The following is a 56,968-nucleotide window of genomic DNA, read 5'->3' on the forward strand; positions in this document are numbered from 1 at the left end:
CGGTACTCGTCGACCACGTCACCGGTGTTGCGCAGCCGTAGTCGCACGGTCGTACTGCTTCCCGGGTCCACAGTCGCGGAGGCGGGTTCGAGGGAGGTCCAGAGACTCACTGTTCGACGCTACGGAAGCGACCGGCGTCCGTCAGGAGCCATCAGGGCAGACCCGGCTGGTCCGCTGGGCACCGGGACTGCCCCGGAGGACGCCGGGGCGCGCGCCCACGACGTCCCACGCCCGCGACATCCCACGCCGAAGGACCTGAACACCTGAACCGGCTTGACCCTCACGTTGCGTGAGGCCGGAGGGTGGGTGCATGAGCGACTACTACAACGCGTTCGAGATGAGTCCCGTGCCGGCCCCCGGCCCGGAGGCGGTCCCGCCGGAGCCGTTCCGTGGCATCTACGGAATGCCCGCGTTCGTGACGATCCCCACGAGCGATCTGGCGGCGTCGGTGGACTTCTGGACTCGGGGGCTCGGGTTCTTCGAGCTGTTCAGCATCCCCGGCAGCGTGGTGCACCTGCGCCGGTGGGCGTTCCAGGACGTACTCCTCGTCCCGGCGGGGAGCGTTCCGGAACAGCCCCCGGCGATGAGCGTCACTTTCGCGTGCGTGCTCAGCCAGGTCGATGCCCTCGTCGAGGCCTGTCGTGCGGTGCGCCCGGACTCGGTCGACGGCCCACGGGACACTCCCTGGAACACCCGCGACGTGGAGGTGATCACCCCCGAGAACGTACGGATCGTTCTCACCGCAGCGAAGCCCTTCGATCCGGACAGTGAGGAGGCGCGGAACCTTGAAGCCGTCGGGATCACCCCACCGGGCTTCTCCCGCGGCGAGAATGAGGAGCATGCCTGATGCCACTGACACCGACGGCCTGACCGTCGGTCAGGTCTCGACGCGTCTGGGCGTGACCGTCCGCGCGCTGCACCACTGGGACGACATCGGTCTGGCGCGACCGTCGCTGCGCACGGCCGCCGGATACCGGCTCTACACCACCGGTGACCTGGAACGCCTGCACCGCATCGTCGTCTACCGGGAGATCGGCCTCGGCCTGGACAGGATCGCGGCCATCCTGGACGACTCGACCGCGGACGTGCCCGGCGCGTTGCGCGCGCAGCGCACCCAGGTCGCCGAACGGATCGACCGCCTCCAGCGGCTCAACGCCGGACTGGACCGGATGATCGACGCCCACGAGCGCGGCCTGCTGCTGACCGACGAGCAGCAGGCCGCGATCTTCGGCCCCCAGTGGAACCCGGACTGGCCCGCTCAGGCCCGTCAGCGCTACGGAGACACGCCGCAATGGCAGCAGTACGCCGAACGCTCGGCCTCTCGTGGTCCGGAGGAATGGCAGGCCGTCGCCGAGAAGGTCGCCGACCTCGACCGCGCCCTGCGGGACGCGATGGACACCGGCGTCGCACCCGGTAGCCCGGAAGCGAGTCAACTCGTCGAGCGGCACCGCGAAGTGTTCGCTTCGTACTTTCCCCTCACCCGGCAGATGCAGGTCTGTATAGGCCGCATGTACGAGGCCGATCCGGGGTTCGCCGCCCACTACGACGGCATCCGCGCCGGCCTCGCCACGTGGTTCCGCCAGATCGTCGACGCCGACGCGCGCGCCCACGGCATCGACCCCGACACCGCGACCTGGCAGTAGGGGAGGCCGGCCGCGATCAGCCGACCGCGATCACCTCATGACCGGGTACACCTGGGCCCCGGCCCGGGCGAACCGCAGGTGCCGTCGTTCGGCCAGCTCCTCCGCGCCGACCACGGTCAGCAGCGGGGTGCCCGGCGGCGCGAACATGGTCACCACCAGTTGCGACTGCGCGTGGGGAAGGTTGTCGGCGCCCTGGTAGTGGATCACGTCGCCCCCGGGCTCGAACACGGCGTCACCGGCCTTGAGCACCCGGGGCGGCTGCCCCTCCAGTTCGAAGAGGACCTCCCCCTCGGTCACGTACCCGAAGAGCGGCCCGGGGTGCCGGTGCGGGGTGCCGGTGCGGGGGCGCGCCCGGGTCACCGGGCGGCAGGGTGACCCGTACGCTCCTGGCCCCGCCCCCTGCCGGTATCCGGGCGGCGGCCTCCGGCAGGGTCGTGATCACCTCCCACTGAGCCGTGGGGCGCTGTCGCAGGAGACGAACCCTTTGCCCGGCTTTCGCTGAGCGGGATGCCGACTTCGTACGTATGCCCTTGGGGAAGTTCCTCTGCGAGCGTGAACGTGAGTATGAAGGCGAACGGAGAACAGGGCGTGGTGAGGAAGCTGACGCGTGGCGTCGCGCTGGCTGCGAGCCTGGCTGTCCTGCCCCTGGTGGCGGCGTGCAGCGGTGGTGACGGTGGTGACAAGGCCTCGGGCAGGGCGAGTGACGAGTCCAGTACGGTCGCCGCGGTCGTCGCGCCGGCCAAGGTTGAGGTGATCGCCGAGCTCACCGGGTGCGAGGTGAAGATCCGGACCGAGGCGGAGGAGCTGCGCGAGGGGGTGTGTCAGACCGGGGACGGGGACTACCTCATCACCACCTTTCCCAAGGATGAGTTGAAGGAAGTGTGGCTGGGGTCCGCCTCCATGTACGGCGGTAAGTATCTGGTCGGGCCGCGTTGGGCCGTCTCCGCGAAGCCGGGCGTGCTCAAGAAGCTGAAGGTCAAGGTCGGCGGCACCATCCGGGATCTGAGTCAGCCGAGTGCCTCGTAGCCGCTGAGGTCGTACGCCGCCTCGTCGTCGATCGCGTTCTCCTCCCAGTCGATGGCGATGGAGACGGGACGGCCGTCCGCCGCGTACGAGACGTCCACCGTGTCGGCGCCCTCCTTGCGTGCCGATTCCGCCTCCCGCAACAGGGCCCCGATGGTGGGGATGTGGTGCGGTGATCGGTCCGCCACGTGTCGGCCGCTGTCGTCGAGTCCGACGGCCTTCACGACCTTTCCGTCCCGGACCGTCACCTTGAACGTCCCGATCAGCGGCCGCTCGCCCTGCGTCGACTTCAGCGTGTAGGCGTAGGAGGCCGGTTCCTTCCAGGTGGGTGCCGAAGCCTTCAGGACCGGGGCCTCCTGCTCGCACCCGGAGATCGCCCACATCAGCGTCCCCGCCACCGCCAGGGTGGACAGGCCGCGGATGCGTAGTCGTACGGCGGTGGTCGTCGGCATGGTGGGGTCCCCCTCGGAGCGCGGCTGAAGACGGTCACCACTGGGACGCCGGACGGGGTGACAACGTTCGGGGGCAGAGAGAGGACAGGGCGCCGGCGCCGAGTCGCGTGAGCCGGGCCGACACGTTTTCCGGCCGTCGTTGCCAGGAGGCTCCGTCGGGGAGCGCGCCACGGGCAGGATGGCGTCATGACGAAGTCGTCCGTACAGTCCGCCCGACGTTCCTCCTCCTCCTGCTCCTCCTCCGGTTCGGTGCTGTCGTTGTGGTCGAAGGACTCCGTGCTGTCGATCGGGTCCGTCGGGTCCGTGCTCTCCGTGGGGTCCGTCGGTTCGGCCCTCTCGATCGGTTCCATCGGGAGTGCCCTGTCCGTCGGCTCGATCGGCTCGTCCCTGTCGCTGATCTCGACCGGATCCTGGCTGAGCACGGGCTCCCTGCTCTCCGCACAGTCCCGGTGGTCGGTGCTGTCGTGGCGCTCCAACGGGGGCTTCATGACTGCGGGAGCGGTGGGGGCAGGGGTCGTGGGGTTGGCGGCCGGAGGAGCTCTGTTGCTGGTCCGGCAACGGCACAAGGCCTAGCGGGAGACCGACGAGGGGTACTGGCACGGACGGTGTCGCCAGCGTTGGTGTCGCCAGCGACAGTATCGCCGCCGATACCAATCCGCCCTGTTCAGGTGCCGTGGGCGGATCTGCGCGCAACGCAATGAGCCCCGCTTCACATGGAGTGAAGCGGGGTCATCGTTTGGAGCGCCGGGCAGGCCTTGCACCTGCATTTCCCCGCAGGAAGCGGGGCGTCTTTCCTTGGACCACCAACGCATCGAGTGCTACCGGGAGTTTTGCTTTCCGGTGAGCGGCTCGTGATCAACTATAGCGGATCTTCAGGGTGGTTGCATCCTCGGTCCGGGCCGGTCAGAGCAAGTGCGCCTGCGGGGCGTACTCGACGCGGAGGTACCTGGCGGTTCGTTCGCCGTAGGCCTTGCGGAGGATGGGCTCGGCGGTCTCGGGGTTGTCCACGCCGACGTGGACGACGCCGGTGCCGTCCAGGCCGACCTCGCGCATGGAGAAGGTGCCGTCCCAGCGGCTCATGTCCTCGCTGACGCGGTCGAGGAGGGCGGTGAGGTCCTCCTCGTTGATGTCGCGGTCGTGGAGGCGTACGGTCACGCCCTTCTCGGCGGCTTCGCAGACGGCCGTGTCGAAGGGGTCGGAGGGGATGCGGTACACGTCCAGGGAGGCCCCGTCCTCGTCCAGGACCATGCCCGTGTAGATCGAGGCGTGGCGGCCGGTGGCCAGTCCGTCCACGTAGATGACGGTGCGCTCGAGTGGGGTGTCCCCCGGGACGCCGTCCGTGGCGTGGCCGGCGAGGCTGCCCTTCGGCTGGGTGCCGTGGCAGGTCCTCGTCGGAGCCGACACGGCTTCCACGGCTTCCACGGCTTCCACGGTCCGGGCGTCGGTGGTCGGTGCCTGGTTGCCGCCGAGGACGACGACCGCTCCCAGGGCGACCACCGCGGCACCGGCACGGGTGCGCGCGCTCGTACCGGCCCAGGTCCACGTCCCGGTCCACGTCCTGGTCCACCTGCGTTCGTTCGGCTCGTCCATGCGACCCCTCCGCGTCTTCTGTTCCTACGACCGACCGCACGATCGGTACTTCGACGCGCGGGGCCGCCCAAACGTTCGGCCCACCCAGCCTGGGGTTGAATCGGACCCAGACGCACAGGGCGGACGACGGACGAGGAGGGCCGGCCGATGGGGCGACTGCTCTGGGTGCTGACCAAGCCGGTGGTGATCGCGGTCCTGCTGGTGGGCGTTGTGCTGGCCGGCTTCGGGCTGTACTGGTTCCAGCCGTGGAAGCTGTGGACGGACGAGACCGTGCGGGAGACGCTGCCGTCGGCCACGGCGACGCCGTCGGCAACAGCTGGGGAGACGGAAACCGTCGCCCGTGGTGAGTTCCTCAGCCACGAGCACTCGACCTCCGGGGACGTCCGGCTGCTGCGGCTGGCGGACGGGTCGTACGTCGTACGGCTGGAGGACTTCGACACCAGCAACGGGCCCGATCTGCGGGTGTGGCTGAGCGACGCGCCGGTGAAGGAGGGGGAGGACGGCTGGCATCTCTTCGACGACGACGTGTACGAGCACGTCAGCCTCGGTGGGCTGAAGGGCAACAAAGGGGATCAGAACTACCGGGTGCCCGGCGACGTCGATCCGGGGGACTTCACCAGCGTCAGCATCTGGTGCGACCGCTTCAACGTGTCGTTCGGGGCGGCCGAGCTGGTCCGGAGCGGGTGAGGCTCCGGACCGGCTCGGGGTCACCGGTGCCGGACGAACGTGGTCCGGGTGTCAGTAGCCCACCCGGAACGTCGCGTCCGCGCGTTCCGTCGCCGTCGAGATCGGGTCGATCCGCAGGGCGTAGTTGGAGTGGCGGATGTAGCGGGTCGGGTTGTTGTAGGAGCGGAAGGAGGACCAGGTGGAGTCCGCGAGGCCGGCCGTGCGGACGAAGGTGGCGTCGGCGGCGAACGTCGACGTGCCGTCGTTCGCGTCCAGGCGGAGGCTGTAGCTGTAGTGGCGGAGGTAGCGGGTGGGGTAGTTGACCGACTGGAAGGAGACGGCGGAGGAGTCGGCCAGGCCCGGGACCAGCTTCCACTGGGAGTCCGGGTACGGGTCGAAGGGGTACTCGTCGATACGGCCCGCGAAGCCGGCGTGGCGGACGTAACGGGCCGGGAAGTTGTAGGACTTGAGGCGGTTCCAGGTGGGGGCGCCCCACTTGGCGATCAGGTTGTTGTACTCGGTCGACGTGATCGGGTGGATGCCGCAGTGCTTGGAGTTGAGCGGCTGGGTGTAGAGCTTCTGGTCGAGGGCCGTCCAGGTGCCGGACGCCAGGTCGTTCGTCTGCCAGACGTAGAAGACGCCGTTGGGGGTGTACGTGTCGCCCCAGAGGTACCAGCTGTTCGACGTCAGGGACTTCACCACTGTCGGGGCCTCGGTGCCGCCGTGGTTCACCGCCGTGCTGAACGCGGTGAAGCTGCCGGGGTTGAGGGTCGTCGAGCGGGCGCCGACGAGCGTGCCGTTCCTCTTGAAGTAGAGGTAGTTGACGCCGTTCACGCCGATGGTGAGGTTGCCGTCGATGACGTCGTAGCCGGGGTCGAAGAAGACCTGGGGGCTGTTCGTCGTACGGAAGTCGGTGGTGTAGCTGACCATGATGACGTTGTGGCCGCTGCTGTTCACCGAGGAGTAGAGGATGCCGTACTGGCCGCGTGCGGCGTCCCAGTAGGCCTCGGGGGCCCAGCTGTGGGTGTTGGTCATGTCGTGCAGCTTCAGCAGGCGGTAGCCGGTGAAGGTGCGCAGGTCGGTGGAGTCCCAGACGTGGATGTTGACGCTCGTGCGGGTCCAGTCGGTGCCGCTCAGGTCGGTGGCGAGGACGACGAAGGTGCCGTCCTGCTTGCGCATGACGAAGGGGTCGCGCAGGCCGCCGGAGCCGAGGGTGGGGGTGGCGACGGGGGCGTTCTGGTTGAGCGGGGTCCAGTTGAGGCCGTCCTGGCTGACGGCCAGGTGGAGGTTGTAGTCGGCCTCCAGCATCGTGTTGGACTCGGTGAAGTAGACCATCGCGTACGCCGAGTCGGCGGCGTGGGCGGTGCCGGCGCCGAGCGTCAGCACGCCGGTCGCGGCGAGGGGCGCGGAGGCCGCCGCGCCCAGGAAGAGACGCCGGGAGAGGCCCTGTCCTTGCGATCCGTTCACGTCAGGCTCCACTTCTGGTTGTTCTGGCCGTTGCACGCCCACAGCACGAGCTTCGTGCCGTTGGCCGTGGCCGCGCCGTACGCGTCGAGGCAGAGGCCGGCGTTGACGTTGGTGAGGGTGCCGTCGCTGTTGACGTTCCACTGCTGGTTGGTGCCGCCGGTGCAGTCCCAGATGACGACACGCGTGCCGTTGGTGGTGCCGCGGTTGTACGCGTCCAGGCACTTGTTGCCGTAGACCACCAGCTCCTTGCGGGCGCTGTTGTACTGCCAGACCTGGTTCTGGCCGCCGTTGCAGTCCCACAGCTGGGCGTCGGTGCCGTTGGCGATGGTGTTGTCGTTGATGTCCGCGCACCGGCCGGAGCCCGTGCCGGTGACGAGCGTGCCGTTCCTGCCGGGCAGCGGTCGTACGACGATGCCTTCGAGGGTCGGCGCGCCGGAGAAGGAGACCGTGTTGGCGCTGCCCTGCTTCAGCGACATGGCGACGGAGATGTTCCCGGGGGAGGAGCCGGTCGGCGGGAAGGAGACCTTCGTCGGCGTCTGGCCGTTGACGCTCAGAGTCGCCGTGCGGGCCGTGGACGTGTTGTTGGTGTAGGAGACGTCGACCGTCTTGAGGCCGGTGCTCCCGGCGACCACGCCGGAGAAGCTCGCCGTGCCGTTGTAGGTGCTCGCCGACTGCTCGGTGCCGCCCTTGACCGTGAGGATCACGGAGCTGTTCGCGGGGACGCTGGTGGTGTGGCTGGTGCCGGTGGTGGCCACGTTCGTCCGCGTCCACAGGTCCCGGACCGTCGCCGTCGCGTTCGTCAGGCCCAGGTCGGACCAGCGGACGGTCATGTTCTGCGTGGTGGAGGTGCGGTTGAGGAGGACGACCGCGCGGTTGCCGGTGCCGGAGAGGACCTTGCCGTACACCTGCAGGCCGCGGGTGTCCTCGGCGACCTTCACGCCCTGGAGGCCGCGCGGGTCCTGGTCGATGGCGATGACCTCGGGGTTGGTGAGGATGCTCGTGGTCTCGGGGGTCAGGGTGGTGAGGTCGAGTCCGGCGAGGAGGGGGGCGCCGGAGATCGCCCACAGGTTCATGTGGCTGCGGCTCTGGGCGGCGGTCAGCCCGTTCATGCCGACGACCATCATGTCGGGGTCGTTGACGTAGCCGGTGTGCTGGGCCGTGGGGTGGATGTTGCGGTCGAAGGCGGTCAGGACGTTGGCGTACGACGGGGTGCCGCCGTGGAAGAAGATGTCCGTGTTGGTGCGCCACATCGGGCCCATGCCCGGGGCCCAGTTCCAGGGGTTGGAGTAGCCCCAGTTGCACAGGGAGAGGGCGAGCGGGCGGCCGGTGGTGGCGGTCGCCTTGGCCACGGCGTCGCTGATCGCCTGGTAGGTCGTCTTCGGGTCGAGGCCCTCGGCGTCACCGCCGCACCAGTCGACCTTCACGAAGTCGAAGCCCCACTGGGAGAACTGGAGCATGTCCCGCTCGTAGTGGCCCTCGCTGCCACTGCCGGGCGCGGCCGGGCGGCCGGTGGGGAAGTAGTAGCCGCAGCCGTCCTTGCCGGCGTCGGTGTAGATGCCCGCCTTCAGGCCCTTGCTGTGGATGTAGTCGGCGATGGCCTTCATACCGCCGGGCCACTCGGCCTCGTCAATGGTGATGTTGCCCGCGCTGTCGCGGGTGCCCTGCCACCAGCCCTCGTCGATGTTGATGTACTCGTAGCCGGCCTCCGGCAGCCCGGCCGCGACGAACGCGTCGACCTGCTGCTTGATGACGTTGTAGTCGACCTTCGCGGCGAAGGCGTTCCAGGAGGCCCAGCCCATCGGGGCCTCGGGCACGGCTATTTGACGGTCCGTCACCGCGACGGGCGCGGCGTCGAGCTCGGTGACGGGCGCGGGGGTGCCGGTGGTCGTCGGCTGGGCGAAGAGCAGGACGGCCGTCGCGGCGGTCGCCAGCGCGAGGGCGCGTACGGCGGCGGATCTGCAACGGCGCCGGAAACCCAGGGGGTTGGCGCTGGGAGGGGGAAACATGCGGCTCCTTCGATGGATATCGGGGGTCGATATCTCGAACAAGGATCGGCTCACCGAACGTATCGGCTGGCCGAAAGTAGAGCCGGAGGAGGCGGAAGTCAACGGGTGTGACACGGGTGGTTTTTGAACCGGTCACAAAGCGGTGGTGGGGCGCTTGGACAGCCCGGCCGCCGCGCCCGGAACGCGACGACGCAGCGCCCGGGAGGGGCTCGGCGTCGCGCTTCGGCGGTCGGGGTTCCATGACGGGAACACCGGACGCGCCGAGTCGGGGGGAGGGCGGGTCAGCCCTTGTGGCCGGTCACGTTCGCGATCCACTTGATGAAGTCGGCCGCGTCCTCGATCGCGCCTTGGCCGCCGTCCCAGTACATGCAGGGTCGACGTCGTCGCCGAGGCTCTCCAGCTTCGCGGCGAGGTTCCCGACGGCCGTGAGCGAGGTGTCGCTGTCCCTGGTGCCGGCGCGGGTCCACCAGTCACGCTGCCGGGCATGAGCTCACTCGGACGGCGTGACCGAAGACCACATGCCGAACCACTGCTCGGCGCCGTAGGCCTCGAACCGCTCCACCTCGATGAACCCCAGCTTCGCCGCGAGGCGCATCGAGCGGATGTTGGCGGTCTGGGTGGCGAGGACCACCGGTTCGCCGGGAAGCGCGTCGGCGAACCAGTCGAGTGCCGCTGCGCAGGCCTCGGCGGCGTACCCGCGTCCCCATGCCTGTGGCAGGAACAGGTAGCCGAGCTCGGCCTTTCCTGCAGCCTGACGAAGATGCCCCGTTTCTCTGTGGAGCGTGACCTGGCCGATCATCGCTCCGTCGAGATCGACGACGAAACGTCCGGGGCGCGGGCTGGGCGCCCCGGGCATCTCGCGCTCGAGTGCGTCACGCGGCTGAGGGCCACCGAGATAGGTGCCCACCTCGGGCGAGGCGAACAACTCGATGACCGCCGCACGGTCCCGGGCCTCGGGCTCACGGAGCACGAGCCTCTCGGTCCTGATCGGGTCAGGCGGCCAAGCGACGGGTCCGAGGTCAGTCATGTCGGCCAGCCAATCAGCGGGCTCGGCAGCGATCAAGGCTTGCGGGGCGATCACCCCGTCGGCTCGGGCGTGAGCCGTGACCGGGTGTGCACGGCACCTGGTGAGAAGGGGAGTTGACGTAGGCCCGGCGGCGGGGAAGGCCGGCAAGACGCTCGACCGGGAGGGCCCAGTCGAGCGTCTGTCGTAGGTGCATGCCGTTATGCCGACCCGGTCATGGCGGTTACTCCGTTGCCGTCCGCCGACGCGAGGCCCTCATCGCCTCGTCCACGTCCGTCAGTGGCCGTAGCCGGTACGTGTACGTGTAGTCGCGGCTCGCGAAGAGCTTGTACTCGTCGTGGGTGTGGGCGCCCCAGCTGTTGTCGCCGCCTACTCCCATCTGGCGGTGGTTGACGCGGAGGACGACTGAGTCGCGGGGGGTGAGGTGGTAGTCGTGGCGCAGGCCCGTCGAGAGGTCCTCCGGGGTGAAGAACGAGGCGTTGACCTCGATGAGAGAGTCACCCGAGACGAGGAGGCCCGTTCCGTCGCGGTCGGTCAGGGCGGCCCAGCGGACGTCCGTCTTGTTGCCGTTCTCCTGGGGGCGGATGTAGCCGGACCACTGCTCGGCGACCGTGCCGGAGTACAGGCCCACGTCGGTGCCGTTGTTGCGGTCCCAGTGGTTCTCCTCCGGACCCCGGCCGTAGTAGTGCAGGCGGTCCAGGCGGCGCGGGAGGAGGAGCAGGTTGCCCACCTCCGGGATGTACGGGAGGGAGGCCGCGCCCGGGTGCAGGGTGTTGTCGACCTTGATCTCGGCGTTGCCGAAGACCGTGTAGGTGGTGGTGTACGTGGACTCCACCGTCGTCGGCAGCGTGCCGCTGACCTTGATCTCCACGGCCCGGTCGGCGATGGCCCGTACGGACACGGCCGTCACCTTGCGGTTCGCGCCCGCGTCGCGCCAGGTCTGGTTGCGGGTGTGCTGTCCGTTGCCGTGGTCGTTGTCGGTGGGGGCCCGCCAGAAGTTCGGTGTCGGGCCCGAGGTGATCAGCCGGGTGCCCGCCGCCTTGTAGGTGGTGATGGTGCCGGTGGACTTGTCGACGGTGACGGAGAAGCCGCGGCCCTTCACGCCCTTGCCGGTGACCGTGATCTCGTCCGCCCCGTCCCTGTACGTCAGCCGCGGGACGTCCGCCAGCGGTACCGGGGCCACCGCCGGGCTGTCCGCGTCGACGGGCAGTTGCTGCCGGGCCACCTCGAAGCCGGACTTCGCCCAGGGGGTGCGCTCCTTGGTGGTGAAGGAGAGTTCGAGGAAGTACTCCGTGCCGGGCGCGGGGGAGGAGGGGAGGCGGAAGGGGACGGTGATGTCCTTGGTGGAGAGGGGAGCGACGTCCAGCTGGGCGCGGGTCAGGTGGCCTCGCTGGATCTCCTTGCCGTCGGCGACCAGGGCCCAACGGCCGTCGAGTTCGCGGAGGTTGGTGAAGAGGTACTCGTTGGTGAGGGTGACCGTCCTTGAGGCCAGCGTGTCCTCGCCGCCGGGCGGGGCCGCGTGGACCGCCTGGTAGATGCGCTTGACCTCGGCCGCCTTGCCGGTGTGGCCCCGGTCGGCCTTGACGATGCCGTCCGCGACGAAGGCCCCGTCGTTCGGGTTGTCGCCCCAGTCACCGCCGTACGCGAAGAACGAACGTTCCTTCCGCTTCTGGTCCTTCGGGATCGCCCCCCACACCTCCCCCTTCCGCTCCTCCACCTCGACCGTCGCCGCGTCGAACCAGAAGCGCACGCCCTCGTCACCGGGCCCCCGGCTGCCGGAGGCCAGCTCGGTCCCGCTCAGCGCCCGCGCGTACACCCTGGCCCGCCGGATCGTGCCGCTGAACTCCCGGGTCGGGTTGTCAGTGTCGGTGCCGAGCGCGAGGGGCGCGGTGGTGACGCCGGGGCGCCGGGTGGTGGTGCGGGTGGCCTTCGCCTCGCCGTCGACGTAGAGGGTGAGGGAGCCGGCCTCGGCGTCGAAGACTCCGGCGACGTGGTGCTCGCGGCCGGTCCAGCCGTCCGTCGGGAGGCCCCAGCTGACGCTGACCCACTGGCCACCGCCGTGGATGAAGAACTCGACGCTGTTGTTCGTCTGCTTCAGCGCGTAGTGCGTGTCGCCCTTGGCGACGATCGGCTGGTGGCCGCCGGTGACGTGCGGGGTGACCCAGGCCTCCAGCGTCAGGGAGCCGGTGAGGTCGAGGGCCGGGTCGCGGGGGAAGCCGGTGGCGCCGGAGACGCCCTTGGCGCGGTCGAACCGGCCCGCCGCGGTGAGGAGCTGGCCCTTCAGCCCGCTCGGCCCGGCCTCCTTGAGCAACTGCAGCTTCGGGATCGGCCAGGTCAGCGACTGGTCGACGAAGTCCCAGATCCAGCCGCCCTGGAGGACGGGGTAGCGGCGGATGAGGTCCCAGTACTTCTTGAAGTTGCCGGTCGAGTTCCCCATCGAGTGCGAGTACTCGATCATCACGTACGGCCGGGTGTCCGAGGTGTCCTTCGCCCGCTGCTCGACCCGCTGCGGGCTGTCGTACATCTCCGAGCGGATCTGGCTGATCGTCGGCCGGTCGTCGCCCTCGTACTGGATGACGCGGGTCGGGTCGTACGACTCGATCCAGTCGCGCATGGCGACGAAGGTGGAGCCGCCGCCCGCCTCGTTGCCGAGGGACCAGATGACGACGGAGGCGTGGTTCTTGTCGCGGTGGACCATGTTCTGGGCGCGGGCCACGCACGCCGTCGTCCAGTCGGCGTGGTTGCCGGGGAAGCGGTCCCGGATGCCGTGCGTTTCGAGGTTCGTCTCGTCGACGAGGTAGAGGCCGTACTCGTCCGCCAGTTCGTACCAGAGCGGGTTGTTCGGGTAGTGCGAGGTGCGGACGGTGTTGATGTTGAGGCGCTTGATGATCCCCATGTCCTCGACCATGTCGGCGCGGGTGAGCGCCATGCCCCGGTCCGGGTGGATCTCGTGCCGGTTGGTGCCCCGGAAGGAGACCGGCTGCCCGTTGATCCGCATCAGCCCGCCCTTGAGCGCGAACTCGCGCAGGCCGACGCGGTGGGAGAGGGTCTCGACGACCTTGCCGCGCGGGTCGCGCAGGCGGAGCACGGCCGTGTAGAGGGTCGGGTGCTCGGCCGACCAGAGCTCGGGGGAGGGGACGGACCTGGCGGCGTGGACGGTCACGTCCTCGCCGACCGCGGAGGCTCCGACGGCGACGGACTGGACGAGGGGGCGTGACCAGACGGCGTGCCCCCGGGCGTCGTAGAGCTGGGTCTCGACGGAGTACGCCCCCTCGTGCCCGGCCGCGTACGCGCGCACGCTCGCGGTGACGGACAGCTCGGCGGCCGTGTAGCCGTCGCTGAGCGGGGTGTCCAGCTTGAAGTCGCGCAGGTGCACGGCCGGGGTGGAGTAGAGGTAGACCGAGCGGAAGATCCCGCTCAGCCGGATCATGTCCTGGTCCTCCAGCCAGTCGCCGTCCGAGTAGCGGTAGACCTCGACGGCGATCTGGTTCGTGCCCGGCTTCAGGTGCTTCGTGATGTCGTACTCGGCCGGGTCGTACGAGTCCTCGTGGTAGCCGACGAGTTCGCCGTTGATCCACACGTAGTGGGCCGACTTGACGCCCTCGAAGTGCAGGAAGGTGCGGCGGTCGCCGGCCGTCCAGTCCTTGGGGAGGTGGAAGGTACGGCGGTACTGGCCGACGGGGTTGTAGCGGGTGGGCGCGGTCGGCGGCTGGGCCTCCTCGCCGAGGCCGTTCGGGCCCCACCACGGGTAGGTGATGTTGATGTAGATCGGGAAGTCGTAGCCGTGCAGCTGCCAGTTGGACGGCACCGGGATGGTGTCCCAGCCGCTGTCGTCGACGTCCGTCTTGTAGAAGTCCTCGTTCCGGTCGTCCGGGCGGTCGGCGTAGGCGAACTTCCACCTGCCGTCGAGGCTCAGCCGGTACGGGGAGCGGGTGCGGTCGCCGGCGAGGGCCTGTCTGACGTCCGCGTACGGCATGAGGGTGGTGTGGGGCGGTTCCGCGCCGACCTGGAAGAGGGCGATGTTGCCGGCCCACTCGGGGGTGGCGGCGGCCGCGGTCTCACCGCGGGGGGCCGCGTAGGCGTCCCCGCCGGGGAGGGCGAGGGCGCCGAGGAGGGCGGCGCCGCCCTCCAGGAGACGGCGGCGGCTTACGGGGTGCGGGTGCGGATGGTGCATTGCCGGGCCTTCCTCGTGACGACTGGGGGGTGCACGTACGGAGAGACGTGGAGTGACGTGTGGGACGAGGAGCGTCGGATGCTGTCGGATGTTGTTGAAAAACCGGGCCCACCCTAGGACTTCGAACAGAAGGGGATCAATGACTCTGTCGGACTTTGTGCGGTCGTGAGAGTGGGAGGGTGACGGCCACGTGGGTGCGTGCCCTGGTGTCGCCCCGGCCGCCGCTCGTCCCGCCCTTACGGTGCCCCCATGGTGGCGGGTGCGGTATGGGCGTTGTGCGCGGCGGTGTGCATGGGTACGGCGACCGTGTTGCAGGCGCTCGGGGCGCGGAGGGCGGCGGCCGAGGGGGCGCGCAGCCGGGGGCGGGTCGTGGCGAAGGCTCTGCGGGGCTGGCCGTTTCTCGCCGGGGCGGGACTGGACACGCTGGGGTTCGCGGCGCAGGTCGGGGCGTTGCGGCTGGTGCCCCTGTTTCTGGTGGAGGCGTTCGTCGCCGCTTCGCTGGCGGTCACGGCGGTGGTCGGCACGGCCGTACTGGGGCTGAGGCCGCGCCGTGCCGAGTGGGTCGCCGTCGTCGTCGTGTGCCTCGGCCTGGTGACGCTCGCGGTGTCCGCCGGGCACGACGGGCCCGGCGACGGCGACACACCCCTGCGGGTGGCGATGCTGGTGGCGTCGTTGCTGGTGGTGGGGGTGGGGTGGATGCTGGGCGGTCGGTTGCGGCGTGGCCGTACCGTCGTCCTCGGCGCCGCGGCCGGCCTGAGCTTCGGCCTCACCGCGATCGCCGTACGGCTGCTGCCCGACGCGACGGTGCCGGAGGTGTTCGGCAACCCGGCCGCGTACGCCATCGTCGTCTCCGGCCTCGGCGGCTACCTCCTCCTGGTCCAGGCCCTCCAGTCCGGCTCGGTGACGGCGGCCACGGCGGCGATGGTGATCTGCGAGACGGTCTGGCCCGGAGTGTTCGGCGTGGCGTGGCTCGGCGACACGACGCGGGAGGGGTACGGGTGGCTGGCCGTGACCGGGTTCGTGTGCTGTGTGGGGGGTGGGGTGGCGCTGGCTCGGTTCGGGGAGGCGGGGGAGGAGGAGGGGGCGCGGGGCGGCGACCTCCCGGCGGTCGGTGGCGACGACAGGGAGAAGTGAAGGCACGTGAAATCCCGCCTCTACCAAGGGAGTTCACCATGCACACCACAGGCCCTAGGGAGGCGGGTAGCGCGGCCCGGATCACCAAGTTCGACAAGTGGATGTTCCGTGACTTCTGGCGCCATCTGAAGTACCGGTACGGGCTCTGACGCCCACTTCGGTGGGGCCATGACAGATGTCATGGTCCCGCTGTGATGATGATCGTCCACGGGAAGGATGTAGGGCGCACCCGTTCTTCGTGACAATCACCTGACAGAGCCCGGGAGTTGACCGCCCTGGGCCGTCGGGAACCTCACGAACTTCAGGAACGGGGAGCAAGTCGTGCGTATGAAACGTCTCGTCGGGACCGCGTTGGGCACCACCCTTCTGCTCGTCGCGGCGGCACCGACGGTGTCGGCCGCGCCCGGATCCGGGACCACGGCTCCGGCGCCCGCCGGGTTGGACCGGGCCGGGCTGCGGGACACGCTCGACGCGATACCCGAGGCCGGGATGTACGGCACGTACTCCTCGGTGCGTGACGGGCGGGAGCGGTGGAGGGGTGCGTCGGGGCTGGCCGATGTGGACACGGGCCGCAAGGTGACCCCGGACATGCGGCACCGCGTCGGCAGCATCAGCAAGACGTTCACGTCCGTGGCGATCATGCAGCAGGTGGAGCGGGGCCGGATCCGCCTCGACGCCCCGGTCACGGACTACGTCCCGGAGCTGTTCGACGGCAGCGCCGCCGACCGGGAGCGCGGCGACGCCATCACCGTACGCATGCTCCTCAACCACACCAGCCACATCGGCGACTACATCATCGGCGCCTTCCCCTCCCTCGCCCAGAACTCCACCGCCAGCCTCGACGAGGAGCGCTTCCGCTCGATCCGCCCCGAGGAACTGGTACGGCTGGGCCTCGCCGCCCGCGCCACCGGCACCCCCGGCGCGCAGCCGGGCAGGTACTCCAACACCAACTACGTCATCGCCGGCCTCGTGCTGGAGAAGGTCACCGGCCAGAAGGCGTCGACGTACATCACCCGCCACGTCATCGACCGCGCCGGCCTGGACCACACGTCGTTCCCGCGCACCCCGTACATCAAGGGCCCGCACGCCAAGATGTACGAGTCCTTCTACGGCCTCATCGACCCTGCCCGCGACTACAGCGTCTACGACATGTCCTGGGTGTACACGGCGGGCGCGATCGTCTCCACCACCGACGACCTCAACCGCTTCTACCGCAAGCTGCTCGCGGGCGACCTCGTCGGCCGGGCGTCCCTCGCCGAGATGCAGCGCACGGTTCCGGTGGAGATCGCCCCCGGCGCCGCCATCGACTACGGCCTCGGCATCTACACCCTCGAATTCCCCGGCTGCGGGCGTTTCTGGGGTCACGACGGCGCGGTCTTCGGCGCCGGCACGATCAGTCTCACCAGCGCGGACGGCGACCGTCAGCTCTCCATGGGCTGGAACCTCATGAAGTACCAGCGCCTCAACGCGGACGGTACGGCCCTGGAGCCGAGCCCGATCGACGAGGCGATCAACGTCCACCTCGCCGAGGCGCTGTGCCCGACGCCGGAGGCGGGGACGGGGGCTGAGCTGAAGTCCCGGATGACGGCGGGGGACACGGCGCGGATCCTCCCGGACGGCCTGGTGGGAGTGGACCTGTCCACCGGAAGCCGGGTGGCGGCCTCGAACTGACGACCGTTCCGACCGGAAGCCGGGTGGCGGCCTCGAACTGACGACCGTACCGACCTGACGACCTCCGGTGGGTAGAACGCTTGCGTAACCCGTCCCCGCACCCCAGGGAGCGCAGCGTTTTGCCCACCTTCGTCATTTTCGACCTGGAGTTCACGACCTGGCCGGGGGCCATGGAGCAGGACTGGTCGGGCCCCGGCCAGCTGCGGGAGATCGTGCAGATCGGTGCCCTGCGGATGAGCGAGGAGTACTCCGTCGTCGAGGAGTACGAGGTGCTGGTCCGGCCGGTGGTGAACCCGAGCCTCTCGCCGTTCTTCACCAGCCTCACCGGCATCGACCAGCGGACGGTCGACCGGGACGGCCTCCCGCCGGCCCAGGCCCTCGGCGACTTCCTCGCCTTCTGCCAGGGCCGGTCCGTCCTCTCCTACGGCAACGACATGGTGGTCCTCGGCGAGAACATCGGCTGGGCCCGGGCCCGGGGCGAGGAGATCAAGCACGACGTCCTCGGCCCCGGCTACGTCAACATCCGCCCCTGGCTCAACACCGTCGCCCCGGCCACGGCCTCCATCAACTCGGGCCGCCTCTGGCAGGCCCTGGGCCTCCCCCGCCCCGCACCGGGTGACGAACACTCCGCCCTCTTCGACTGCCACTCCATCGCGGCGGCCCTGCGGCACCTGGCGCAGAGGGGGGTCACGTTGCCCGAGGGGTTGCTGCAGAAGGGCTGACGTGAGGGCCGTCACGGAGAGCGGCTTTGCATGATCATGCATTGGCATGCATAATATTTCTATGTCCAAGGTCCTCACCTCTCTTCCGGCCGGCGAGCGCGTCGGCATCGCCTTCTCGGGCGGGCTCGACACCTCGGTCGCGGTCGCGTGGATGCGCGACAAGGGTGCTGTTCCGTGCACCTACACGGCTGACATCGGCCAGTACGACGAGCCCGACATCGCCTCGGTGCCCGGCCGCGCGAAGACCTACGGTGCGGAGATCGCGCGTCTGGTCGACTGCCGGGCCGCGCTGGTCGAGGAGGGCCTGGCCGCGCTGACCTGCGGCGCGTTCCACATCCGCTCGGGCGGGCGGGCGTACTTCAACACGACGCCCCTCGGCCGTGCCGTCACCGGCACGCTGCTGGTCCGGGCGATGCTGGAGGACGACGTCCAGATCTGGGGCGACGGCTCGACCTACAAGGGCAACGACATCGAGCGGTTCTACCGCTACGGCCTGCTCGCCAACCCCCACCTGCGGATCTACAAGCCCTGGCTGGACGCGGTGTTCGTGACCGAGCTCGGCGGCCGCAAGGAGATGTCCGAGTGGCTGGTCGCCCACCAGCTGCCCTACCGGGACTCCACGGAGAAGGCGTACTCCACCGACGCCAACATCTGGGGCGCCACGCACGAGGCGAAGACGCTGGAGCACCTGGACACCGGCCTCGAGACCGTCGAGCCGATCATGGGCGTCAAGTTCTGGGACCCGTCGGTCGAGATCGCCACCGAGGACGTGACGATCGGCTTCGAGCAGGGCCGCCCGGTCACCATCAACGGCAAGGAGTTCGCCTCCGCCGTCGACCTGGTCCTGGAGGCGAACTCCATCGGCGGCCGCCACGGCCTCGGCATGTCCGACCAGATCGAGAACCGCATCATCGAGGCCAAGAGCCGCGGCATCTACGAGGCCCCCGGCATGGCCCTGCTGCACGCCGCGTACGAGCGTCTCGTCAACGCCATCCACAACGAGGACACCCTCGCCCAGTACCACAACGAGGGCCGGCGCCTCGGGCGGCTCATGTACGAGGGCCGCTGGCTGGACCCGCAGGCCCTGATGATCCGGGAGTCGCTGCAGCGGTGGGTCGGCGCGGCCGTCACCGGTGAGGTCACCCTGCGCCTGCGGCGCGGCGAGGACTACTCGATCCTCGACACCACCGGCCCCGCCTTCAGCTACCACCCGGACAAGCTGTCCATGGAGCGCACCGAGGACTCGGCCTTCGGCCCGGTGGACCGGATCGGCCAGCTCACCATGCGCAACCTCGACATCGCCGACTCGCGCGCCAAGCTGGAGCAGTACGCCGGCCTCGGCCTGATCGGCACCGGCAGCCCGACCATCGGCGCCTCGCAGGCCGCCGCGACCGGCCTCATCGGCACCATGCCGGAGCTGCCGCAGGGCGGCGCCGAGGCCATCGCCTCCCGCGGCGAGGTCTCCGAGGAGGACGCGCTGCTGGACCGCGCCGCGATGGAGTCCGGCACGGACTGACACCGGCCGGCACCGGCTGACACCACGGGAAGGCCGGCTCGACGCCCACCGCGTCGAGCCGGCCTTCCGCTGTCTCTCGGTCCGCCTTCCGCTGTCTCTCGGAGAAGTCAGGCTTTCCCCTCCTCCCCCTCCTCCCCTTCCTTCCTCAACTTGTCGAGGATCCGGCCCGCCGTCAGCCGGATGTTGAAGGTGGTGATGGAGGTTTGGCGGGCGTGCGCGATCGCTTCGATCTCGCCGAGCAGGTCCGCCCTGCCGGGTGCGTCGGGCAACTCGCCGTACTCGTCCACGTACCGGTCGATCCCCGACATGGCCTCGTACCGGACGGCTTCCGAGGGATCGTGGAGGTGGGTGACGAAGAGGCGCACGTCGCTGTCCTCGTCCTTGTCCAGGAGGAAGAGGACGGCCGCCCTGACCTCGTCGGACGGGTGGTCGATCAGCCGCCGTACGGCGGGAAGGGTCTCGGGGTAGTTGCGGAGCGCGTCGCGGGTGTGCCGGATGATCGGCTCGTCGGTCGTCAGCAGGCCTAGCAGGGCCTCGGCCCGCAAGCCCCGCCGCCGACGCCGCAGTCTGTGCCGGCCGAGCACGCGCAGACCGTCCACCACTCCGGCCCGTACCCGTTCGTCCGGATCGTGGAGCAGCGCCAGCAGTGTCATGGTGACCCCGGGTGCCGTCAGCTCGGCCAGCGCGGTCGCGGCGGCCGCCCGGACCTCGGGGTGACCGAGACCGGGGCCCGGATCGGGTCCGGGGGTGGTGGCGAGGGCCGCCCTGATCCACTGGACCGCTTCTGGTGTACCGAGGTCGACCAGGGTCTGTACGGCGGTGGGTCCCACTTTCGGATGATCGAGCCAGCGCACGGCGGCGGGCAGCACGCGGGTCTCCCCCCACTTGCCGAGTTTCCAGAGGAGCAGGTAGGCGACATCGCCGTCGGTCTCGGTCTCCAGCGCCGACAGCAGGACGTCGGCCGTGTCCGGCCGACGGTCGTGGAACAGTTCGTACGCGACCGCCCGTCGCACGTGGGGGGACTCGTCACGCAGGCCGGCGAGGAGCGAGTCCCGCATGCGGCGGGTGTGCTCCGAGGGCAGCATGGCCAGCGCTTGAGCGCGAGCGCGACCGTGGCTGTGCTCGGCGATGCGCAGTACCTCGTCCAGGACGGGCTGCTGGCTCAGCGAGGCCGCCAGGGCGGTCCGCGCGGGGCCCCACAGGAGGGGCGAGCTGTCGCCCAACAGCCGTAAGTACACGGCCTTTTCGACGGTCTCGCCCCGCCCGCTCAGCCCGAGCAGCCCGTTGAGCCGCAGATGCCAGTCCGAGTCGTCGTCCAACAGCCGCCGGAACGCCTCGACGACGTCCGGCCCCTGCAACGCCAGCCGCTCGGCGGCGAGCGAGGCCCGACGCCGTACGCCCGTATCCGCGTCCCCCATCAACTCGACGACCACCGGGCCCGCCCCGGTGTCCCCGAGCCGGCCCAGCGCGTCCGCCGCGCCCGCCCGCACCACGGCCTCGGCGTCCCTGGCCGCCGCGACGACGGCCTCGCCGTGCTCAGCCCACCGCCCCAGCCGTCCGAGCCCCTTGACGGCCGCCGCTCTGCGCCCCGGTTCCTCCGCCGACAACTCCCGTAAGAAGAAGGCGATCTGATGCCCGGCGCTGCTCGTGCGACCGCCCCTGCGAGGACCTCTGTCAGGGCCATTGCCCTCACCCATGCGCTCCCCCTCTGGATCCCCGGACTCCCCCGGTCGGAGAGACCCGTCGACGAGAACGACTGTTCCGACAGCTCAGGGGTTGTCCGCGTATACGGCGTATACGGGGCCGACGCGCGGAGCGTGATCAGGAGTCGGCCTGGCCGCCGTCCTGTCGCGTGCTGGAACCGCGGGTGGCCGCCTTGGTCAGTTCGCCGCCGAGCAGGGTGGCCTTGGCCACGCCGCGTGCCCAGCGTGGGGCGTCGCCGCGGGCCGCCCAGTAGACGCAGACGCAGCCGCCGATGGCGAGCAGGACGACGACGGACAGTATGAGCACGAGCATGCTCATTCCTCCTCCGGGGAGTTGGGGTCTTCGGTGAAGGAGGAGCCGGGGCCGGGGCCGAGGCCGGTTCTCCTCGGTGAGCCGGACGATGGAGGGGACGCGTGTGCGCGGGGGCAGGTTCCCATCCTGCCGTTCACCGCCGTACGCGGTAGCGAAGGTGGAGGACCCGGTCGCCCTGGATCACCGTGTGCGGGTCGTCAAGGAGGTGCTGGGCGTCCGTCGAGCCGAAGTAGCGCTTGCCGGAGCCGAAGACGACCGGGACGACGTCCATGGCGACCTCGTCGATCAGGCCGAGCGCGAAGGCCTGGCCGCCGGCGTCGCCCGCCGCCACGCCGACGTCACGGTCCCCGGCGAGTTCCTGGGCCTTGGCGATCGCCTCGGGGACGCCGCCCTCGGGCCCCCGCCGGTGGGACACGACGACGATGTGCTCGTCGACCGGAGGCTCGCCCTCCCAGCCGTTGGTGATGTCGAAGACGTGCCGCCCGACGATACCGACGGCGGTGGCTGTGCGCGGTGGCCGTCGCGACGAGGGAGTGCCGGCAGGGCGGCGGAGCCGGGATGTCAGTGGCGCGCAGTACGTTCCGGCCATGGGCATCTACTTGGTGAGCGTCGGCGCGGAGGATTGGTTCGAGGAGGGGGAGGAGCCCGAGGACGGGTGGGGGCGTGTCGCTTCCGCGCTGAGCGAGGAGCTGGGACGGCGGGGGCTGCCCGCCTACGGGCCGGGGTCGGTGCCGGAGGAGACGGATTTCGTCCGTGGTTCGGGGCTGGCCTTCGAGGAGAAGCTGGTCCCGCGGATGGACGGGTTCGTCCGGCTGTGCGAGGCGCACCTCACGCACGAGGAGACGGAGACCCTGTGCGGGTGGACGGTGCTGGTGCCGTTCTCGCTCGACGACGACATCTGGCTGGACGTCGAGTCCGGCGACGACTCGGGTGACCAGGAGTCAATCATGGTCGCGGGCGCTCCCCAGGTGCTGGCGCTCGCCGAGCGGCTGGCGACGGTCGTGGAGCTGCCGACGGCCGAGGTTCCGGAGCTGTGCGACAACCTCGAGCTGACGATGTGGTTCCTCGACGGATCGGCGCAGGCACTGGCCGCGCGACGGCCGGGCCCGTGGAGCGACGACCTGGACGCGGCCTTCTACGTCGCGCTGTACCTGCGCGCCGCCCAGCACGCGATACGACGTGGCTGCCCGATGGCCTGCTCCTGACGACACCGAGCGGGGTTTTTTTTGCTGTCTGCTCCCGGTGCCGGGCGCGGCCTTCGCCGTCTGCTCCTGATGCCGGGCAACGGCCTTGGCTTCGGTACCTGACGCGGGGCGCGGCCTTGCCGTGGCACCTGCTGCCGGGCGAGGCATTCGCCCTCGGTAGCCGACCTCAACCCTGGCTGTACCCCGCCGACCAGATCGACCGCCTCGACGAAGTCCTCACCGCGGCCGGCGTCCGCCACCGCGGTGAGATCTACGCGGGCGCCCACCACGGCTTCATCCAGGCCGAGACGGCCATGCACAGCCCCGAGGCGACGGAACGCCACTGGACCGCGCTGCTGGGCCTGCTGGGCCTGCTGGGGCGCAATCTCTGAGTCGAACGTAGGTCACCGCGCCCCCGCGACCACCCTCCCCACGAACTCCGCCAGGGTGCGCGTCGCCGTGTTCCGGGCCGTGGCGGCGAAGAGCGGGTCGAGGTGGTTCATGGCCTCGTCGGTCTCGTAGGCGGCGTACGGGACGCGGGACTCGGCGACGACGCGCCGGGCGGCTTCCACGACCGTGCCCTTGGAGTAGCTGGTCTGGAAGGCGTAGAGCGGGATGTCGAGGCCGGCGGCGTGCCGCAGGCGCAGTCCGAGGGAGCGGGCGAGGTCGGTGTCGGCGTAGACGTCGCTCACGTCGAGGTCGACGGAGAGCCGGGCGGGCCAGTACCACTCCCACACGCCCGGCACGGGCCCGGCGTACGCCTCCGCGACCCGCCCGATCGGCGTGATCCCGTCGTCGACCCACCCCCGTACGCCACTGCCGTCACCCACACCCTCGGGGGCGAGGCGCCCGGAGTGGACGCTGATGTCGTTGGGCCAGCCGAACCCGGCGTCGACGAAGGTTCCCAGCAGCGCGGCGTTGGTCACCGGGAACGGCACCCGGAGTGCCTCGGGCACCCGCTCGCGCAGTACGGACCGGCCCTCGGGGTCGTGATGGGCGTACCACCCGGCGAGCTGGTACCAGATCTGTGTGCTCTCCGCCCGGCTGCCCAGCCCGACCCCGCTGAGCGTCATGTCGAAGACCCGGCCCCCGGCGATGGCGGCGAGCCGCTCCCGTACCTCCTCCGGAGAGTCCCGCACGGGTGTCCCGGTCCCCTCGAACGCCCCGCGCACACCCCCGTCGACGACCGCCAGGCCCGCGAGATCCCGGTACCCGGCCCGGCCCCCGAAGTCCCAGGCCGCGTAGGCCAACGCGGTGGTCGCGCCCCAGGAATGCCCGCCGACCACGACCTTCCGCCGCCCACCCGCACGGGCGGCCAGCACGACACACCGCAGATCCTCCAGGGCCCGCTCCAGCCCCCACCCCCCGAAGAACCCCGCCTCGGCCGGCTCCAGCGCCCGGTACCGCCCGTCGAGGTAGTAGCCGACGGGGTCACCGCCCCCGAACCCGCTCCGGTCGGCCAGGTTCTCCTCCCGCCGGTCGACGGCCCACACCTGCACGCCGGGCACCGAGGCCACCAGATCCCGCGCCATCGGCCGGAAGCCGTTGGCCGCCCCGAACATCCCCGGCACCAGCACCACCACGGTCTTCGCGTCCCGGGGCCCCACCTTCAGCACATGCACCCGATCACTCCCGACGGGCCCACCCCCGGCCCCGACGGCGATCGGCACATACGCCTCCCCGCCCCGACCGCCCACCACACCGCGCCGGCCCCCGACCGCCCGAGCGCTCCCCCTCCCGACCCCGGCCCCCGCCAGAGCCAGCCCTCCGGCAACCCCACCACGCAACACAGCTCTACGAGCCAAACGCTCCACCATCTCCGGCCGCCTCCTTGGTAGTTGGGGGGTAACGACACCTTCCCCAGCTTCTCCCGGACGCCGCGCGGGCCCGGCACCGGGGCCTCGGGGCAGACGGTTTCCGGCGGATCGGCGTATGTCGGCGTGTTGCGCACTAGAGTTTCACCTGCGCTGAATGTGCGGCATGTCACATGGGAGTACGTGACGGGCGCAGGGGCCCCGGCATGCCCGTGTGCGGGGATTGGGGGTTTCATGCACGAGATGGTCAAGGGCGCCAACGTGGGGTTGGCGGCGCTGAGCGACAACGTCGACTCGGTGAGCGTGACCCTGGGATGGGCCAGCTCGACCGGTGAGGGCGACGCGGACGTCTCGGTGATGCTGTTGGGCGAACACGGGAAGGTGCGCGGCGACGGCGACTTCTACTTCTACAACAACCCGGTCGCCGCCGACGGAAGTGTGCAGCTCCTGGGCAAGAAGCCCGCGGGGGAGGGCAACGAGGATCAGATCGTCTTCGACCTGACGGCGATCCCGGCCGATGTCGGACGCATCGTCGTCGCCGCGAGCCGGTACGAGGACGCGCACTTCGGTGAACTCGACGACCTCCGGGTGACGTTGGCCGATGGCTCCGGCGAAGGGCTGCTCCGGTTCGCGATCGACGACGCCGGATCGGTGAGCGCGTTCATCTTCGGCGAGCTGTACCGGCGTGAGGGCGAATGGAAGTTCCGGGCCGTCGGCCAGGGCTACGACACCGGCCTTGCGGGTCTCGCCGCGGACTTCGGCGTCGACATCGACGACGACACGGCCGACACCGTCGACGAGCAGGGCGAGAAGTCGGAGACCGCCGAAACCGCCGAGATCGCGGAGATAGCGGGGATCGCTGAATCAGTTGAAACCGCCGAAGCAGCCGCTACGGCCCACACAGCCCATACGGCACCCTCAGGCACGGCAGTGGAGCAGGAATCACCGGTAACGGCCCTTCCCGCCGTGCCCGCGCCGCGACAGCCCGGTGAGGACGCGGAGCCGAAAAAGCAGTCAACACGCCCCCGCACCGCCAAGAAGAAGGTCACGCTGCCCAAGGCGGTGAAGAAGTCCCTCGCGGAGAACGAGTCCTGGAAGGAAGCCAGGCTCTTCCCGGTGTCGGTGCTGAAGAGTGACCGCGACCGTGAGATGCGGGCCACCTCGGTGCTGCTGTCGGTGATGGCGCAGGTGCCGGAGTTCGGCCGGAGACTCACCGCCGCGTTCGGGGCGCCGGCGGGCCGGATGGAGACGTTCACCGAGGTGTCGTTGCCGCACGGGGAGACGCCGAGGCGCCCCGACGGGGTGATCCGGGTCGAGCGGGCCGGCAAGCTGTGGACGGCGCTGGTGGAGACCAAGACCAACGGCAACACCCTCAAGGCCGAGCAGGTGCAGGCGTACATGGACATCGCCGCGCGCCGCGGCTACGAGGCCGTGATCACGCTGTCGAACGACGTCGAGCTGGAGGGCAGTCCGCTCGTCGACGTGAAGATCGACGGTCGGCGCAAGCACAAGGTGGCGCTCCGGCATCTGTCCTGGGCCGAGGTGACTCACCAGGCCCAGATGCTCATCCGGCACGAGGGCGTCGGCAACAGCGCGCATGCGTGGCTGCTCCAGGAGCTCCTGCACTACCTCCAGCACGAGAACTCCGGCTGCCACGGCTTCCAGAACATGGGCGCGGCCTGGGTCCCCGTACGCAACGGCATCGACGACGAGACGCTCTGCCAGGGCGACCCGCGCTCGCTGGAGGTCGTCGAGAGCTGGGAGCGGCTGATCCGTCAGGTCTGCCTGGGCCTCGGTGGTGAACTCGGACAGAAGGTGCTCCCGGTCCGCCGTGCCAAACGCGGCACCGATCCCGGGGTCCGCCGCGCGCAGATGGCCGACCAGCTGTGTCTGGAGGGGAAGTTGCAGTCCGAACTGCGCATCGAGGGGACACCGGGTGTCCTCGCGCTCAGCGCGGATCTGCGGACGGGCAAGCTGCGCACGTCCATCGAGATCCCGGCACCCGAGCAGGGCTACCCGCTGAACTGGACCAAACGTCTGGTCAAGCGGCTGGCGGAGGCTCCGGCGGACCTCCACGTCGAGACGCTCGTCGAGGGCGACACCGGCGGCCCCCGGGGCACGCTGGAACGGCTTCGCCCCGAACCGGCGGACCTGCTCCCGGCGAACGGCGCGCAGATCACCGGTTTCCGGCTGTCCCTCTTCAAGAGCATGGGCAGCACCCGCGGCAACGCCGAGTCCGGCTTCATCCGCAGCGTCAACGACGCCGTCCACCGGTTCCACGACTCCGTCGTCGTCCACCTCGACTGCCCCGCTCCCCGCCGGGCCCCGTCCGCAGAACGGACCGTCACCACCGCCGGCTGACCCGAGCCGGGCCCACACATCAGCCCAGGCGGACCGGCAGTTCGGGTAGGCCTCGGAGGAGGGGGCTGGTTCGCCAGGTGAGCGGGGTGGGGGTGGGGGCCAGGGTGAGGTCAGGGTGGTGTTGGAGGAGGAGGCGTAGGGCGATGGCGGCTTCGGTGCGGGCGAGAGGGGCGCCGAGGCAGTGGTGGAGGCCGTGGCCGAAGGCGAGGTGGGCGCCCGGGCGGCGGGTGAGGTCGAAGCGGTCGGGGGACGGGAAGTGTGCGGGGTCCCGGGAGGCGGCGGCCAGGGAGATCTGGACGGCGTCGCCCGGGGAGACCGGGGTCTCCGCGAGGACCAGCGGTTCGGCGGCGAAGCGCAACGCCGTGCCGTGGACGGGGCAGTTGTAGCGGAGGGATTCCTCCACGGCCGCACCGGTGAGGGTGAGGTCCGCGCGCAGGGCCGCCAGTTGGTCGGGGTGCGTGAGCAGGCTGTGGACGGTCGCGGAGATGAGGTTCACCGTCGTCTCGTGGCCCGCGACCAGGATGAGGAAGGCCATGCCCAGGAGCTCCTCGGAGGAGAGGGTCCCGGGGTCGGTCGACGCCAGTTCGCTCAGCAGCAGGTCGTCCGGGGCGGCGCGTTTTCGGGCGATCAGGTCCGTGAGGTAGTCCGTGAGGGCCGCGGCCGCGCCTGCCCCCGCCTCCGGCGACGTCGGCATCACCAGCTCCGTCGACCAGTCGTGGAAGACGGTCCGGTCGGTGTCGGGGACGCCCAGCAGCTCGCAGATCACCGCCACGGGGAGCGGCAGCGCGTACCGGCTCACCAGGTCCACCGTGCCCTGGGCGGGCAGCTCCGCCAGCAGGTCGGTCGCCATCTCCTCGATCCGGGGGCGTAACGCCGCCGTGCGGGCGGGGGTGAAGTACGCCGCCACCGTCTGGCGCAGACGGGTGTGCTGCGGCGGGTCGCTCTGGAGCATGTTGACGCCGATCGCGTGCCCGCCGTCCGTGTTCCAGGCCGAGTGGCGGATGTCGTTGCTCAGTCGGGCGTCCGTCAGCGCGGCCCGCGCGGCGTCCCGGCTCACCACCAGCCAGCAGTCCCCCGTGTGCGGGATGTGCACCCGGTGCACGGGGCCCTTCGCCCGCAGAGCCGCGTACACCGGGTGCGGGTCGGTCGCGAAGTCGTGGCCGTCGGGGGCCAGTTCGTCCAGCGTGGGTGCTCGCATGACCTGGTCGTCGCCTTTCGGTTCGCGGGAGTCGGCGGGAGGGGACGGGGGCGGGAAGGGGAGGGGGCAGGGGGTCAGGGCAGGGGGTTGGGGGCGCCGGTTCGGCTGGGCGCCTCCGATGGTCCCTCGGGTTCCCCGGTCGCGGCCCGCCAGTTATATGGGGAGTACTCCCCGTTTTTGGCCGACGATAGCATCGGGGTATCAGCGCCGGGGAGCGGTCCCCGCTTGTCGCGGAGGATGAGGATGATCGTCGGTGCGGACCGTGCGACGCCGCCGCCACGGCGGCGGGACGCGCAGCGCAACCGGGAACTGCTGGTGGCGGCGGCCCACGAGGTGTTCACCGAGCAGGGGCTCGACGCGCCGCTGGATGTGATCGCCCGCCGGGCCGGCGTGGGGAACGCGACGCTCTACCGGCACTTCCCGACCCGCGCCGCGCTCATCGACGCCGTCTTCCACGACCAGCTCACGGACACGATGGCCGTCGGCGAGCGCGTCCGTGACGCGCCGGACGCCTGGTCCGGGCTGAACGAGTACCTCGGGGCGGTCTTCGGCACGCTGTCCGCCGACCGCGGCACCAACGACCTCATGACCACCCATGTGCGGGGCGTCGGCGTCCTCGAGGCCGTGCACGAGCACAACCGGCGGACCCTCGACCACCTGCTGGGGCGCGGCCGCGACGAGGGCACCGTCCGCCCGGACGTCACCACCGAGGACGTCCTCTTCGCCCTCGCCGCCCTCGGCCGCGCCGTCCCCGCCCTCACCACCGCCACCACCCCCGACGCCTGGCGCCGCCCCCTCGCCCTCCTCCTCGACAGCCTGAGAACCCCACAGCGTCCGGGCACACCGCCGCCGCCCCTACCCGGCACCGCCCTCACGGCCACTCAACTCGGGGACGTGCTTGAGGAGTTGGGGCCTCATCGGGGGGCGAGGGGATAGAGGCGGCGGCGGTTCAGGTGTCGGTGGCGCTCACCCCTCCTCGTCGAGTGTGATCGCCGCCGCCGGGCAGACCGCCGTGGCCTCCCGGACGGCCGGGCGGTGGGACGGGGCGGGCCGCTCGTCGAGGAGTACGACGATGCCGTCCTCGTCCCGCTGGTCGAAGATCTCGGGGGCGATGAGCACGCACTGGCCGGCGCCGCAGCACTTCGCCTCGTCGACGTGGACCTTCATGGGGGCTTCCCTTCTCACCAGCGCACCGGGACCTCGCGCAGGCCGCCGACGAGGAGGCCCTCCACTTTGCGCAACTCGTCGGCGCGGACGGCGAGTTCGAGGGTGGGGAGCTTGCGGAGGAGGATTTCCAGGACGACCTGGAGCTCGGTGCGGGCGAGGGCCTGGCCCAGGCAGGAGTGGGGGCCGGCGCCGAAGGTGAGGTGCGGGTTGGGGCTGCGGGTGAGGTCCATCTCGTCGGGGGAGGCGAAGGCGCGGTCGTCCCGGTTGGCGGAGGACATGCCACAGAACACGGTGGTGCCGCTGGGCAGCAGCTCCCCGTCGAGGTCCACGTCCTCGCTCAGAAAGCGCCGCATGCCGAAGGCGCCGAGGTTGGCGTCGAAACGCAGTACCTCCTCGACCGCCGTACGGACCAACGACGGGTCGGCGAGCAGCTGCTCCCAGCGGCTCCGGTCGGCCAGCAGCAGCGCGGCCATCTTGCCGATCATGTTCGCGGTGGTCTCGTGACCGGCGACCAGCAGCCCCATGCCGGTGGCGAGGAGTTCGGCGTCGGTCAGCCGCTCGTTCTCCGGCAGCGCCGCGCTCTCCACGATCAGCATGCTGAGCAGGTCCTCACCCGGCTCGGCCCGCTTCTCGGCGACGAGTTCGGCCATGTACCGCGCGAACTCGGTGAACGCCGTCGCCGTCTCCTCCTTCGAGAAACGGCTGACGTTCAGGAACGCGTCGGACCAGTGCGAGAACCGGTCCCGGTCCTTTGCCGGCGCGCCGAGCAGATCACAGATGACGTAGACCGGGAGCGGGAAGCCCAGCGCGGCCTTGAGGTCGCCGGGCTGCCCGCGCTCGACCATCTCGTCGATCAGGGTCTCGGCGATCTTCGCCATGCCGGGGCGCAGGACGGCCATGCGCTTCGCCGTGAAGTACCGGCCGACCTGGCGCCGCCAGCGCAGATGCGGTTCGCCGCTCTCCGGGATCGACAGCGCGTACTCGGAGTTCGCGTCGGCCGCGACGCCGCCCGCGCCGTCCGCGGAGATCCGCGCGGTGTCGTCCCCGGCGCGCGGCCGGGAGAAGCGGGGGTCGGACAGGAGGGCCCGGACGTCGGCGTACCGGCTCACGAACTTCGCCCGGTCACCGCTCGGCAGCTCGACCGTCGCCACCGGGCACTGCGCGCGCAGCCGTTCCCATTCGGCGGGCGGGTCCAGTGGGCCGGCGCTCGGCATCGGCAGCCGGACCACCCCCACCGTCTCGCCGTCCCGGCTCCTCTCGGTCTGGTTCGTCCCGTCGGTCTCGTGCCGGCTCGTTCCTGCCTGGGCCATCTCGACATCTCCTAGTGCGGGGGGGGGAGGGAGGAGGGAGGGAGGCGGGAATGCACGCTACACGGTGAGTGCATGATGCATCAATGGTGCATCATGCACTCACCCTGCATGGCGCAATTTCGACGTAGGGTGTGGGGTCCATGGAGGTCGGACAGACAGGAGGGACCGGCGTGGATGCCCGAGAGGCGGGGGAGCGCATCGAGCGGGAGCTGCTGATCCTCACGCGCAACCGCGAGACGTCGACGCCCCGCGGCGTCCGCGACGGCGGGGCCCTGGACCGCAGCGCCTACGTCCTGCTCAGCAGGCTGGAGGCCCAAGGGCCCATGTCCATCCCGGACTTCGTGGAGGCGTTCGGGTTCAACGCGTCCACGTTCACCCGGCAGACCTCGGCGCTTCTGCGCGACGGCCTGGTGGAGCGGACCCTCGACCCCGACGGGGGAGTGGCCCGTAAGTTCCGGATCACCGACCAGGGGTCGGCGCGCCTCGCCGCGCAGCGCGAGGAGTTCGTCACCGGCCTCACGGGCGTCATCGCCGACTGGCCCGCCGAACGCCTCCAGCGCTTCGTCGCCGACCTGGAGCAGTTCAACACCGACATCGAACGTATCAGCGGACGTTCTTGGCCACGGCCCCTGGCCGGGGAGCGCTGACAGAGCGGGCGCCGGGTGCCTGGCGGGGTGCCGGGCGGCGGGGGCCGGGGCAGTAGGGGGCTGGCCGCCGTACGACGGTCAGCCCACGTGCGTGCGGGAAGCCCGCCTCGGTGGGGCGGCACCCGCAGGGCCGTCTACGTACGCGGGGCCGTTTCACCCGCAGGGCCGCCTGCGCGGGCACGACCGTTTGCCCGCAGGCGACCGTCTGCCCGCGAGTGCCCGCAGGCGACCGTCTGCCCGCGAGTGCCCGCAGGCGACCGTCTGCCCGCGAGTGCCCGCAGGCGACCGTCTGCCCGCGGGCGATCGTCTGCCCCAGTGCGGCTCATTCACGGCCCGTACGGCCGGACAGCGCCCTTGCCGCTAACCAGCCGCTGGGCCGCCGGTCGTCAGCTCACGCACACGATGCCGAGCAGGCACAGGCCCGACGGGGAGGTCGTCGCCGTGTCGGAGCTCGAACCGTCCGATGTGCCGGTGCCGGTGCCGGTGCCGGTGCCGGAGTCCGTGCCGCTTCCCGAGTCCGCGCCGGTGTCGGTACCGGTGCTCGTGCCGGAGCCGGAGCCGGAGCCGGAGCCCGTGCTCGTGTCCGTCGAGGTGCCCGAGCCCCCGGTGGCCGGCGGCGTGGTCGGCTCGTCCGTCGGCGTGGCGGTGTCCGTGACCGTCTTGTCGGCGGTGGAGGACTCGGTGCCCTGCCGCTGGGTGGACGGCGACGACGCGGCCGTACGTGGGGAATCGCGGTTTCCCGCGCGGGAGTTCGGCGCCCCGGCGGCGGAGCGGTCGCGCGAGGTGTCGCCGGACGGTGACCACGTCGTGGGCGTGTCCGAGGTACGCCGCGTGTCGTCGGTCTCCGTTGCCGACGTACGGCCACGCTGCGAGCCCTGCTCCTCGACGCCGCCCAGGGTCTCGGCGTCCGGTGCCGTGGCCGCCTGGGTGCGGTCGGTGGACTGCCGGTCCATCCCGACGACGGTCAGCCCGCCGCCGACCAGCGCGACGGCGGTGGCGACCACGGCCCGGCGCTGGTTCTTCTTCCACCGTGCCAACTGGCGCCGCCGCGCCGCCCGGCCCTGCGACACCGCCGGCACGCCCTCCACGTCCACGTCCACGTCCTCGACACCGGACGCGTCCGCGAGCTCGGCGCCCGCCACCGGCCCGTCCGTCGCGAACGCGTCCGTCGCGAACCCGTCCGCCGGTGAGCCGCCGTGCCAGGCGCCGCCCGTCGCCCCGTACTCCCAAGTCGCCGCGGGCAACGGCGCGGCCGGTGTCGTCGGTGGCATCGGGAGCATCACCGACCCCGTGGCCGTCCCGGTCGCCCGGGACGGGACGCGGCTGTCGACCGTGGCCGGGGCTATGTCGGGGGCGTAGGCGCCGCAGCCGGGGCACACGAGGGCGCCGTTGAGATGTCGGCGACATGAGGAGCAGTAGTCCATCGAGGTCTTCCTGTGTTGGCATGCCGTCGACCCGCCGGGCCGCGGCCCGGTCACGTCACGTTCGCACGTGGGATCGAGCGGATCGAGCGGTCAGCAACGCTAACGAGCCATTCTCAGGGCTGTGTGCAGGCTGTGTGACGCTCCTGAGTGGATCCTCGGGGGACTTGGAACCGGTTCCGCAGGGATGCGCTGCCATGTGTTTGAGCCGTGCTCGCCACACCTTTTGTCGAATTCCGCATCAACAGGCAACCCCGGAACACCATTTACCAATCTCTTAGATTGCTCACAGGGTGAACGGTCCGGGCTCGTCCGGCTCCGGGGCGCGTGGGGTGCGCCCGTACTGCCGGCAGATCGGTCGTCGTCCGTGGGCTGTCCAGTCCGATGCCACTGACCATGGCACTCGCAGACGAGGAACCGATGACCAGCCAGATCACCAGTCCGAACAGCCCGAACAGCCCGGGGACCGAGGGGACGGCCGAGGGGGCGACCGGCCCGACGGGCGGCCGGGACCGCCGCGGCCGTCTGAAGCGCCCGGGTCTCGCCGCCCTGGCGTCGCTCACCGTGGTGGCCGCCTTGGCCGGTGCCGCCCCCGGCGCCGGTGCCGCGCCCGCCGCGACGCCCGGAAAGCCGCAGCTCAAGCTGATCGCCGCGTCGAACTCCGTCACGCTCACCCGCTACGAGTGGGACGAGGGTGTCCACCTCCAGCTGGGGACGTACGTCTCCGTCGACAACGCGCCGCTGGAGTTCCAGGTGACGCGGAAGTCGTACAAGGACCCGATCGTCGCCAAGCAGATCCTCCGCGACGGCAAGACCACCAAGACGAAGACCCTGCCCAAGGGGACCGTCGACGACTTCTCCGGGCTGAAGGGCTTCCTGGAGATCTCGGTCAAGAACGCGGCCGGAGAGGAGGTCGTGAAGAGCGAGGGCAACTTCTGCCCGAACAACGCCTCCGGCCGGATCCGCCCGGACGCCCCGGCGACCAACCACTATCCGCAGAGCTGCTCCACCAACCCGTGGACGCTCGGCTCGGTGTGGGGCGTCGAGAAGGGCTGGGCCACCAACACCACCAGCTGGGACTACGACAGGGGCGGCGTCGACCTGCCGGCCGGCGAGTACACCGCCCAGGTCGGGGTGGCGAAGAAGTACCGCGACCTGTTCGGCATCCCCAACGACCGTCCCACCATCAAGGTGACGGTGCGGGAGGAGAAGACCGAGGAGGGAGGCGAGGGCGAGGGCCTGGCCCCGTCGAAGTCCTCGTCGTCCACCCACCACGGCGGAGCTCACGGCGGCGACCACGCCGCGCAGTCGGCCCCGGCCGGTCAGCCGACCCCGGACAACCCCCACTACGGTCCGCGCGGCGCCGACGCCCCGACGCCGCCCGAGCTGTCGTACGCCCTCAAGGACCGGGGCCTCGCCCACCACCTCGGCGACGGCAAGGGCCACACCGACGGCTCCCGCATCGCGCCCGCCCTGAAGGCCGCCCCCAAGCGTCCCACCGGCAAGGCGGGTGCCCCGGCGAACATCCCCAAGCCCGACCTGCGGTCCCTGCCCGCCTGGGACATCGCCATCACCGACGGCGAGGACGGCGACGCACCGGGCAAGGACTACCTCGCCTTCAGCGCCAACGTCTGGAACGCGGGTCCCGCGCCCCTCGTCGTCGACGGCTTCCGCAAGCCGGGCGCGGACCTGATGGACTCGTACCAGTACTTCTACGACGCGAAGGGCAAGCAGGTCGGCTACGCGCCCGCCGGCACCATGGAGTGGGACCCGCGCGAGGGCCACGAGCACTGGCACTTCACGGACTTCGCCAGCTACCGCCTGCTCAGCGCGGACCAGACCAAGGAGGTGCGCTCCGGCAAGGAGGCGTTCTGCCTGGCCAACACCGACGCCATCGACTACACGGTGAAGAACGCCAACTGGCACCCGGAGAACACCGACCTGTCCACCGCGTGCGGTTCGCAGGACGCCATCAACGTCCGTGAGGTCCTCGACGTCGGCTCCGGCGACACGTACACCCAGTACCGTCCCGGCCAGTCCTTCGACATCACGGACCTGCCGAACGGCACGTACTACATCCAGGTCATCGCCAACCCGGAGAACCGTCTCCAGGAGGCCAACCACAAGAACAACATCGCCCTGCGCAAGGTGATCCTCGGTGGCACGGAGGGCGCCCGCACGGTCGAGGTCCCGCCGCACCACCTCATCGACGCCAAGTAACAGCGGCTGCTCCGTCCACGACGGCACGAACCCCCAGGCCCGCGCCTGGGGGTTTCGTCGTACGAGGAGCCGCGATCGGGGTTACGCCTTGACCGCCCCGCGACCTTCGTCCGCTCGCCCGCTCCGCCGGGCCTCCGGTGCCCGCGCCCCCGGCGTGCGTGGTGAGGCCGCTCAGAGTGCCGAAGGGGCGGCGTCAGCGGCGCAGGCGGGTGTTGAGCCGGGCGGCCTGGCGGGTCAGGTGGGCGACTTCGGCGAGGTTGGGGGCCTTCTGGGCGGCCTCCACGTACAGCCGGGCCGCCGTGGCCAGGTCGCCGTCGCGTTCGTGGAGGTAGGCGGCGACGGCGGTGTGGCGGGGCAGGGAGTCGTCGAGCGCGGCGAGGGCCGCGAGCCCGGCGCGCGGTCCGTCGGCCTCACCGACCGCCACCGCGCGGTTGAGGCGGACGACCGGGTTGTCGGTCAGGCGCACCAGCTCGTCGTACCACTCCACGATCTGCACCCAGTCGGTCTCCTCGGCGGTGGGCGCGTCGGCGTGGAGGGCGGCGATGGCGGCCTGGGCCTGGAACTCGCCCAGCCGGTCGCGGGCGAGGGCCGCTTGCAGGATCTCGACGCCCTCGGCGATCGACGCGGTGTCCCACCGGCCGCGGTCCTGCTTGGCGAGGGGTACGAGCCCGCCGTCGGGCGCGGTCCGGGCGGCCCGCCGGGCGTGGTGCAGCAGCATGAGGGCGAGCAGCCCCGCCACCTCGGGGTGGTCGATCGCGGCCGCGAGCTGCCGGGTGAGCCGGATGGCCTCGGCGGCGAGGTCGACGTCGCCGGAGTAGCCCTCGTTGAAGACCAGGTAGAGGACGCGCAGCACGGTGGCGACGTCGCCGGGCTGGTCGAACCGCACACCGGAGACGGTGCGCTTGGCCCGGCTGATCCGCTGGGCCATGGTCGCCTCGGGGACGAGATAGGCCTGGGCGATCTGGCGGGTGGTGAGTCCGCCGACGGCGCGCAGGGTGAGCGCGACCGCGGACGACGGCGTCAGCGACGGGTGGGCGCACAGGAAGTAGAGCTGGAGCGTGTCGTCCGCGCCGGGCGCGGGCCCGGGCGCCGGCTCCTCGTCGACGCGGTCCTCCCGCCGGCGGCGGGCGGTGTCCGCGCGGGCCTGGTCGAGGAACTTGCGCCAGGCCACGGTGACCAGCCAGCCCTTCGCGTCCCGCGGCGGGTCGGCGGGCCAGACGCGGACCGCCTCGACCAGCGCGTCCTGCACGGCGTCCTCGGCCGCCGCGAAGTCGGCTCCGCGGCGGACGAGGACGGCGAGCACGCTCGGTGTGAGGCGCCTGAGCAGGGCCTCGTCCATCTGGGACACCGGTCGGGTCACTCCGTGATGGTGGGCGGCGCGGTCAGGAAGGGGCGCACCTCCAGCCACTCGTGGATCGGCTTCCCGCCCGCCCCGGGAGCGGCGGACAGCTCCCCGGCCAGCTCCACCGCGCGCTCCCGGCTGTCGACGTCGATCACCATCCAGCCGGCGATGAGGTCCTTGGTCTCGGCGAACGGGCCGTCGGTCACCGGCGGGCGCCCCTCACCGTCGTACCGGACCCACATCCCCTCGGGGGCGAGCGCCTGACCGTCGACGAACTCGCCGGTCTCCTCCAGCCGGGCCGCGAAGTCGTTCATGTACTGCACGTGCGCCGAGATCTCCTCCGGCGTCCACCGGTCCATCGGCACGTCGTTGACGGCGGCCGGGGCGCCGCGGTAGTGCTTCAGCAGCAGGTACTTGGCCATCGTGATCTCTCCTCGGTGGATGCGACCCATTGTGGTCGCGTTCACCCCTGGGACGGAGCCGGTCACGGGTTCTCGACATCGTCGGCCGAACTTTTTTCGCTCGTTCGGGCCGAAGCGGTTCTTTCCACCTCGGGGCGGGGGTTCGGGGGTTCGGGGTCCGCGGGTTGGGGGGCGGAGGTTCGCGCGAGTCCTTTCCGGCTGTCGATGGTCGATGTCAGTGGGTGGCGCTAGCGTGCGGGAGACATCAGTCCGGCATGCGTCAGGGGGACACCATGACCACACTCGAAGGCCGACCGAACACCGCACTCCTCGTCGTCGATGTGCAGCGCGACGTCGTACAGGAGGCCCACGAGCGCGACGCGGTCGTGGCGAACGTGGCCGCGCTGGTCGAAGGGGCGCGGCGGGGCGGGGTCCCCGTTGTCTGGGTGCAGCATTCCGACGAGGACCTGGTGAAGGGGAGCGACGGCTGGCGGATCGTCCCCGAGCTGACCCCGGGCGCTGCCGAACCGCTCGTCCACAAGAGCCACGGCGACTCCTTCGAGGACACCACGCTCGAGGCGGTGCTCGCGGGTCTCGGGGTCGGTCGGCTGCTCGTCGCCGGCGCGGAGACCGACGCCTGCATCCGCTCGACGCTGCATGGCGCGCTCGTCAGGGGGTACGACGCGACGCTGGTCGCCGACGCCCACACCACCGGGGACAAGTCGGCCTGGGGCGCGCCGTCCCCGGACCAGGTCATCGCCCACACGAACCTGTACTGGACGTACCAGACGGCGCCGGGACGGACGGCCGGGACGGTCGAGACCAAGGACGTGGACTTCGACGGGTCCTGAAACCGCCAAGCCCAGCCGTGGGTGGGTCACGTCGTGCCGCGGACCTTCAAGCTCGGTGTCAGGACGATAGGGGGTGGCAGTTCGCCCGCGAGGAGTTGGTCGACCTGGTGGATGGCCAGTTCGCCCAGCCGTCGCTTGTCGAGGTGGAGGGTGGTCAGCGGCGGGTCGACCAGATCGACGACGCTCAGCCCGTCGTAGCCGACCAGTGCGCAGTCGTCCGGTACCTGGACGCCGAGCCGGCGGGCGGCCCGGAGCGCGCCGATCGCGACCAGGTCGTTGAAGGCGACCACGGCGGTGAGGTCCGGGCGCGCGGCGTACAGCGCCTCGAACGCGGCGGCGCCCCCGGCCGGGGACTGCTCGCCCATGACGATCCAGCCCTCGTCGACGGGCAGCGCGTGTTCGCCGGCGACTTCGAGGAAGGTGCGGTGCCGGACCATCGGGGCGCTCACGCACTCGCAGTCGATCATGCCGATCCGGCGGTGGCCCCGGTCGACGAGGTGCTGCATCCCGGCCCGGATTCCGGCCGCGGTGTCGATGTGGACCAACGCGTGGTCCGACGAGTCCAGCCCGCGATCGACCACGACCAGCGGCACGGTGCCCACGTACGGCTCCAGCTGCGCATCGGGATGGCTGATGTAGCCGACAAGAGCGTCGACCTGTTGGCCGAGTGAGCGGACCAGGGCCAGCTCCCGGGACCGATCGTTCTCGGTGCTGGCCACGAGCACCTGCCAGTCGCGTTCGTCCGCGGCCGCGATCACTCCTGCCACGAACTCCGGGAAGAAGGGGTTGACCACGTCGGGGACGATGAGCCCGACGGACACGACGTCCGGGCGGGCCAGCCCCCGGCCGAACCGGCTGGGCCGGTACCGCAACCGCTTGGCGACATCGAGCACGCGTTGCTGAGTACCCGGGTCGATCTCCCCCTTGCCGTTGATCGCCCGGGAGACGGTCTGATGGGACACGCCTGCCGCCTGGGCAACGTCGCGGAGCGTGACGCGCTTGACGGCTCCCACACCCCGCGTCCGCTGGTCTTCCGTTTCCCGCTGTCTGGCCACGCTGCCCACTCACTTCTGTTCCTGTGCCGCCCTGTGTCCAAGTCAACCAGGCTCCCCGGTCAGCCGCGCCATCACCAGCCCCGGCGCTGCCACGAGAGCGAGGCGGCGCCCGAACGCCACCGGCGGATCGTGAGCCGTCCGGCGGCGGGCCGTTGACGGAATCCGCGCCCCTGGGCAAGAATCCGTTAACGGTCACGTTAACGGTAACGGAGCAAGCGAAGGAGAGCACAGTGGCTTCTCTGAGGGGCCCTCTACCGCACGAACCCCACCCGATGTTCCGTGGCGTGTTCCACAGCTGGCACGCGAAGGCCGACGTCTTCTCGGCGCTGCCGGACGCACCCGTGGAGCCGGATGATCCGCGGCCTTGGTGGCGCCGACCGAGGGTGCGGCGGCAGAAGCCGAGCAGCGGTGGATCTTCGCCCGGTCGGTCCACGGCGCGTCCCCGGGGCTGTCCTGTTCCCAGTGGGGATGGCCGGAGCTGACAAGAATCCGGCGATCCCCCTGAACAGGCCCTCGGACCGGTTGTGCCGGCCCGAGGGCCTCCCCTCGTCGGGTCAGTTCAGCCGATCCAGGCGTTGGCCTCTGCTCTCCGCGACGCGGAGAGCAGAGGCCAACGCCTCGGTCAATCGCTCGGCGAGGAAACGGAGTTCGCCCTGGGGGGTGTCCGCGAGCAGGTTCTGGGCGTGGGCGAGCAGTTCGGTGCCCATGCCCAGCTGGATGGATTCCGTGGCGTCGGCCAGGCGGGAGACCGGCCCGCCCCGGTCGTCGGTGATCAGATAGCAGAGCTTGCCGTCCGCCCCCGCCCACGGCAACAGGCGCCCCAAGACCGCCGGTTGGGGCTCTTCGATGCTCGCGTCCATCAGGCGACCTCCATCCCGTGGATCCAGTAGGGGCCCGGCATGTCCAACCCCAGGGCGGCCATGGCCAGTTCGCGGTGTCGATGGCGTTGTTCGTCGGCGGTGACGTAGGGCCGTACGGCCACGGTGGCGGCGCCGTCGAGCGGGGTGTCCACGTCCAGGCCGTACGGGCTCCGGTGGGTGGGGAGGGGTGAGGGCGCAGGTGGTGCGAGGGGGGCGGTCGGGTGCGTGGGGTGGTGGTGCGTGGTTCGGCGGTGCCTGCCGGGTGGGGTGGGGGTGAGCAGAAGGCTCAGCCAGGCGATGAGGCGCCCGATACAGTCGGCCATGTCGTCAACTCCGTTTGCATGTGTTGGTGGCCGTGCCCTGGGGCGGGTGCATCCGTCGCCGGGGCTTTTCATGGTCACCGTACCGAAGGCAATCTAGGCATGCTAGGGATTACAAGAAGTTCACGGCAGTCCATGAATCGCACAAGAGTCCAGGCATGCCCATAATGGAGCGGTGATCGAGTTCGCTCCAGACATCCCTCGCTGGCGCCAGGTGGCCAAGGTGATTCGTGGCCGGATCGCAGACGGCACCTACGGGCCGCGCACGCGTGTCCCTTCAGTCGTACAGCTCACGTCCGAGTTCGGAATCGCCAACGCGACGGCGCACAAGGTTCTCCGGGCGCTGCGCGAGGAAGGCCTCACGTACACCGAACCCGGCCTCGGCTCCTTCGTATCCCAGCGCCCCGCGGAGTCGAAGAGTGAGAGTGAGCCGGAGCGTTAGTACGGCCGTCCGCTACGCCATCTCGGCAGCGGAGTCGCCCCACGACCGCGTAGCCGGAAGCCGCGGTCGTCGACTGAACGGCTCCCCGTCCTAATCGGCGAGAAGTACGAACGATGTCTGCGTCTTGGCGAATCCCGGAGCTTCGACTGTCACCAAATACGTCCCTGCCTCCGCCGATCCCGCTGGAGGTGTTGCGCAGTCAGGAGCGCTCGGTCTGCGGTTCCAGGGGACGGCGTCCGTCACGCCGCTGCCGGCGGGTACCCGGAATACCAGGCTCTCGGAGGTGACGGGACAGTCGTCGGAGGACCAGTAGGGGGCGTCGCCATCTGCTGGGGTGATCGTCAGGACCGTGTTCTCCGGACCGAGATCAACCGTGCAGTCGCTGCCGGAGGAGTTACGGGCGGCCAGCTCCAGGGCCGGATTCTTGCCGGGCTCGTAGGCGTTTTGGAGGCTGCGCACCGTCAGCTTCACGGCACTCGCGGTGCAAGCGGGGAGCATGGAGCCGGCGGACGCGTGGGCCCCCGCTGTCTCTGAGCTGCCGAAGCCATCCTTGCTCTCGCCCGTGACATCGGATTTTTCCTGCCGACTCGGATCCTTGCTCGGGGAAGGCATGGAGCCGGAGGACTTCGGCGTCAGGGATGCCTCGGGTCCGGCCTTGCTCGACTTTCCGCCACCGTCGTTGTTGCCGTTGAAGGTGACCCCTTCCCAGAACAACGCGCCGAGAAGGCCAAGCAGCGCCAGCGTGAAGAGCACTCGCCAGCCCGACCGGGGACGGCGTCTCCGCTCTAGAGGTTCGGAGACGTTGGCCCCGACGCTCATCGTCGCACTGTCGTAAATTGCCGTCTTCGTGGTCGTGCCCGAAGGGGACGGGCGAGCGGCACCGAGCGTCGGCGTCCCGGGCAAGGGCAGGAAGAAGAAAGTGTCGGACGGGATGTCGGTGACGACCCGTAGAGTCTGTACCTCCCCTTTCTTTCGGTACGCCTTGTGCAGCTCTGCCATCCGGTCCTGGACGGCTTCTTCGAACTCGCTGAGACTGAGCGCGGCGGAATCCGGGTGAACGGAAAGGACATCCGACACCGAACGGGAGAAGATGCTGAACGATTCGCCCGGCCCGATACCGGCGGCCCCGTCGACGGGCGACTCATGTGGACGTACGAAGAGTGCGAGCTGCGCCGGCGAGCAGGCATACACATAAGCCACTTTGCGGCGCAGCGCGGCACTGATCTTCTGGCGACTCCATTGCTTGACGCCGGTGACTCCCATCGTTTCCTGCTCGATTCCCTCCCGGCAGGCATCGATCAAGAAGACGACGTGGTCGGCAGGTGTCTCGTCGAGGTGCTGACGCCAGTCGATGGCCACGCACCCCGACTCGAAGGGGTGAGTGTCCTCGTCGATGTCCTCCGGTACGAGGTAGTCGCGCCCTTTGGCGTGCACACCGTGCCCGCTCAGCAGTACGAGCAAGGTGTCGCCGGGGCGGGCGCGTCTGAGGAAGCCGGCGACCCGAGCGTTCACATAGTTCGCTGAGACCTGCTTGCCGCCCTCTCGGCCTGCCAGGATCTGTACCTCGTCGAAACCGCGGTCTTCGAGTGCTGCTCCGAGACGGGCGAGGTCGCGGGGGATGAAGGGAAGTGACGAGACCCCGCGCATCTCGTAGTCACTGGCCCCGATGAGTAAAGCTCTGTAACGCCCCATCACACGCCGGTCACTGCTTGAAGACCAACACGATGCCGTGGCTGCGCTGCGCCTGCGCGGTACCGATGAACTGCACGCCACCACTCGCGGTCACCTGGAAGGACAGGTGCGCCTCCCGCAGCGGCAGAGTCCCTCCTTGCGCGGCGGCCTCGGCGAACACCTGCTGCAACGCCTCCACGGCCTCGGCGAGGTTCCTGCGCAAGGGTCCCAGAGGCACCTGGCGCAGTCGCGTCTCGGCGCTTCCACCGCCGAACAGGCCCATGGAATCGTCCCCGTCCTCAAGCTGGTCGTCGTACGACACCCAGAACGGCAGTGCTGGCTCATGGGACGGTTCGACAGCCGAGGTCACGGATCCCCCTAGGTCAGAGAAAGGCAAGCCAACTCTACGAAGACGAAGGGCGGTTCATGGCCTACGCCCGAAAATAGGGAACTGCTTCTTGCCGTCGCAGGGATTGCGGGCTTCGCCTACGCCAGGACGGGCAGGGGGAGCCGCCCCGTTCACCGTGGGCCTGAGCAGCGCCACGGTCGCCCCGCTCCGGCTGGTCGCCAACACGCACAGGCGAAGCACCAGGAAGCGTCCCAAACCGGCGAGGCCGGAGGCGCTCAGGTTGGGGAAGGCCTGATCACGGGGCGGTTCCGTCGTCTAGCTCCGCTTGGCCGTCATCTCCGCCTGCTCCCGTGTCGACCATCCTGTGGCGAATGCTGCCCCCGTCGTCGTGACCGCTCCCGCTGGCGCGCCGAGCGCTGCGGCCAACCCTGCATCCATGAGGCAATCTGGCAGGCGGGGCCTTTAGCCCAGGAAGTCAAGGGCCTTGGTGATCCGGGCTCTCGCGTCCGCGCCGTGCACAGCGATGCGGGACAGTTCTGCGAACGCCTTCAGGTACGTGCGGATCTCGCCGGGGGCCGTGATGTTGACCTCGGCTGTCAGCGTCTCCAACGCCACCTGGGCATCGTCGAAGGCGTAGAAGGCTTCCAGCGGCCACACGGTGCGACGGGCCGTGAAGGGGATGATCCCGAGAGACACATTCGGCCGCGACATGATGTCCAGTAGGTACCGGAGTTGGGCGGTCATCGCCGCGTGGCCGCAGACCCGGTAGTAGAGCACCGTCTCTTCAAGCAGCAGGGCGAAGCGGTGATGGCCTTCATGGACGACGCGGGAGCGGTTCAGGCGCGCCTGTACGGCGTCGGCTACGTCGTCGGGGGTGCCCTGGAAGTCCGTGATGGACCGCAGGAGGCCCGTCGCGTAGTCGGCGGTCTGGAGCATGCCAGGGACCACGTTCGAGGCGTAGACGCGGAAGTGATCCGTGCGCTCGTACAGCGGGACGGTCTTCTCGTGGACGCGCCGCATGCCGTCGTGGTGGATCTGCCGCCATTGCACGTACATGGATTCGGCGGTACGTGAGGCGGCGATCAGGTCCGCTGCCTGATCTTCGGCATCGCATGCCCGGCACCATGCCCGTATGTCGTCGTCGGAGGGGACGGTCTTGGCGCGTGCGATGCGGGACGCCTTCGACTTGTGCCAGCCGCATCGCTGCGCCAGCTCGTACCCGCTCAGCCCCGCGTCCTTCTTGATCTCATCCAGGCGGGTCGCGATGGCCACACGGGCAGCCTGGGCGGTGGACAGCGGGGACGTGGACATGAACTGGCGTACCGGGCTTTCAGATGACGTACTTCTCGTGCGGGACGGCCCGCTCCCAGACAGCGTCGAAGGCGGCCGAGCACAACCGGGCGACCGCCGGCTCTTCGGCCTGGTCGGTGTGGACCCAACGCCCGTCACCGTCAAAGACGTTGAACTGAACGACGCGGTCGTCGAAGAGCCAGAAGTCGTTGCCCGGCAGCGCGAGATCGGACGCCTGCCGCCTGGGCAGCCAGCGGATATCCTCCCCGGCGGCGATGTTGGTGAAGGTGAACGAGTGCTCGTAGCGGATGTACTCGCTGACCGGCTCGGAGACGATCCGAGCGCGGCGTACCACGACGCCCCTGGCCGTTACCTCTTGGACGAGGTCGAGCCACGGGCGCCACCACGATTCACGATCGTCGGGGTTGAGCCGGTGGCCCCGCTTCCATGCCGCGAACCCCTCGTCCTCGTTGGAGACCGCGTACACGTCCCGTGTCTCAAGGTGCACGGCGGAGCGTTCGACGGACCGGATCAGGTCGGCGAAGCTATTCAGGCTTTGCGCCATCAAGTGCCTCCCTCAGCAGCGGGATCATGCGCTGCGGCAGCCGGATCACTCCCTCATGGTCCGGGAGAGGGCTGTCCTGGACTGTCCGGGTGACCGTGTCGGCATCTGCCCGGACACCTTGGATGACGAGATCGTGCGTCGCTTCGTCCACCCACACAGCCGGGCAGCCGTGATCCCCGGACTCCGGATCTTTCCCGACGAACCGTAGACGCATCGCCCCTCCCCATGTCCATTCGGTTGCTTCGGTCGCAGAGCCTCAGCCCTGCGCGGAGGTGCCGTCAAGGGCGCACAGGATCTTGTGCAACCGCGTGCAACTTCGTGGACCGAGCCGTTCCCGACTTCCTACGGTCGTAACCGGGAGCCGAGCGAAGAGTCGGGAGACGCAATGGCCACGAAGCCCAAGACCACCCAGGAGCCACCGGTGGAGCTTCCGATCGGCCTCAACGCATGGCTCTTGGACTGCGTGCCGGTCGCGGACTGCGAGACCTGCCAGTGCGAGTGGCGCAAGCTCAATGGGTGGAAGAGGCGCGGCGACATCGCCCAGGCCGCCAGGGCCGCCTCGAACGTACGCGGTCACGCCGGGGGCGGGCACTCATGACGATGGACATGTGCACCTACCGGGCTGGCCGCGAAGAGGCCACCGACGCGGCGGAGGCCATCCGGGAGGCGCTGGCCGGTCTCGGCTTCCCCGAGAGCATCTGGGGCAGTGTCCGCCCCATGGTCACCCACAGCGGCAAGCCGTACGTGCACCTGGGCATGGTCCGCGCGGACGTGGCCGAACGGATGGCGGAGGCTATGCGGTCTCCGATCGAGTCCGTTGAGTAGGGCCCGCCCGGCCCTGTCTCCAGTGGTGCGGCGGTGCCAAGGCCGGCACGCAGGCGGGGCGGTTCATCCGCTGGGCTTGCGGCCTGCGGCGTTGTGGGGAGCTGATCGTCAGGCCCAACTTCCGTCGACTTCGACCTCACCAAGACCGTCGTGGCGCCCTGCCGTCCGCGCGACGAACCCCTGCGGTGGATGCTCACGAACCCGCGAGCGATGCGCATCACCCGCCAGACGGACAACCTCTGGGCGCGCCTTCTCGACATCCCCCGAGTCCTGACACAACGCTCGTACCTCACACCCGGCGAGCTGCAATTCACCGTCGACGACGACCAGATGTGCCCGGCGAACAACGGGACATGGCATCTGGAGGCAGACGACCCGGTAGTGACGTGCGTTCCGGCCGACGAGACGGCAGATCTGACCATCACGCTCCTGGCGCTCAGTTCTCTCTACTTCGGTGGCATGTCGGTGCACCACCTGGCGAATGCGGGCCACATCACTCCGCACACCGACGGCGCGATCGGACGGCTTGCCCGGATGTTCTGGACCGATCCTGAACCGCACAACTCCTTCGGCTTCTGACAAGGACGATGATCAGCGAGGTCCAGCGGTCGGCTGCTTCGGTTCCCGCAGCCGGGGCGGGTCCAGCCCAGGGCCTGCTTGAACAGCGCTCAGTGTCTCGGCCCGGAGGTGGAAAAGGGTTCGCTGAGTACAGAGCAACGGCGCTAGCGTCCTTGGCTGTGACTTCTGAAGACCCCAAAGACCTGGTTCGGCGTGGGTATGACGCGCTTTCACTGCGTTATGACGAGGCGTACGACTCCGACACGAAGTACCAATCTTGGGTCGCCAGTCTGAACGCGCGGCTTGAGGAAGGCAGCAGAGTGCTGGACCTGGGCTGCGGCAGCGGAGTGCCCGTTGTGCGCGACCTTGCGGCAGCAGGACACCGCGTCACAGGCGTCGACATCAGCGAAGTGCAGATCCGTCGGGCTCAGGAACTCGTACCTCAGGCCGACTTCATCAGGGCCGATGCCACCTCGGTGGACTTCCCGGGCGGATCTTTTGATGCCGTGGTATCCCTCTATGCCTTGATTCACATTCCGCAGGAGGAACAGCTTCCGTTGCTGGAGAAGATCGCGTCGTGGCTGCGGCCCGGCGGCTGGTTTCTGTGCAGCACCGGCCAGCATGAGTGGACCGGCATCGACGAGAACTGGCTGGGCAGCGGGGTCGCCATGTGGTGGAGCCACGCAGATGCCGACACCAACCGGCTCTGGATCACCCGCTCGGGCCTGACGGTCGAGCAGGAGGAACTCATTCCTGAAGAAGGCAGCGAGCATGCGCTGTTCTGGGCACGACGCCCGCTGTGACGGAGCAGACGCCCGCTGTAACGGAGCAAACGAGTAGGAAAGGTCAGCCTGTGGTGGTGCTCTGTCCTCGCATCGCAAGCCCTCAGCGTTGCCAGAACTCGGTTCTGGCACAGATCCGGGGAGCGGTCGCGGAGGGTCACCCCGATGCTGATGCGGTTGGTCACGCGGTCATCAACAACAACGCCGGTTCGAACTGGGCGCCCACGCTTGATCGCTTGACGGAGAAGCCGCGGGTGCGGGTGCCGGGCTGAGACACCATCCGCTTGCCGGGCATCTGGAAATTCAGGGCTCTCCCAGTCGACCGCCTCGACGAGCTGCCCGCGCGTTGAGGCGGTTCGACTGGGAGAACTCTCGCGGGAGCGTCGATACTGGTGACATGACGTCGCCAGACACGTCCCGGGACCCGGTGTCCCCCGTGCCTGTGGCCCCCGTAACCGTCGACGCGCCGGTGGCCATAGCTCGTCCGCTGCTTACGCAGTCCTGGCTCGATCTGACCTTTCTGCACTGGGCTGTCGAGCCGGACGACGTCGCGGGGCTGTTGCCGGCGGGGACCGTGCCGGACACGTGGGGCGGGGTCACGTACGTCGGGCTGGTCGCGTTCCGGATGCACAAGGTCGGGTGGCTTCGGCTGCCGGGAGTGCCCTATCTGGGGTCCTTTCCCGAGACGAACGTCCGGCTGTACTCGGTGGACGCGCACGGGCGGCGTGGTGTCGTCTTCCGTTCGCTCGACGCGTCACGGCTGCTGCCGGTGGCGGTGGGGCGGCTCGGCTTCCGGATGCCGTACCTGTGGTCCCGGATGGAGATCGAGACCAGTACGTACGACGACGGCGGTGATCTCGTCACCTACACCAGTTCCCGGCGGTGGCCCGGGCGGCGTGGGGCGCGGAGTCGGATCGTCGTGCGGGTCGGTGAGCGCATCGACGAGCCGACCGGGCTGGAGCACTTCCTCACCGCGCGCTGGGGGATGCACGGCGCCTTCTTCGGGCGGTCGATGTTCCTGCCCAACGCCCATCCCCGGTGGCCGCTGCACCGGGCCGAGCTGGTGACGTGCGAGGAGGACCTGGTGGTCGCGGCGGGGCTTCCGGCGCCCGTCGGGCCGCCGGTGAGCGTCCTGTACTCACCCAGCGTCCCAGCCCGCTTCGGCCGTCCGGCCCGGCCGGCGGGGATCCCGACGCCCTGACGGGGCCGCTAGCCCCCGGGACTCACGCGTCGCCTTCCGATCCGGGGCGGGGCAGGGCGCTCAGGGCTTCCGGCGGGACGGTGTGGTCGAGGAGGTGGAGGGGCGCCGCGCGGACTCCGGCGGCTTCGGCGGCGTCCCAGTGGGCGAGGGCGCGGGGGAGGTCGACCAGGCCGTGGATCAGGGGCAGTTCCCCGTCGGGGGCGTGGGCGTGGAGGAGGGACTCCAGGCGGCAGGAGGCCAGGGTGCCCGGGATGTGGTGCTGGGTGCGGGCGGTGGCCCGGCCGGTGCGGACCAGGGCCGGGAGGTCCGGCGCCAGGTGCGTCTCGGTGGGGTCCAGGGCCAACAGGCCGCCTCCGACGATCAGTACGTCCTGCTGGTGCTTCATACGGTCCAGGGCCCGCGCCGTGTCGAAACAGTGCGGGAAGGAGTCGTCCACGACGATCGTGCCGGGCCGCAGCCGGTCGACGTCCAGGAGGGTCGTCGGGCCGCCGCTGACCGCCGTGACGATGAGGTCGGCCGAGCCGTACACCTCGGCGGGGAGGGCCCGGCTGCCGGCCGACTCGACGACCCGTACGGCCATGGTGGGGTGGTCGGCCGACACTTCCGTGGCCAGGCGGTGGAGGCGTGGGGCGCTGCCGGGGAGGTCGCACAGCAGGAGCCCGGCCGGTGGGCGGGGGCTGCGGGCCAGGAGCAGGCGTAGGGACGACGTGCCGATGGAACCGCAGCCGACCACGGCCAGGGTGAGGTCGGCGAGGTCGCGGTGGGTGGCGGTGAGCGCGGTGTGGACGGTCTTGACCACGGCGACGGTCGTGGCCGCGTGCCCGGTGGTGAGGGTCGTGGTGGTGGGGGTGGTGGGAGTGGTTGGGGTGCTCGTGGTGGTTGGGGTGGTCTGGGGGGCCGGAGAGGTCTCGCGCAGTACGTCGTAGCCGTAGCCCGTCAGCGACGGGATCATGCCGGCCAGCGAGACGCAGCGGGCGCCGAGCGACGCGGCGTGCTCCACGGCCCGCGCGGTCAGGCCGGCCAGCTCGGTCACGCCGGCCGGGCCGGTCAGTTCGTCGGCGAACAGGGGGAGCGAGAGGAAACCGGATCTGCCCAGGGGCGTGGTGACGCTCTCCAGGAGTCTGGCCCGGCCGTCCGGGAAGAGGAGGGCGCGGATCTGTTCCCGGCTCGGGGCCGCGTGTGGGGGGAGGCCGGCGAAGGCGGAGAGGTGGTGCGGGGCGGGGAGGTAGCCGATGAGGGCGGCGTCGAGGGGAGGGAACGGGCTCGGGGCGTCCTCGTGTGAGGCGTCCGTCAGCTGGCTGATCAACTCGTCTGCGAACGAGGTGAGTTGGCCGGACGTGAGGGCGCTCGCCGCAGCGCGGGCCGTGATGCGCAGGCCTTGGCCGTCCGGGGACGGGCGTACCGCCAGGAACACGTCGGTGCCGACCGGTGGTGGCGCGAGCGCGGTGTCGGTGTCGTCGGCGCGGAGGGTCAGGGTGGTGTCCGGGGCTCCGCCGAGGGAGGTGAAGTCGAGGAACGTGAAGAAGAACTGGGCGGTACGGGGCAGGCCTTGGGCCGTACGGAGGTCCAGGGGGCCGGCGGTGCGGGCCGCGATCGTCTCGGCGGCGATACGGCGCAGGTCCGCGCCGAAGCCGGTGTCGGGGGCGGCGGGGAGGAGAGCCGGGCGCAGCGCCACCGCCTCGGCGAACGGGCCGAAGACGCGGTGCGCTTCCGGTGTCGTCTCGTCCCGGCCGGTGACGGCCAGGCCGAGGACCAGGTCGCGTTGGCCGGTGAGGGTGGCGAGGGCGCGGTAGTACGCGGTGAGGAGCGGGGCGTACAGCGTGGTGTCGGCGGTCCGGGCGAGGCGGCGCAGGGCTCGGGTGCGGTCCGCGTCGAGGGCGAGGGTGGTGGTGTGGAAGCCGGGGGAGCCCGTACCTGTGCCGTTGGGGTGGGGTGCGCGCAGGGAGGGCGGGGTGTACGGGGTGTGGTGGCGGGCGCGGTACTCCTCGGTCTGGGGGTCCGCGTCCTGTCGGTTCGGGGCCTGTCGGCCCGAGGGCCGGTGGAGGACGTGGTCGCGGAAGGTGGAGCGCAGGGGCTCCAGGCCGAGGGCCAGGCCGCGTTCGAAACGGCCGTACACGGTGAGGAGTTCGCGGGTGAGGAGGGCCGCGCTGTAGCCGTCGCCGATGAGGTGGTGGGCGTGGACGAGGAGGACGTGCTCGTCGGGGGCGACGGCGAACAGGCGCAGACGCAGCAGGGGCCAGGCCCAGGGTTCGAAACGGCGGTTCGCTTCCTCCGCCACCCGTTCCTCCAGCTGGTCGGGGTGGGTCAGGGTCTCCGTCTCGACGGGGAGTCGTAGCGAGTCGGGGAGTTCCTGCTGTACGGGTGGGCGGGCGCCGGCCGGGAAGACCGTGCGGAGCATCGGGTGCCGGGCCAGGAGGACGTCGACGGAGCGTTGGAACAGGTCCGGGTTCAAGGGGCCGTGGATGCGGAAGCGGGCCAGCCAGGCGGGGTTGGTTCCGGTCGCGATGGCGTCGGCGAGGAGGAAGCCCTGTTGGGAGGGGGTGAGGGGGTACGGGCTGAGGGGATCGAGGGCGGCTGCTGGTTCGGGGGCCTGAGTCTCGGTCGGGCCAGCGGCGGTTGCGGCTGTCGCGGCGGTTACGGCGGTTGCGGCTGTCGCGGAGGCGGCGGTGGCGGCGGCGTCGATGGCTGCCGCCAGGGCGGTGAGGGTGCGGTGTGCGTAGACGGCGGTGGGGCGGGGCAGTGCGGGGCGTTCGTGGCGTAGGCGGGAGAACAGTTCCAGCACGGTGAGGGAGTCGCCGCCGAGCGTGAAGAAGTCGTCCTCCTGGTGGATCTCGGGCTCCGGGACATCCAGCAGTTCGGACCATGCGCGTGCCAGCAGGCGTTCGGTCGGGGACGTGGGCGGGGTGCGCGGGTGCTCGTGCCGGGGCTCGGTGTCCGTGTCCGCCCCGGCCTCGCTGCGGGGAACGAGTCGGTTGCGGTCGATCTTGCCCGTGCCGGTCAGGGGGAGGGCCGGGAGGGAGTGGACGCGGGCGGGGAGCATGTACGGGGGCAGGGTGCGGGCGAGGAAGGCGCGCACCTCGCGGGGGTCGGGGGCGTGCGTGCCGGCCCGGGGCTCGACGTAGGCCACGAGCCGTCCGTCGCGCAGGAGTACGGCGGCGCGGGCCAGGCCGGGGTGGGCGAGAAGGGCGGCCTCGACCTCGCCGAGTTCCACGCGGTGGCCCCGGACCTTCACCTGGTCGTCGAGCCGGCCCAGGAACTCCAGTACCCCGTCGGCCATACGGCGGACACGGTCGCCGCTGCGGTACCAACGGCGGCCGTCGCGTTCGGTGAAGGCGGCGGCGGTGAGGTGGGGGTCGCCCAGGTAGCCGGGGGTGAGGCCGGTTCCGGCGATGAGGAGTTCGCCGGATTCGCCGGGGGCGCAGGGGCGTCCGTGGGCGTCGACCACGGCCAGCTCGGTGCCGGCGACCGGTCGGCCGATGGGGAGCTGGCGTACGTCGTCGGCCGGGCGGGTGTCAATGATGTGGCAGGTGGCGTTGATAGTGGCCTCGGTGGGGCCGTAGAGGTTGGCGACCCGGTGGTGGCCGTTGCCGGCACCGCTGCTTCCGGTGTCGGTGTCGGTGGTCAGGAGGTCGAACCAGCGGCGTACGTGGGCGGCGGGCAGGGCCTCGCCGCCCACGTGGACCCAGCGCAGTGCGGAGAGGTCGGGGGCCGTGCCGCCCTGCCGGGCGCGTTCCTCGGCGGCGGTCAGCAGGCGTTCCCACAGCGTCGGCACCGAGCTCCACACCGTGATCCGGTCCGCCACGACCCGGTCGAGCAGGGCCTCGGGGTCGCGCAACAGGTCCCGCGAGAGGGTGTGCACCGTGGCGCCGACCAGCAGTGGGGCCAGCAACTGCCGCACGGAGGCGTCGAAACAGACCGAGGCGGTCTGCGCCAGCCGGTCGCCCGGGCCGTAGCCGAAGGTGGCCAGCGACCAGTCGAGGTAGTTCGTCATCGACCGGTGGGTGATGGGGACGGCCTTGGGACGGCCCGTCGAGCCGGAGGTGAAGATGACGTAGGCGATGGCTTCGGGATCGGGATCGGGATCGAGATTGGGATCGGGATCGGGATCGAGGGCGGTGCCGGGGGCGGGTTTCCGGGGGGTGGGCTGTCGCACGGTCACCGGTGTGACGCCGTCCAGGTCGGCGGCCGCCGCGAGCGTCGACGTGTCGCAGACCAGGACGCGGACTCCCGTACGGGCCAACTGGTCACTGTGCCGGGCGGCGGGGTGGGTGGCGTCGAGCGGTACCCAGCCGGCGCCCGCACGCAGGATGCCGACGACTCCGGTGACCGTGTCCGTGCCGCCCGGTTCGGTGAGGAGACCGACGAGGTCGCCGGGGCGTACGCCGTGGGCGCGCAGCCGGGCGGCGAGGGCGGCGGAGGCGGTGTCCAGGGCGGCGTAGGTGAGTGTGGCCGCGCCGGTGTCGACGGCGACGGACCGGGGCGTGGCGCGGAACTGGGCGCTCAGCCGGTCCACGATCCCACGGCCGGTTGTGTCGGGAGCCGTGACGCAGGCGCGCAGTTCGTCGACGTACTCGTCGGCGAGGCGGCGTACGGTCTCGGGGCGGAACAGGTGGGCCGGGTGGTTCCACGACAGGCGCAGGGCCGCGTCGGCCTCCCAGCAGAGCAGGCCGAGACGGGTGGCGGCGGAGGCGGTGGCCGCGGCCGTCGGGGTGACGGTGACCGGCCAGTCGGGGCCGTGGACCACCGGGAAGCGGGCGAAGCTGAACCCTGCCTCGGCCACCGTGCGCGGCGCCGGGCCGGTGGTGGGGCGTATCTCGGACAGCAGTCGGGCGAAGTCGGTGCTGTCCAGGGTCGCGTGGGCCTCGGCCTCCCGCCAGATCCGCCGCAGCCGGTCGGCGAGCGCGGTGACCGGTTCGGCGGGGTCGACGTCCACGAACACCGGCAGGGTGTCGGCCAGCGGCCCCACCAGCCGGTCGATGCCGGCGATCGGCAACTCCCGCCGCGCCCGCGCCACATTGACCGAGACGCCCCGCCGCCCGCTCCACCGCGCGAGACAACGTCCGTACGCCGCCAGCAACAGGTGGAACAACGACACGCCGTGCCGCGCGGCGGTCTCCCGGAGCGCGGCGGTCAGCGCCGCGTCGATGCCGGTGCGGTGGTGGAGGAGGGGCGGGGCCGGGGGCGCTTCGGGGTCGCCGTCGTACGGCAGGGCGAAGGGCATGGGTGTGGGCGCGGACGCGGGCGCGGGCGCGGGCGTCGGGGTGTGGTCGGTCAGACGGTCGCGCCAGTACCGCTGGTCCCGTGCGTAGGCCGGGGACCGGCGTTCGGCGTGCACCGCGTCCGCGTAGTCGGCGAACTGGCATGGCGGGGTGGGGAGTTCGGGTCTCTCGTCTCCATCCACCAGCGCCGTGTAGAGCGACCACAGCTCCTCGGCGAGGAGTTTGAGGCTGAAACCGTCCGCGGCGGCGTGATGGACGACCAGGAGCAGGTGGGCGAGGTCCGCGTCCTCACGGTCGTGGACGAGGACGGCCCGTACGGGGTCCTCGGTCCTCAGGTCGAACGGGCGGTTGCACAGGTCCCGTTCCAGGCGGGGCAGGTCGTGGCTTTCCTGTACGTCGTACCAGCGAGGTGCCGTGTCCACGGGGCCGGCGGGCGCGGCGTACTGGCGCGGTCGTGCGCCGCCGTCATCGGTGACGCGCATCCGCAGCATGGGGTGGCGGGCGGCGAGGTGGGCGAGGGCTCGGCCGAGGAGGGCGGTGTCGAGGGGGCCGCTGATGCTCTGGCGTACGTAGCCGTAGGCGGTGATGCCCTCGTGAAGGGATTCGGTGGTGTGGAAGGCGAGTTGGAGTTGGGTGAGGGGGAGAGGGGCTTGGTCGGTCGGTGTCGTGGGGGCGGTGCCCGGAGTCGCTGGGGCGGTGTGGGTGGCGGTGGTCAGATGGGTGGCCAGTTCGCCGATCGTGCGGTGTTCGAAGAGGAGCGTGGCCGGCAGGGGCAGGCCGAGTTCGCGTTCCAGGCGGCGGGCCAGGTCGACGGCGCTCAGGGAGTCCAGGCCGAGGGTGAGGAACTGTTCGTCGTCGCCGATGTCCTGTGGGGCACGGTGCAGGGCGTCGGCCAGGAGGCTGCGTATGACGGTGGTGACCTGGGACGGCGGAATGGTGGTGAGGGGGGTGCTGGGGGTGCTTGGGGCGATCGGCTCGCTCGGGTCGTCGCGTCGGCCGGTCTTGCGGAGGTGAGCGGTCGGGAGGTTCGCCTGCGTGGAGTCGGATGCGGGGGCCGGGAAGGCGCTCATGCCCGCCACCAGTACGTGCGCCGCGTCCAGGCCGACGGCCGCGTGCAGACCGGCCAGGGCGGCCCGCGCGGTCATGGGGGTGAGCGTGGTGGGCGTGGTGCGTGTCGTGGGTGCGGCGAGTGCGTCGGGTACGGGTTCGTGCGAGCGGAGTCGGGGCTGTGGGCCCGCCCCGCTCGCCAGGCCCGTGTCGGCGACGGGGCCGAGGGCGATCGACTGCCAGGGGCGGCCCGCGGCGCGTTCCGCGGTGGCGAAGGCGTCGAGGAAGGAGTTGGCGGCGGCGTAGTCGCCGAGGGCGCCGGCCAGGCCGGGCAGTACGGCGGAGACGGAGGAGAAGGCGACGCAGTGGGCGCCCTCCTGGCCGTGCCTGCGCAGGGCCTCGGCGAGCAGCGTCGTGCCGCGCACCTTGGCGGCCAGTACGCCCTCGATCTCGTCGTCCGGCTTGCCGCGCAGGCTGCCGGGGCGGGCCGTACCCGCCGCGTGGAACACCGCGTCCAGCGGTGGCAGGCCGGCGATGAGGTCGTCGACGTCGGCCGCGTCGCTGATGTCGGCCGCCTGGTAGCGGGCGTGGGCGCCGAGGGCGCGTAGTGCGGTGAGCAGGGCGCGGGGTGGAGTGACCGTGCGGCCGGTCAGGACGAGGGAGGGGGCGCCCCGCTCCGCGAGGTCCCGGGCGAGCGCCGAGCCGAGCCCGCCCGCACCGCCGGTGATCAGGTAGGTGCCGTTCGGAGGGAGGGGAGTGGGGGTTCTCGGGGTCCCGGTCTCGTTCGTCGGTGTGGCCGTGCGGGTGAGTCGGCGGCCTGTTCGCCAGGCGACGGTGCCGGCCGCGACGGTGCCGGCCGCAGTGGTGCCGGATGCGATGGTGGAGCACAACTCGCTTGTCAGCGCGTCGAGTTGCAGGTGCAGGGGGTCCTGGGACGTCAGGTCGACGCTCAGGGAGGAGAGGCCTGGGTGTTCCTCGGGGAGGGCGAGGGCGAAGCCGTGCAGGAGGGCCTGGGCGGGGCGGGGGCGGGCGGGGCGGTCGCCGCCGCCGGTGCTGTACGCGTCCTCTGTGACGAGGAGCAGTCGGCCGGGGCTCGGGTCGAGCGAGGGCAGCACCTCACGCAGGGCGGAGACGGCCGCGCTGGTCTCCGACGCGGGGCCCGTGGCGTCACCGGCGAACCACACGACGGTCTCCGGAGCGGCCGTCCGCGAGCCCTCGTGCGGCGCCGGCCCCACCACTGTCACTCCACGCCCGGTGAGCCGGTCGGTGAGGGCCCGGCGAAGTGGCGTGTCGGCGCCGGTGAGGCATACGACACGGGGGCCGGGCGCGGCGGTCAGCGGGGCGTCGCGCCAGAGGAGGGGCTGCGGGGTGGGTGGCAGGTCGCCGCCGGGGGAGGTGAGCGTCGTACCGGATGCGGATGCGGATGTGGACGTCGGATCGGGCGCGGATGCCGTACTGGACCCGGGCGCCGTGGTGAGCCGCTCCGGCCAGTGGCGGCGGCGCTGGAAGGGGTACGTGGGGACGGGCACCCGTCGCCGTACCGTGCTGCGTGCCGGCGACGTCGCGGCCAGCGGGACGCCACGGGCCCAGAGCCGCCCGACCGTCTCGAGCAACGCCCCGGCGCCCGCTACGGCCCCGGCTTGCGTGACCTGCACGGTGGACGGCACGAGGCCGGGATCGTGACCGGGGCCGGGATCGCGACCGAGGCCGGGATCGCGACCGGGGCCGGGCCGTGCGGCGGCCACCGCGTGGATCGGGCCAGAGAGGGAGGCACCGGGGCCGAGTTCGACGAACGTGTCGTAGCCGTCGTCGAGGAGCCGGGCGATGGCGGTGCCGAAGCGGACGGGGCGGACGGCGTGGTCGCGCCAGTAACCGGAGCCGGAGGTCAGGTCCGGGCCCCACTGGCCCGTGACGGTGCTCAGCATCGGCACGGTCGCCGGGTGGACGGTCAGGGCCTTCGCGGCGTTGTGGAGGGGGTCGAGCACCGGGGTCACCATGGGGGAGTGGAAGGCGTGCGAGACGCGGAGGCGACGGGCGGCCACGCCTCGGGCGGTGAGGGCGGCGACCGCACGGTCCACGGCCTCCGGCTCACCCGACAGCACCACCTGCGAGGGCGAGTTGACGGCGGCCACACAGAGGATGCCGCCGGACGCGGAGAGGCCGGCGAGGTCGGAGAGGACAGCGGCGACGGTGTGCTCGTCCGCCCGTACGGCCGCCATCGCACCCGGCGCGGCGAGCCCGCCCATCAGGCGCCCGCGTTCGGCGGCGAAACCGACCGCCTCGGCCAGGGGCAGGGCCCCGGCGACGCACGCGGCGGTGATCTCGCCGACGCTGTGCCCCACGACGGCGTCCGGCGTGACACCCCACGCGGCCAACTGCGCGGCCAGCGCCGCCCCGAACGCGACCAGCAGCGGCTGCGTCACCTCCGTGCGGGCCAGGTCGGCGGGGGCGGCGTCCTCGTCCAGACACCAGGCGGCCAGGGAACGGCCGAGCACCGGCCCGGTGAGGGACGAGGCCTCCTCCAGGACGTCACGGAACACGGCCGCCGAGTGGTACAAATCCCTCCCGGCACCCGGTCTTTGAGCCCCCTGCCCAGGCAACACGAACACCGTGCGGGGGCGGACCCGTACGGGTTCCGGCGCCGCCTCGCCGGCGAGGCTTCCGGAGGGCGCGGCCGAGCGCACGGCTGCCGCCGCTTCGAGCCGCTCGGCGAGGTCGCCCTGCGCCACCACGGCCAACCGGTACGGCCCTTCGTCCCGGGCGGTGTTGACGGTGGCGCACACCTCGCCCTCGTCCAGCTCGGGGTGGGCCCGCAGATGCGCGGCCAACTCGGCGGCGGCGACGCGCAGCGCGTCACCGGTGCGCGCGGACAGGGTCAGGAGGTGCGGGCCACGGGCGGCGGTGCCGTCCGCCACCATCCCTGTGTCGGCCGCTACCTTCCCCGTGTCGGCCGCCACCATCCCCTCGGCCACCCCCGCCCCCGCTTCCCTCGGCGCCTCCTCCAGAACCGCGTGCGCGTTCGTGCCGCCGAAGCCGAAGGAGTTGACGCCGGCGATCAGGGGGCGGCCCTCGGTGCCCTCCCCGTCGGTCCAGGGCTCGTGCTCGGTGACGAGGCGGAAGCCGGGTGCGACGCGTTCGAGGAAGGGCGCGGGTGGGGTGGTGTGGAGGGACGGCGGGAGTTGGCGGTGCGAGAGGGCGAGGACGACCTTGACGAGGGAGGGCATGCCGGCCGCGTTGAGGAGGTGCCCCAGGTTCGACTTGACCGAGCCGAGCCGGCGCGGGACCTCGTCGGGCCGTGGCGGGAACGCCTGCCCGAGCGACTGCGCCTCGACGGGGTCACCGATCGGCGTGCCCGTGCCGTGCGCCTCGACGTACGACACGTCGGCGGGGTCGACGCCGCACTCCGCGTACGCCCGGCCGATCACCTCGCGCTGGCCGCGCGGGGTGGGCGCGAGGAGGCCGAGCGAGCGGCCGTCGTTGTTGACCGCCGTGCCGCGTACGAGGGCGAGGACCGGGTCGTGGGCGGTGCGGGCGTCGGCGAGGCGGGCGAGCACGATCGCCGCGCCGCCCTCCCCCGGCACAAAACCGTCCGCGTCGGCGCCGAACGCGCGGCACCGGCCCGTCGGCGACAGGGCGCCCGTGGCTTCGAGGAGGCGGTGGCCGGTCGGGGTCAGGCCCAGGTTGACGCCGCCGACCACGGCGAGGTCGCACTCGCCGGAGAGCAGGCTGCGGCGGGCCAGGTGCAGGGCGACGAGGGCGGAGGA

General features: G+C 71.0%; 46 protein-coding genes and 1 pseudogene (1 of these 47 cut by a window edge). 22 read left to right on the forward strand and 25 right to left on the reverse strand.

The window, feature by feature from the left end; genetic code table 11:
• Positions 1-310 precede the first annotated feature (310 nt).
• Both ACWD26_RS36355 and ACWD26_RS36360 read left to right on the forward strand, forming a co-directional pair.
• A complete protein-coding gene (locus tag ACWD26_RS36355; protein ID WP_451276673.1) occupies positions 311-847 on the forward strand; it encodes a VOC family protein in 537 nt (178 codons plus the stop codon).
• A complete protein-coding gene (locus ACWD26_RS36360; RefSeq protein WP_451276675.1) occupies positions 840-1,643 on the forward strand; it encodes a MerR family transcriptional regulator in 804 nt (267 codons plus the stop codon). The genes ACWD26_RS36355 and ACWD26_RS36360 overlap by 8 nt, the downstream gene beginning before the upstream one ends.
• Positions 1,644-1,673: 30 nt before the next feature.
• On the opposite strand, the gene ACWD26_RS36365 is transcribed toward ACWD26_RS36360, so the two are convergent.
• Positions 1,674-2,003, reverse strand: a complete 330-nt coding sequence (locus ACWD26_RS36365; protein ID WP_451276677.1) for a cupin domain-containing protein — start codon at positions 2,001-2,003, stop codon at positions 1,674-1,676.
• A 228-nt stretch (positions 2,004-2,231) separates the two neighbouring features.
• Here ACWD26_RS36365 and ACWD26_RS36370 point away from each other — a divergent pair, with 228 nt between their 5' ends.
• Positions 2,232-2,669, forward strand: a complete 438-nt coding sequence (locus tag ACWD26_RS36370) for a hypothetical protein (protein ID WP_451276679.1) — start codon at positions 2,232-2,234, stop codon at positions 2,667-2,669.
• On the opposite strand, the gene ACWD26_RS36375 is transcribed toward ACWD26_RS36370, so the two are convergent.
• Positions 2,651-3,118, reverse strand: a complete 468-nt coding sequence (locus ACWD26_RS36375; protein WP_451276681.1) for a DUF6174 domain-containing protein — start codon at positions 3,116-3,118, stop codon at positions 2,651-2,653. The genes ACWD26_RS36370 and ACWD26_RS36375 overlap by 19 nt on opposite strands.
• Positions 3,119-3,304: 186 nt before the next feature.
• Between ACWD26_RS36375 and ACWD26_RS36380 the strand changes: the two genes are divergently transcribed.
• Complete coding sequence (locus ACWD26_RS36380; RefSeq protein WP_451276683.1) at positions 3,305-3,691, forward strand: hypothetical protein; 387 nt, start codon at positions 3,305-3,307, stop codon at positions 3,689-3,691.
• A 330-nt stretch (positions 3,692-4,021) separates the two neighbouring features.
• Here ACWD26_RS36380 and ACWD26_RS36385 read toward each other — a convergent pair whose 3' ends face one another.
• A complete protein-coding gene (locus ACWD26_RS36385) occupies positions 4,022-4,708 on the reverse strand; it encodes a hypothetical protein (RefSeq protein ID WP_451276685.1) in 687 nt (228 codons plus the stop codon).
• Positions 4,709-4,855: 147 nt separating this feature from the next.
• Here ACWD26_RS36385 and ACWD26_RS36390 point away from each other — a divergent pair, with 147 nt between their 5' ends.
• The gene (locus ACWD26_RS36390) at positions 4,856-5,395 is read left to right on the forward strand and encodes a DM13 domain-containing protein (RefSeq protein WP_451276687.1); all 540 of its coding nucleotides are present in this window, start codon (positions 4,856-4,858) and stop codon (positions 5,393-5,395) included.
• 51 nt (positions 5,396-5,446) lie between these two features.
• Here the strand turns inward: ACWD26_RS36390 and ACWD26_RS36395 are convergent, their stop codons facing one another.
• From ACWD26_RS36395 to ACWD26_RS36410, 4 genes are all read right to left on the reverse strand, one after another.
• Complete coding sequence (locus ACWD26_RS36395; protein WP_451276689.1) at positions 5,447-6,841, reverse strand: glycoside hydrolase family 43 protein; 1,395 nt, start codon at positions 6,839-6,841, stop codon at positions 5,447-5,449.
• Complete coding sequence (locus ACWD26_RS36400; RefSeq protein ID WP_451276691.1) at positions 6,838-8,847, reverse strand: ricin-type beta-trefoil lectin domain protein; 2,010 nt, start codon at positions 8,845-8,847, stop codon at positions 6,838-6,840. The genes ACWD26_RS36395 and ACWD26_RS36400 overlap by 4 nt, the downstream gene beginning before the upstream one ends.
• A gap of 490 nt (positions 8,848-9,337) precedes the next feature.
• Complete coding sequence (locus tag ACWD26_RS36405; protein ID WP_451276799.1) at positions 9,338-9,874, reverse strand: GNAT family N-acetyltransferase; 537 nt, start codon at positions 9,872-9,874, stop codon at positions 9,338-9,340.
• Positions 9,875-10,094: 220 nt separating this feature from the next.
• A complete protein-coding gene (locus ACWD26_RS36410; protein WP_451276693.1) occupies positions 10,095-14,045 on the reverse strand; it encodes a glycoside hydrolase family 2 TIM barrel-domain containing protein in 3,951 nt (1,316 codons plus the stop codon).
• Between the two features lie 249 nt (positions 14,046-14,294).
• Between ACWD26_RS36410 and ACWD26_RS36415 the strand changes: the two genes are divergently transcribed.
• The 4 genes from ACWD26_RS36415 to argG all read left to right on the forward strand — a co-directional run bounded on the left by ACWD26_RS36415 (position 14,295) and on the right by argG (position 19,088).
• Complete coding sequence (locus tag ACWD26_RS36415; RefSeq protein ID WP_451276695.1) at positions 14,295-15,179, forward strand: hypothetical protein; 885 nt, start codon at positions 14,295-14,297, stop codon at positions 15,177-15,179.
• A gap of 321 nt (positions 15,180-15,500) precedes the next feature.
• Positions 15,501-16,850: a serine hydrolase domain-containing protein gene (locus ACWD26_RS36420; protein ID WP_451276697.1), complete on the forward strand. Its 1,350-nt coding sequence runs from the start codon at positions 15,501-15,503 to the stop codon at positions 16,848-16,850.
• 119 nt (positions 16,851-16,969) lie between these two features.
• Positions 16,970-17,572, forward strand: coding sequence for a 3'-5' exonuclease (locus ACWD26_RS36425; RefSeq protein WP_451276699.1), 603 nt, complete (start codon positions 16,970-16,972; stop codon positions 17,570-17,572).
• A 61-nt stretch (positions 17,573-17,633) separates the two neighbouring features.
• Positions 17,634-19,088 (forward strand): argininosuccinate synthase, encoded by a 1,455-nt coding sequence (gene argG / locus ACWD26_RS36430; RefSeq protein ID WP_451276701.1) that lies wholly within the window; start codon positions 17,634-17,636, stop codon positions 19,086-19,088.
• A 107-nt stretch (positions 19,089-19,195) separates the two neighbouring features.
• Here argG and ACWD26_RS36435 read toward each other — a convergent pair whose 3' ends face one another.
• From ACWD26_RS36435 to ACWD26_RS36445, 3 genes and pseudogenes are all read right to left on the reverse strand, one after another.
• On the reverse strand, positions 19,196-20,785 hold the full coding sequence (locus tag ACWD26_RS36435) for a HEAT repeat domain-containing protein (RefSeq protein WP_451276703.1): 1,590 nt from the start codon (positions 20,783-20,785) through the stop codon (positions 19,196-19,198).
• A 124-nt stretch (positions 20,786-20,909) separates the two neighbouring features.
• Positions 20,910-21,104, reverse strand: a complete 195-nt coding sequence (locus ACWD26_RS36440) for a hypothetical protein (protein WP_451276705.1) — start codon at positions 21,102-21,104, stop codon at positions 20,910-20,912.
• 133 nt (positions 21,105-21,237) lie between these two features.
• A pseudogene (locus ACWD26_RS36445) lies at positions 21,238-21,624 on the reverse strand (dihydrofolate reductase family protein); the annotation flags it as partial.
• A gap of 67 nt (positions 21,625-21,691) precedes the next feature.
• On the opposite strand from ACWD26_RS36445, the gene ACWD26_RS36450 reads away from it, so the two are divergent.
• Positions 21,692-22,309, forward strand: coding sequence for a hypothetical protein (locus tag ACWD26_RS36450; protein WP_451276706.1), 618 nt, complete (start codon positions 21,692-21,694; stop codon positions 22,307-22,309).
• Between the two features lie 116 nt (positions 22,310-22,425).
• Complete coding sequence (locus ACWD26_RS36455) at positions 22,426-22,680, forward strand: dienelactone hydrolase family protein (protein ID WP_451276708.1); 255 nt, start codon at positions 22,426-22,428, stop codon at positions 22,678-22,680.
• Positions 22,681-22,692: 12 nt separating this feature from the next.
• Here the strand turns inward: ACWD26_RS36455 and ACWD26_RS36460 are convergent, their stop codons facing one another.
• Complete coding sequence (locus tag ACWD26_RS36460; protein ID WP_451276710.1) at positions 22,693-23,910, reverse strand: alpha/beta hydrolase; 1,218 nt, start codon at positions 23,908-23,910, stop codon at positions 22,693-22,695.
• Between the two features lie 426 nt (positions 23,911-24,336).
• On the opposite strand from ACWD26_RS36460, the gene ACWD26_RS36465 reads away from it, so the two are divergent.
• The gene (locus ACWD26_RS36465) at positions 24,337-26,463 is read left to right on the forward strand and encodes a TerD family protein (protein ID WP_451276712.1); all 2,127 of its coding nucleotides are present in this window, start codon (positions 24,337-24,339) and stop codon (positions 26,461-26,463) included.
• 19 nt (positions 26,464-26,482) lie between these two features.
• On the opposite strand, the gene ACWD26_RS36470 is transcribed toward ACWD26_RS36465, so the two are convergent.
• Positions 26,483-27,661 (reverse strand): cytochrome P450 family protein, encoded by a 1,179-nt coding sequence (locus ACWD26_RS36470; protein WP_451276714.1) that lies wholly within the window; start codon positions 27,659-27,661, stop codon positions 26,483-26,485.
• A gap of 243 nt (positions 27,662-27,904) precedes the next feature.
• Here ACWD26_RS36470 and ACWD26_RS36475 point away from each other — a divergent pair, with 243 nt between their 5' ends.
• Positions 27,905-28,597, forward strand: coding sequence for a TetR/AcrR family transcriptional regulator (locus ACWD26_RS36475; protein ID WP_451276716.1), 693 nt, complete (start codon positions 27,905-27,907; stop codon positions 28,595-28,597).
• Positions 28,598-28,627: 30 nt separating this feature from the next.
• Here ACWD26_RS36475 and ACWD26_RS36480 read toward each other — a convergent pair whose 3' ends face one another.
• Both ACWD26_RS36480 and ACWD26_RS36485 read right to left on the reverse strand, forming a co-directional pair.
• Positions 28,628-28,828, reverse strand: a complete 201-nt coding sequence (locus ACWD26_RS36480; RefSeq protein WP_451276718.1) for a ferredoxin — start codon at positions 28,826-28,828, stop codon at positions 28,628-28,630.
• A gap of 14 nt (positions 28,829-28,842) precedes the next feature.
• Positions 28,843-30,042 (reverse strand): cytochrome P450, encoded by a 1,200-nt coding sequence (locus ACWD26_RS36485; RefSeq protein WP_451276800.1) that lies wholly within the window; start codon positions 30,040-30,042, stop codon positions 28,843-28,845.
• Positions 30,043-30,308: 266 nt separating this feature from the next.
• Here ACWD26_RS36485 and ACWD26_RS36490 point away from each other — a divergent pair, with 266 nt between their 5' ends.
• Complete coding sequence (locus ACWD26_RS36490; protein ID WP_451276720.1) at positions 30,309-30,785, forward strand: MarR family winged helix-turn-helix transcriptional regulator; 477 nt, start codon at positions 30,309-30,311, stop codon at positions 30,783-30,785.
• Between the two features lie 386 nt (positions 30,786-31,171).
• On the opposite strand, the gene ACWD26_RS36495 is transcribed toward ACWD26_RS36490, so the two are convergent.
• Entirely contained in the window at positions 31,172-32,209 is a 1,038-nt protein-coding gene (locus tag ACWD26_RS36495; protein ID WP_451276722.1) for an SCO2400 family protein, read from the reverse strand.
• Positions 32,210-32,602: 393 nt separating this feature from the next.
• On the opposite strand from ACWD26_RS36495, the gene ACWD26_RS36500 reads away from it, so the two are divergent.
• Complete coding sequence (locus tag ACWD26_RS36500; protein ID WP_451276724.1) at positions 32,603-34,426, forward strand: lysyl oxidase family protein; 1,824 nt, start codon at positions 32,603-32,605, stop codon at positions 34,424-34,426.
• Between the two features lie 193 nt (positions 34,427-34,619).
• Here the strand turns inward: ACWD26_RS36500 and ACWD26_RS36505 are convergent, their stop codons facing one another.
• Both ACWD26_RS36505 and ACWD26_RS36510 read right to left on the reverse strand, forming a co-directional pair.
• Positions 34,620-35,765: an RNA polymerase sigma factor gene (locus ACWD26_RS36505; RefSeq protein WP_451276802.1), complete on the reverse strand. Its 1,146-nt coding sequence runs from the start codon at positions 35,763-35,765 to the stop codon at positions 34,620-34,622.
• Between the two features lie 17 nt (positions 35,766-35,782).
• On the reverse strand, positions 35,783-36,190 hold the full coding sequence (locus ACWD26_RS36510) for a YciI family protein (protein WP_451276726.1): 408 nt from the start codon (positions 36,188-36,190) through the stop codon (positions 35,783-35,785).
• A gap of 272 nt (positions 36,191-36,462) precedes the next feature.
• Between ACWD26_RS36510 and ACWD26_RS36515 the strand changes: the two genes are divergently transcribed.
• Complete coding sequence (locus tag ACWD26_RS36515; protein WP_451276728.1) at positions 36,463-37,020, forward strand: isochorismatase family protein; 558 nt, start codon at positions 36,463-36,465, stop codon at positions 37,018-37,020.
• Between the two features lie 26 nt (positions 37,021-37,046).
• On the opposite strand, the gene ACWD26_RS36520 is transcribed toward ACWD26_RS36515, so the two are convergent.
• The 3 genes from ACWD26_RS36520 to ACWD26_RS36530 all read right to left on the reverse strand — a co-directional run bounded on the left by ACWD26_RS36520 (position 37,047) and on the right by ACWD26_RS36530 (position 39,258).
• On the reverse strand, positions 37,047-38,084 hold the full coding sequence (locus ACWD26_RS36520; protein ID WP_451276730.1) for a LacI family DNA-binding transcriptional regulator: 1,038 nt from the start codon (positions 38,082-38,084) through the stop codon (positions 37,047-37,049).
• Positions 38,085-38,629: 545 nt separating this feature from the next.
• Positions 38,630-38,935, reverse strand: coding sequence for a hypothetical protein (locus ACWD26_RS36525; RefSeq protein WP_451276732.1), 306 nt, complete (start codon positions 38,933-38,935; stop codon positions 38,630-38,632).
• On the reverse strand, positions 38,935-39,258 hold the full coding sequence (locus tag ACWD26_RS36530; RefSeq protein ID WP_451276734.1) for a hypothetical protein: 324 nt from the start codon (positions 39,256-39,258) through the stop codon (positions 38,935-38,937). Before ACWD26_RS36530 ends, ACWD26_RS36525 begins: the two co-directional genes overlap by 1 nt.
• 172 nt (positions 39,259-39,430) lie before the next feature.
• Here ACWD26_RS36530 and ACWD26_RS36535 point away from each other — a divergent pair, with 172 nt between their 5' ends.
• Complete coding sequence (locus ACWD26_RS36535) at positions 39,431-39,697, forward strand: GntR family transcriptional regulator (protein WP_451276736.1); 267 nt, start codon at positions 39,431-39,433, stop codon at positions 39,695-39,697.
• Positions 39,698-39,787: 90 nt separating this feature from the next.
• Here the strand turns inward: ACWD26_RS36535 and ACWD26_RS36540 are convergent, their stop codons facing one another.
• The 4 genes from ACWD26_RS36540 to ACWD26_RS36555 all read right to left on the reverse strand — a co-directional run bounded on the left by ACWD26_RS36540 (position 39,788) and on the right by ACWD26_RS36555 (position 43,572).
• The gene (locus ACWD26_RS36540) at positions 39,788-41,389 is read right to left on the reverse strand and encodes a caspase family protein (protein ID WP_451276738.1); all 1,602 of its coding nucleotides are present in this window, start codon (positions 41,387-41,389) and stop codon (positions 39,788-39,790) included.
• A 10-nt stretch (positions 41,390-41,399) separates the two neighbouring features.
• Entirely contained in the window at positions 41,400-41,738 is a 339-nt protein-coding gene (locus ACWD26_RS36545) for a Pepco domain-containing protein (protein ID WP_451276740.1), read from the reverse strand.
• A 441-nt stretch (positions 41,739-42,179) separates the two neighbouring features.
• Positions 42,180-43,028, reverse strand: coding sequence for a helix-turn-helix domain-containing protein (locus ACWD26_RS36550; RefSeq protein WP_451276742.1), 849 nt, complete (start codon positions 43,026-43,028; stop codon positions 42,180-42,182).
• Between the two features lie 19 nt (positions 43,029-43,047).
• On the reverse strand, positions 43,048-43,572 hold the full coding sequence (locus ACWD26_RS36555; RefSeq protein WP_451276744.1) for a DUF6879 family protein: 525 nt from the start codon (positions 43,570-43,572) through the stop codon (positions 43,048-43,050).
• A gap of 385 nt (positions 43,573-43,957) precedes the next feature.
• On the opposite strand from ACWD26_RS36555, the gene ACWD26_RS36560 reads away from it, so the two are divergent.
• The 5 genes from ACWD26_RS36560 (at position 43,958) to ACWD26_RS36580 (ending at position 46,938) form a co-directional block, all read left to right on the forward strand.
• Positions 43,958-44,170 (forward strand): hypothetical protein, encoded by a 213-nt coding sequence (locus ACWD26_RS36560; RefSeq protein ID WP_451276745.1) that lies wholly within the window; start codon positions 43,958-43,960, stop codon positions 44,168-44,170.
• Positions 44,167-44,397, forward strand: coding sequence for a hypothetical protein (locus tag ACWD26_RS36565; RefSeq protein WP_451276747.1), 231 nt, complete (start codon positions 44,167-44,169; stop codon positions 44,395-44,397). The genes ACWD26_RS36560 and ACWD26_RS36565 overlap by 4 nt, the downstream gene beginning before the upstream one ends.
• A 189-nt stretch (positions 44,398-44,586) precedes the next feature.
• The gene (locus ACWD26_RS36570) at positions 44,587-44,976 is read left to right on the forward strand and encodes a sterol carrier protein domain-containing protein (RefSeq protein WP_451276749.1); all 390 of its coding nucleotides are present in this window, start codon (positions 44,587-44,589) and stop codon (positions 44,974-44,976) included.
• Positions 44,977-45,134: 158 nt separating this feature from the next.
• A complete protein-coding gene (locus ACWD26_RS36575) occupies positions 45,135-45,758 on the forward strand; it encodes a class I SAM-dependent methyltransferase (protein ID WP_451276751.1) in 624 nt (207 codons plus the stop codon).
• Between the two features lie 376 nt (positions 45,759-46,134).
• Entirely contained in the window at positions 46,135-46,938 is an 804-nt protein-coding gene (locus ACWD26_RS36580) for a YqjF family protein (RefSeq protein ID WP_451276753.1), read from the forward strand.
• A 22-nt stretch (positions 46,939-46,960) separates the two neighbouring features.
• On the opposite strand, the gene ACWD26_RS36585 is transcribed toward ACWD26_RS36580, so the two are convergent.
• Positions 46,961-56,968, reverse strand: partial view of an amino acid adenylation domain-containing protein gene (locus ACWD26_RS36585; protein WP_451276754.1) — the 3' portion only. Its footprint extends 2,742 nt past the window's final position; 10,008 of the gene's 12,750 nt are visible here — the last part of the coding sequence; the start codon falls outside the window, past its right edge; its stop codon occupies positions 46,961-46,963.

This window comes from Streptomyces sp. NPDC002787 (genome assembly GCF_053592095.1).

What these genes read in the sequence shown, in the direction of transcription:
- ACWD26_RS36485 (WP_451276800.1), bottom strand. Translation starts at nt 30,042, where the DNA reads ATGCCGAGCGCCGGCCCACTGGACCCGCCCGCCGAATGGGAACGGCTG.
- ACWD26_RS36435 (WP_451276703.1), bottom strand. Translation starts at nt 20,785, where the DNA reads ATGGGTGAGGGCAATGGCCCTGACAGAGGTCCTCGCAGGGGCGGTCGC.
- ACWD26_RS36405 (WP_451276799.1), bottom strand. Translation starts at nt 9,874, where the DNA reads ATGACTGACCTCGGACCCGTCGCTTGGCCGCCTGACCCGATCAGGACC.
- ACWD26_RS36540 (WP_451276738.1), bottom strand. Translation starts at nt 41,389, where the DNA reads ATGGGGCGTTACAGAGCTTTACTCATCGGGGCCAGTGACTACGAGATG.
- ACWD26_RS36570 (WP_451276749.1), top strand. Translation starts at nt 44,587, where the DNA reads ATGCTCACGAACCCGCGAGCGATGCGCATCACCCGCCAGACGGACAAC.
- ACWD26_RS36500 (WP_451276724.1), top strand. Translation starts at nt 32,603, where the DNA reads ATGGCACTCGCAGACGAGGAACCGATGACCAGCCAGATCACCAGTCCG.
- ACWD26_RS36450 (WP_451276706.1), top strand. Translation starts at nt 21,692, where the DNA reads ATGGGCATCTACTTGGTGAGCGTCGGCGCGGAGGATTGGTTCGAGGAG.
- ACWD26_RS36495 (WP_451276722.1), bottom strand. Translation starts at nt 32,209, where the DNA reads ATGGACTACTGCTCCTCATGTCGCCGACATCTCAACGGCGCCCTCGTG.
- ACWD26_RS36355 (WP_451276673.1), top strand. Translation starts at nt 311, where the DNA reads ATGAGCGACTACTACAACGCGTTCGAGATGAGTCCCGTGCCGGCCCCC.
- ACWD26_RS36385 (WP_451276685.1), bottom strand. Translation starts at nt 4,708, where the DNA reads ATGGACGAGCCGAACGAACGCAGGTGGACCAGGACGTGGACCGGGACG.
- ACWD26_RS36555 (WP_451276744.1), bottom strand. Translation starts at nt 43,572, where the DNA reads ATGGCGCAAAGCCTGAATAGCTTCGCCGACCTGATCCGGTCCGTCGAA.
- ACWD26_RS36510 (WP_451276726.1), bottom strand. Translation starts at nt 36,190, where the DNA reads ATGGCCAAGTACCTGCTGCTGAAGCACTACCGCGGCGCCCCGGCCGCC.
- ACWD26_RS36400 (WP_451276691.1), bottom strand. Translation starts at nt 8,847, where the DNA reads ATGTTTCCCCCTCCCAGCGCCAACCCCCTGGGTTTCCGGCGCCGTTGC.
- ACWD26_RS36480 (WP_451276718.1), bottom strand. Translation starts at nt 28,828, where the DNA reads ATGAAGGTCCACGTCGACGAGGCGAAGTGCTGCGGCGCCGGCCAGTGC.
- ACWD26_RS36360 (WP_451276675.1), top strand. Translation starts at nt 840, where the DNA reads ATGCCTGATGCCACTGACACCGACGGCCTGACCGTCGGTCAGGTCTCG.
- ACWD26_RS36380 (WP_451276683.1), top strand. Translation starts at nt 3,305, where the DNA reads ATGACGAAGTCGTCCGTACAGTCCGCCCGACGTTCCTCCTCCTCCTGC.
- ACWD26_RS36505 (WP_451276802.1), bottom strand. Translation starts at nt 35,765, where the DNA reads ATGGACGAGGCCCTGCTCAGGCGCCTCACACCGAGCGTGCTCGCCGTC.
- ACWD26_RS36565 (WP_451276747.1), top strand. Translation starts at nt 44,167, where the DNA reads ATGACGATGGACATGTGCACCTACCGGGCTGGCCGCGAAGAGGCCACC.
- ACWD26_RS36440 (WP_451276705.1), bottom strand. Translation starts at nt 21,104, where the DNA reads ATGCTCGTGCTCATACTGTCCGTCGTCGTCCTGCTCGCCATCGGCGGC.
- ACWD26_RS36470 (WP_451276714.1), bottom strand. Translation starts at nt 27,661, where the DNA reads ATGCGAGCACCCACGCTGGACGAACTGGCCCCCGACGGCCACGACTTC.
- ACWD26_RS36375 (WP_451276681.1), bottom strand. Translation starts at nt 3,118, where the DNA reads ATGCCGACGACCACCGCCGTACGACTACGCATCCGCGGCCTGTCCACC.
- ACWD26_RS36415 (WP_451276695.1), top strand. Translation starts at nt 14,295, where the DNA reads ATGGTGGCGGGTGCGGTATGGGCGTTGTGCGCGGCGGTGTGCATGGGT.
- argG (WP_451276701.1), top strand. Translation starts at nt 17,634, where the DNA reads ATGTCCAAGGTCCTCACCTCTCTTCCGGCCGGCGAGCGCGTCGGCATC.
- ACWD26_RS36530 (WP_451276734.1), bottom strand. Translation starts at nt 39,258, where the DNA reads ATGGCCGACTGTATCGGGCGCCTCATCGCCTGGCTGAGCCTTCTGCTC.
- ACWD26_RS36465 (WP_451276712.1), top strand. Translation starts at nt 24,337, where the DNA reads ATGCACGAGATGGTCAAGGGCGCCAACGTGGGGTTGGCGGCGCTGAGC.
- ACWD26_RS36390 (WP_451276687.1), top strand. Translation starts at nt 4,856, where the DNA reads ATGGGGCGACTGCTCTGGGTGCTGACCAAGCCGGTGGTGATCGCGGTC.
- ACWD26_RS36410 (WP_451276693.1), bottom strand. Translation starts at nt 14,045, where the DNA reads ATGCACCATCCGCACCCGCACCCCGTAAGCCGCCGCCGTCTCCTGGAG.
- ACWD26_RS36515 (WP_451276728.1), top strand. Translation starts at nt 36,463, where the DNA reads ATGACCACACTCGAAGGCCGACCGAACACCGCACTCCTCGTCGTCGAT.
- ACWD26_RS36525 (WP_451276732.1), bottom strand. Translation starts at nt 38,935, where the DNA reads ATGGACGCGAGCATCGAAGAGCCCCAACCGGCGGTCTTGGGGCGCCTG.
- ACWD26_RS36580 (WP_451276753.1), top strand. Translation starts at nt 46,135, where the DNA reads ATGACGTCGCCAGACACGTCCCGGGACCCGGTGTCCCCCGTGCCTGTG.
- ACWD26_RS36475 (WP_451276716.1), top strand. Translation starts at nt 27,905, where the DNA reads ATGATCGTCGGTGCGGACCGTGCGACGCCGCCGCCACGGCGGCGGGAC.
- ACWD26_RS36550 (WP_451276742.1), bottom strand. Translation starts at nt 43,028, where the DNA reads ATGTCCACGTCCCCGCTGTCCACCGCCCAGGCTGCCCGTGTGGCCATC.
- ACWD26_RS36560 (WP_451276745.1), top strand. Translation starts at nt 43,958, where the DNA reads ATGGCCACGAAGCCCAAGACCACCCAGGAGCCACCGGTGGAGCTTCCG.